The 57,671-nt window shown below is 73.3% G+C and carries 44 protein-coding genes and 1 riboswitch (2 of these 45 only partly in view); of the genes, 33 read left to right on the forward strand and 11 right to left on the reverse strand.

Annotated features, from left to right (window positions below; genetic code table 11):
- The 3 genes from ACFZCF_RS24560 to hflX form a co-directional block, all read left to right on the forward strand.
- Nucleotides 1-201, forward strand: partial view of a RelA/SpoT family protein gene (locus tag ACFZCF_RS24560; RefSeq protein ID WP_388449488.1) — the end only. The gene continues 1,935 nt to the left of window position 1, outside the view; the window shows 201 of its 2,136 coding nt (coding positions 1,936-2,136); the start codon falls outside the window, past its left edge; it ends in the stop codon at nt 199-201.
- 84 nt (nt 202-285) lie between these two features.
- Nucleotides 286-1,845 carry a M1 family metallopeptidase gene (locus ACFZCF_RS24565; protein WP_388449487.1) on the forward strand — a complete coding sequence of 520 codons (1,560 nt, stop codon included), beginning with the start codon at nt 286-288 and terminating at the stop codon, nt 1,843-1,845.
- A gap of 160 nt (nt 1,846-2,005) precedes the next feature.
- The gene (gene hflX, locus ACFZCF_RS24570) at nt 2,006-3,499 is read left to right on the forward strand and encodes a GTPase HflX (protein ID WP_388449486.1); all 1,494 of its coding nucleotides are present in this window, start codon (nt 2,006-2,008) and stop codon (nt 3,497-3,499) included.
- A gap of 82 nt (nt 3,500-3,581) precedes the next feature.
- Here hflX and ACFZCF_RS24575 read toward each other — a convergent pair whose 3' ends face one another.
- The gene (locus ACFZCF_RS24575) at nt 3,582-4,760 is read right to left on the reverse strand and encodes a trypsin-like serine peptidase (protein WP_388449485.1); all 1,179 of its coding nucleotides are present in this window, start codon (nt 4,758-4,760) and stop codon (nt 3,582-3,584) included.
- 328 nt (nt 4,761-5,088) lie between these two features.
- On the opposite strand from ACFZCF_RS24575, the gene ACFZCF_RS24580 reads away from it, so the two are divergent.
- The 5 genes from ACFZCF_RS24580 to ACFZCF_RS24600 all read left to right on the forward strand — a co-directional run bounded on the left by ACFZCF_RS24580 (nt 5,089) and on the right by ACFZCF_RS24600 (nt 13,417).
- Nucleotides 5,089-6,513: a diaminobutyrate--2-oxoglutarate transaminase family protein gene (locus ACFZCF_RS24580; RefSeq protein ID WP_388449484.1), complete on the forward strand. Its 1,425-nt coding sequence runs from the start codon at nt 5,089-5,091 to the stop codon at nt 6,511-6,513.
- 37 nt (nt 6,514-6,550) lie between these two features.
- On the forward strand, nt 6,551-8,428 hold the full coding sequence (locus ACFZCF_RS24585) for an IucA/IucC family protein (protein WP_391288797.1): 1,878 nt from the start codon (nt 6,551-6,553) through the stop codon (nt 8,426-8,428).
- Between the two features lie 260 nt (nt 8,429-8,688).
- Entirely contained in the window at nt 8,689-9,510 is an 822-nt protein-coding gene (locus ACFZCF_RS24590) for a GNAT family N-acetyltransferase (RefSeq protein ID WP_391288799.1), read from the forward strand.
- Between the two features lie 59 nt (nt 9,511-9,569).
- Complete coding sequence (locus ACFZCF_RS24595) at nt 9,570-11,393, forward strand: IucA/IucC family protein (RefSeq protein ID WP_391288801.1); 1,824 nt, start codon at nt 9,570-9,572, stop codon at nt 11,391-11,393.
- Between the two features lie 50 nt (nt 11,394-11,443).
- Entirely contained in the window at nt 11,444-13,417 is a 1,974-nt protein-coding gene (locus ACFZCF_RS24600) for a helicase C-terminal domain-containing protein (RefSeq protein ID WP_391288803.1), read from the forward strand.
- 132 nt (nt 13,418-13,549) lie between these two features.
- Here the strand turns inward: ACFZCF_RS24600 and lexA are convergent, their stop codons facing one another.
- Nucleotides 13,550-14,338: a transcriptional repressor LexA gene (lexA, locus tag ACFZCF_RS24605; protein WP_391288806.1), complete on the reverse strand. Its 789-nt coding sequence runs from the start codon at nt 14,336-14,338 to the stop codon at nt 13,550-13,552.
- A 437-nt stretch (nt 14,339-14,775) separates the two neighbouring features.
- On the opposite strand from lexA, the gene nrdR reads away from it, so the two are divergent.
- The gene (gene nrdR, locus ACFZCF_RS24610) at nt 14,776-15,282 is read left to right on the forward strand and encodes a transcriptional regulator NrdR (protein ID WP_030495087.1); all 507 of its coding nucleotides are present in this window, start codon (nt 14,776-14,778) and stop codon (nt 15,280-15,282) included.
- Nucleotides 15,283-15,456: 174 nt separating this feature from the next.
- A complete protein-coding gene (locus ACFZCF_RS24615) occupies nt 15,457-18,354 on the forward strand; it encodes a vitamin B12-dependent ribonucleotide reductase (protein ID WP_391288808.1) in 2,898 nt (965 codons plus the stop codon).
- A 132-nt stretch (nt 18,355-18,486) separates the two neighbouring features.
- On the opposite strand, the gene ACFZCF_RS24620 is transcribed toward ACFZCF_RS24615, so the two are convergent.
- The gene (locus ACFZCF_RS24620) at nt 18,487-19,017 is read right to left on the reverse strand and encodes a TerD family protein (protein ID WP_391288811.1); all 531 of its coding nucleotides are present in this window, start codon (nt 19,015-19,017) and stop codon (nt 18,487-18,489) included.
- Between the two features lie 234 nt (nt 19,018-19,251).
- Here ACFZCF_RS24620 and ACFZCF_RS24625 point away from each other — a divergent pair, with 234 nt between their 5' ends.
- The gene (locus tag ACFZCF_RS24625; protein ID WP_391288813.1) at nt 19,252-19,857 is read left to right on the forward strand and encodes a DUF4937 domain-containing protein; all 606 of its coding nucleotides are present in this window, start codon (nt 19,252-19,254) and stop codon (nt 19,855-19,857) included.
- Nucleotides 19,858-19,861: 4 nt separating this feature from the next.
- Here the strand turns inward: ACFZCF_RS24625 and ACFZCF_RS24630 are convergent, their stop codons facing one another.
- Nucleotides 19,862-20,563, reverse strand: a complete 702-nt coding sequence (locus tag ACFZCF_RS24630) for a TetR/AcrR family transcriptional regulator C-terminal ligand-binding domain-containing protein (RefSeq protein ID WP_391288815.1) — start codon at nt 20,561-20,563, stop codon at nt 19,862-19,864.
- 89 nt (nt 20,564-20,652) lie between these two features.
- Between ACFZCF_RS24630 and ACFZCF_RS24635 the strand changes: the two genes are divergently transcribed.
- The 6 genes from ACFZCF_RS24635 to ACFZCF_RS24660 all read left to right on the forward strand — a co-directional run bounded on the left by ACFZCF_RS24635 (nt 20,653) and on the right by ACFZCF_RS24660 (nt 25,785).
- Nucleotides 20,653-22,269 carry an ABC-F family ATP-binding cassette domain-containing protein gene (locus tag ACFZCF_RS24635; protein WP_388449474.1) on the forward strand — a complete coding sequence of 539 codons (1,617 nt, stop codon included), beginning with the start codon at nt 20,653-20,655 and terminating at the stop codon, nt 22,267-22,269.
- 33 nt (nt 22,270-22,302) lie between these two features.
- On the forward strand, nt 22,303-22,962 hold the full coding sequence (locus ACFZCF_RS24640) for a histidine phosphatase family protein (protein WP_388449473.1): 660 nt from the start codon (nt 22,303-22,305) through the stop codon (nt 22,960-22,962).
- A gap of 12 nt (nt 22,963-22,974) precedes the next feature.
- Nucleotides 22,975-23,889: an ADP-ribosylglycohydrolase family protein gene (locus ACFZCF_RS24645; protein ID WP_388449472.1), complete on the forward strand. Its 915-nt coding sequence runs from the start codon at nt 22,975-22,977 to the stop codon at nt 23,887-23,889.
- Nucleotides 23,890-24,095: 206 nt separating this feature from the next.
- On the forward strand, nt 24,096-24,281 hold the full coding sequence (locus tag ACFZCF_RS24650; RefSeq protein WP_391288819.1) for a hypothetical protein: 186 nt from the start codon (nt 24,096-24,098) through the stop codon (nt 24,279-24,281).
- 84 nt (nt 24,282-24,365) lie between these two features.
- Entirely contained in the window at nt 24,366-25,073 is a 708-nt protein-coding gene (locus tag ACFZCF_RS24655; protein ID WP_391288820.1) for a ribonuclease HII, read from the forward strand.
- Nucleotides 25,074-25,179: 106 nt separating this feature from the next.
- Nucleotides 25,180-25,785, forward strand: coding sequence for a hypothetical protein (locus tag ACFZCF_RS24660; protein ID WP_391288822.1), 606 nt, complete (start codon nt 25,180-25,182; stop codon nt 25,783-25,785).
- 51 nt (nt 25,786-25,836) lie between these two features.
- Here the strand turns inward: ACFZCF_RS24660 and ACFZCF_RS24665 are convergent, their stop codons facing one another.
- Both ACFZCF_RS24665 and ACFZCF_RS24670 read right to left on the reverse strand, forming a co-directional pair.
- Nucleotides 25,837-26,463, reverse strand: a complete 627-nt coding sequence (locus ACFZCF_RS24665) for a hypothetical protein (RefSeq protein ID WP_388449468.1) — start codon at nt 26,461-26,463, stop codon at nt 25,837-25,839.
- Between the two features lie 228 nt (nt 26,464-26,691).
- Nucleotides 26,692-28,875, reverse strand: a complete 2,184-nt coding sequence (locus ACFZCF_RS24670; RefSeq protein ID WP_388449467.1) for a RecQ family ATP-dependent DNA helicase — start codon at nt 28,873-28,875, stop codon at nt 26,692-26,694.
- Between the two features lie 141 nt (nt 28,876-29,016).
- Between ACFZCF_RS24670 and ACFZCF_RS24675 the strand changes: the two genes are divergently transcribed.
- The 7 genes from ACFZCF_RS24675 to ACFZCF_RS24705 all read left to right on the forward strand — a co-directional run bounded on the left by ACFZCF_RS24675 (nt 29,017) and on the right by ACFZCF_RS24705 (nt 39,257).
- Nucleotides 29,017-30,420, forward strand: coding sequence for a DUF4192 family protein (locus ACFZCF_RS24675; protein ID WP_391288825.1), 1,404 nt, complete (start codon nt 29,017-29,019; stop codon nt 30,418-30,420).
- A 115-nt stretch (nt 30,421-30,535) separates the two neighbouring features.
- Entirely contained in the window at nt 30,536-32,593 is a 2,058-nt protein-coding gene (locus tag ACFZCF_RS24680; protein ID WP_391288826.1) for a glycogen debranching N-terminal domain-containing protein, read from the forward strand.
- Nucleotides 32,594-32,701: 108 nt separating this feature from the next.
- Nucleotides 32,702-33,463, forward strand: a complete 762-nt coding sequence (locus tag ACFZCF_RS24685; protein ID WP_388449464.1) for an NUDIX domain-containing protein — start codon at nt 32,702-32,704, stop codon at nt 33,461-33,463.
- Between the two features lie 123 nt (nt 33,464-33,586).
- A complete protein-coding gene (locus ACFZCF_RS24690; RefSeq protein WP_391288829.1) occupies nt 33,587-35,311 on the forward strand; it encodes an ATP-binding cassette domain-containing protein in 1,725 nt (574 codons plus the stop codon).
- A 160-nt stretch (nt 35,312-35,471) separates the two neighbouring features.
- Nucleotides 35,472-36,362: a FadR/GntR family transcriptional regulator gene (locus tag ACFZCF_RS24695; protein ID WP_388449462.1), complete on the forward strand. Its 891-nt coding sequence runs from the start codon at nt 35,472-35,474 to the stop codon at nt 36,360-36,362.
- Between the two features lie 379 nt (nt 36,363-36,741).
- The gene (locus ACFZCF_RS24700) at nt 36,742-38,295 is read left to right on the forward strand and encodes an RNA polymerase sigma factor (protein ID WP_391288831.1); all 1,554 of its coding nucleotides are present in this window, start codon (nt 36,742-36,744) and stop codon (nt 38,293-38,295) included.
- 140 nt (nt 38,296-38,435) lie between these two features.
- Nucleotides 38,436-39,257 carry a trypsin-like serine protease gene (locus ACFZCF_RS24705; protein WP_391288833.1) on the forward strand — a complete coding sequence of 274 codons (822 nt, stop codon included), beginning with the start codon at nt 38,436-38,438 and terminating at the stop codon, nt 39,255-39,257.
- Between the two features lie 158 nt (nt 39,258-39,415).
- Here ACFZCF_RS24705 and ACFZCF_RS24710 read toward each other — a convergent pair whose 3' ends face one another.
- Nucleotides 39,416-39,646, reverse strand: a complete 231-nt coding sequence (locus ACFZCF_RS24710) for a hypothetical protein (protein WP_030495106.1) — start codon at nt 39,644-39,646, stop codon at nt 39,416-39,418.
- A gap of 437 nt (nt 39,647-40,083) precedes the next feature.
- Between ACFZCF_RS24710 and ACFZCF_RS24715 the strand changes: the two genes are divergently transcribed.
- The 3 genes from ACFZCF_RS24715 to ACFZCF_RS24725 all read left to right on the forward strand — a co-directional run bounded on the left by ACFZCF_RS24715 (nt 40,084) and on the right by ACFZCF_RS24725 (nt 44,461).
- Nucleotides 40,084-42,201: a type IIA DNA topoisomerase subunit B gene (locus tag ACFZCF_RS24715; protein WP_388449459.1), complete on the forward strand. Its 2,118-nt coding sequence runs from the start codon at nt 40,084-40,086 to the stop codon at nt 42,199-42,201.
- 221 nt (nt 42,202-42,422) lie between these two features.
- Nucleotides 42,423-42,872: a DUF485 domain-containing protein gene (locus ACFZCF_RS24720; RefSeq protein ID WP_388449499.1), complete on the forward strand. Its 450-nt coding sequence runs from the start codon at nt 42,423-42,425 to the stop codon at nt 42,870-42,872.
- Nucleotides 42,869-44,461: a cation acetate symporter gene (locus ACFZCF_RS24725; protein WP_388449458.1), complete on the forward strand. Its 1,593-nt coding sequence runs from the start codon at nt 42,869-42,871 to the stop codon at nt 44,459-44,461. Before ACFZCF_RS24720 ends, ACFZCF_RS24725 begins: the two co-directional genes overlap by 4 nt.
- 22 nt (nt 44,462-44,483) lie before the next feature.
- On the opposite strand, the gene ACFZCF_RS24730 is transcribed toward ACFZCF_RS24725, so the two are convergent.
- Nucleotides 44,484-45,164 carry a response regulator gene (locus ACFZCF_RS24730; protein ID WP_388449457.1) on the reverse strand — a complete coding sequence of 227 codons (681 nt, stop codon included), beginning with the start codon at nt 45,162-45,164 and terminating at the stop codon, nt 44,484-44,486.
- Nucleotides 45,161-46,861, reverse strand: a complete 1,701-nt coding sequence (locus ACFZCF_RS24735) for an ATP-binding protein (RefSeq protein WP_391288837.1) — start codon at nt 46,859-46,861, stop codon at nt 45,161-45,163. Before ACFZCF_RS24735 ends, ACFZCF_RS24730 begins: the two co-directional genes overlap by 4 nt.
- 236 nt (nt 46,862-47,097) lie before the next feature.
- Between ACFZCF_RS24735 and ACFZCF_RS24740 the strand changes: the two genes are divergently transcribed.
- On the forward strand, nt 47,098-48,150 hold the full coding sequence (locus tag ACFZCF_RS24740; RefSeq protein ID WP_391288839.1) for a GTP-binding protein: 1,053 nt from the start codon (nt 47,098-47,100) through the stop codon (nt 48,148-48,150).
- Here ACFZCF_RS24740 and ACFZCF_RS24745 read toward each other — a convergent pair.
- Nucleotides 48,147-49,697 (reverse strand): FAD-dependent monooxygenase, encoded by a 1,551-nt coding sequence (locus tag ACFZCF_RS24745; RefSeq protein WP_391288841.1) that lies wholly within the window; start codon nt 49,695-49,697, stop codon nt 48,147-48,149. The genes ACFZCF_RS24740 and ACFZCF_RS24745 overlap by 4 nt on opposite strands.
- A gap of 91 nt (nt 49,698-49,788) precedes the next feature.
- Here ACFZCF_RS24745 and ACFZCF_RS24750 point away from each other — a divergent pair, with 91 nt between their 5' ends.
- Nucleotides 49,789-50,457 (forward strand): TetR/AcrR family transcriptional regulator C-terminal domain-containing protein, encoded by a 669-nt coding sequence (locus tag ACFZCF_RS24750; RefSeq protein WP_391288843.1) that lies wholly within the window; start codon nt 49,789-49,791, stop codon nt 50,455-50,457.
- Between the two features lie 145 nt (nt 50,458-50,602).
- Here the strand turns inward: ACFZCF_RS24750 and ACFZCF_RS24755 are convergent, their stop codons facing one another.
- Nucleotides 50,603-53,062 carry a DNA topoisomerase (ATP-hydrolyzing) gene (locus tag ACFZCF_RS24755; protein ID WP_391288845.1) on the reverse strand — a complete coding sequence of 820 codons (2,460 nt, stop codon included), beginning with the start codon at nt 53,060-53,062 and terminating at the stop codon, nt 50,603-50,605.
- Nucleotides 53,063-53,243: 181 nt separating this feature from the next.
- On the opposite strand from ACFZCF_RS24755, the gene ACFZCF_RS24760 reads away from it, so the two are divergent.
- The 4 genes from ACFZCF_RS24760 to ACFZCF_RS24775 form a co-directional block, all read left to right on the forward strand.
- Complete coding sequence (locus ACFZCF_RS24760) at nt 53,244-54,593, forward strand: M16 family metallopeptidase (RefSeq protein WP_388449451.1); 1,350 nt, start codon at nt 53,244-53,246, stop codon at nt 54,591-54,593.
- Between the two features lie 23 nt (nt 54,594-54,616).
- Nucleotides 54,617-55,981: an insulinase family protein gene (locus ACFZCF_RS24765; protein WP_391289075.1), complete on the forward strand. Its 1,365-nt coding sequence runs from the start codon at nt 54,617-54,619 to the stop codon at nt 55,979-55,981.
- A 253-nt stretch (nt 55,982-56,234) separates the two neighbouring features.
- Nucleotides 56,235-56,396: riboswitch (cyclic di-AMP (ydaO/yuaA leader) on the forward strand.
- A gap of 7 nt (nt 56,397-56,403) precedes the next feature.
- Entirely contained in the window at nt 56,404-57,174 is a 771-nt protein-coding gene (locus ACFZCF_RS24770; RefSeq protein ID WP_391288847.1) for a peptidoglycan DD-metalloendopeptidase family protein, read from the forward strand.
- A gap of 211 nt (nt 57,175-57,385) precedes the next feature.
- Nucleotides 57,386-57,671: the 5' end (the start) of a GntR family transcriptional regulator gene (locus tag ACFZCF_RS24775; protein WP_388449449.1), read on the forward strand. 398 nt of this gene lie beyond the right edge of the window; only the first 286 of its 684 coding nucleotides appear in the window; the start codon lies at nt 57,386-57,388; its stop codon lies beyond the right edge, outside the window.

Here is a 57,671-nt window from a genome sequence, read left to right on the forward strand (position 1 = left end):
GGCCTGCTCGCCGATCTGACCGAGGCCATCGCCACCGCCGGCGCCGAGGTGGTCTCCGCCACCGTCGAGCCGCCGACCGAGCAGCGGGTCCGCCACACGTACACCCTGCAACTGGCCGACGCCGCCGAACTCCCCGCCCTCATGCGCGCCATGCGCGAGGTCCCCGGCGTGTACGACGTGGCCCGGACCCACCGCCTCTGACCTCCCGCCCGCCGGTGACACCTTCGGGTGGCGGGTGAGCGCGTCGACCCGCGGAGCGGGCCGGGGCCCTGGTAGCCCTGGCCCATGGCGCACACTTCCCCGCCCCGCCCGCCCGCCCCCACCACCGGTGCCCCCGCCGCGGACGCCCCCGCGACCGGGGCCCCGCCCGCCCCCGGCACACCCCGGCGACCGCGCCGGAAGCCCTGGCTGCGGGCCGCCGGACTCGTCGCCGCGGGCGCCGGACTGGTCGCCGCGACCGTGCCCGCCCCCACCCCGCTCGGCATCGGCGACCCGCTCTTCCCCCACCTCGGCAACCCGGGGTACGACGTCCTCGCCTACGACATCGACCTCACCTACTCCGGCGTGAACACCGAGCCGCTCGCCGCCGTCACCCGCGTCGACGCCCTCGCCACCGCCGACCTCGACCGGCTCCACCTCGACTTCACGCACGGCACGGTCTCCGGCGTCACCGTCGACGGCGTACCGGCCGGCTTCGCGACCAGCGGCGAGGACCTGATCGTCACCCCCGTCGTGCCGATCGACGCCGGCGAGGCCGTCACCGTGACCGTCCGCCACACCAGCGACCCCCGAGGCCCCGCCGCGAACGGCGGCTGGGTGCGCACCTCCGACGGCCTCGCCATGGCCAACCAGGCCGACGCCGCCCACCGCGTCTTCCCCTCCAACGACCACCCCTCCGACAAGGCCGCCTTCACCTTCCGGATCACCGCCCCGAGCGAGCTGACGGCCGTCGCCAACGGCCTGCCCGCCGGCCGCGACGACCACGGCGCCACCACCACCTGGACCTACCGCGTCCACCACCCCATGGCCACCGAACTCGCCCAGGTCTCCATCGGCCGCTCCGCCGTCCTCCACCGCACCGGCCCGCGCGGCCTCCCGGTCCGGGACGTGGTCCGTGCCCAGGACCGGGAGGCCATGGAGCCCTGGCTGCGCAGGACCCCCGGCCACCTGGCGTGGATGGAGGGCAAGGTCGGCCCGTACCCCTTCGAGACGTACGGCGTGCTGATCGCCGACGCCACCACCGGCTTCGAGCTGGAGACCCAGACCCTCTCCCTCTTCGAGCGGCGCCTCTTCACCGACCCCCGCTTCCCCGAGTGGTACGTGGACGCCGTCATGGTCCACGAGCTGGCCCACCAGTGGTTCGGCGACAGCGTCTCCCCGCGCACCTGGTCCGACCTGTGGCTCAACGAGGGCCACGCCAGCTGGTACGAGGCGCTGTACGCCGACGAGACGGCCGACAGGTCCCTGGAGAAGCGGATGAAGGCCGCCTACGCCGCCTCCGACGGCTGGCGCGCCGACGGCGGGCCCCCGGCGGCGCCCCGCCCGCCCGCGCCCGGGCACAAGATCAGCCTCTTCCGGCCCGTCGTCTACGACGGCAGCGCCCTCGTCCTCTACGCCCTGCGGGAGACCATCGGCGCCGACGCCTTCGACCGGCTGCAGCGGCGCTGGGTCGCCGCCCACCGGGACGGCACCGCCACCACCGCCGACTTCACGGCCCTCGCGGAGCGGGTCTCCGGGCAGGACCTCGACGCCTTCTTCGCCGGATGGCTGTACGGGGAGAAGACCCCGCCGATGCCCGGCCACCCGGACTGGCGCTCCCTCCCCGCCCAGGACGGCGCCCGCTGAGGAAACCCGGGTGACGGCCGCCCGGCCGCCGTGTCACCATTTTCAGGTCGGCGACGCGGCCGTGCGGGGACCTCCCCGCGCTCCGGGAACCCTGCGGGAATCTTCCGGGGCCGCCGCGCGTTGTCACCGACACCATCGTTCCAACCGACGTAAGGATCCAATGACCTCCTCTTCTTCCCCTTCCCAGGACGAGCAGAGCTTCGCGCAGTCGCGCCGCACCGAGAGCCTTCGGGCCGATGCCCTGATGGAAGAGGACGTCGCCTGGAGCCACGAGATCGACGGAGAGCGGGACGGCGAGCAGTTCGACCGCTCCGAGCGCGCGGCCCTGCGCCGTGTCGTCGGCCTCTCCACCGAGCTCGAGGACGTCACCGAGGTCGAGTACCGGCAGCTGCGCCTGGAGCGCGTCGTGCTCGTCGGCGTCTGGACCTCGGGGACCGTGCAGGACGCCGAGAACTCCCTGGCGGAGCTCGCGGCCCTCGCCGAGACGGCGGGCGCCCTCGTCCTCGACGGCGTGATCCAGCGCCGCGACAAGCCCGACCCGGCGACCTTCATCGGTTCCGGCAAGGCCCAGGAGCTGCGGGACATCGTCGTCGAGACCGGCGCCGACACCGTCGTCTGCGACGGCGAGCTCAGCCCCGGCCAGCTCATCGCCCTCGAAGACGTCGTCAAGGTCAAGGTGGTCGACCGGACCGCCCTGATCCTCGACATCTTCGCCCAGCACGCCAAGTCCCGAGAGGGCAAGGCGCAGGTCGCCCTCGCGCAGATGCAGTACATGCTGCCGCGCCTGCGCGGCTGGGGCCAGTCGCTCTCCCGGCAGATGGGTGGCGGCGGCGGTGGCGGCATGGCCACCCGTGGTCCCGGTGAGACCAAGATCGAGACCGACCGGCGCCGCATCCGCGAGAAGATGGCGAAGATGCGCCGGGAGATCGCGGAGATGAAGACCGGCCGCGACATCAAGCGGCAGGAGCGGCGCCGCCACAAGGTGCCTTCGGTCGCCATCGCCGGATACACCAACGCCGGCAAGTCGTCCCTGCTCAACCGCCTCACGGGCGCCGGGGTCCTGGTGGAGAACGCCCTGTTCGCCACCCTCGACCCGACCGTCCGCCGGGCCGAGACGCCGTCCGGCCGGGTCTACACCCTGGCCGACACCGTCGGCTTCGTCCGGCACCTGCCGCACCACCTGGTCGAGGCCTTCCGCTCCACCATGGAGGAGGTCGCCGACGCGGACCTCATCCTGCACGTGGTGGACGGTTCGCACCCCGCACCGGAGGAGCAGCTGGCCGCCGTGCGCGAGGTCTTCCGGGACGTCGGCGCGGTGAACGTGCCGGAGATCGTGATCGTCAACAAGGCCGACGCGGCCGACCCGCTGGTCCTCCAGCGGCTGCTCCGCGTCGAGAAGCACTCCATGGCCGTCTCCGCCCGCTCGGGCGCAGGCATCGAGGAGCTGCTCGCCCTGATCGACCGCGAGCTGCCGCGCCCGGAGGTGGAGATCGAGGTCCTCCTGCCCTACACGCAGGGCGGTCTCGTCTCCCGTGTCCACGCCGAGGGCGAGATGCTCTCCGAGGAGCACACGCCCGAGGGCACGCTGGTCAAGGCCCGGGTGCACGAGGAGCTGGCGGCGGCGCTCGCGCCGTACGTCCCCGCCGCGCACTGAGCACGAGCCGTACCGAGGCGCCGGCCCCCTCCCGTGATCGGGAGGGGGCCGGCGCCCTTCTCGTGCGCTCGCGCGCACCGGCCTACCGGCCGGCGTACTTCTTGCTGACCTCGTCGAAGATCGCCTTGGCCTCGGGACCGAGACGCGGCCCCGCCAGCCAGCCGGCCGTCGACGGGCCGATCGAGGTGTTCGACACCAGGGCGGGCTTCCCGTCCCGGCCCTGGGCGACCCAGCCGCCGCCGGAGGAACCGGCCGTCATCGTGCAGCCGATGCGGTACATCGTCGGCTGCTCCGCCTTCAGCGAGAGCCGGCCGGGCTTGTCCGCGCACCGGAACATCTTCTGACCGTCGAACGGCGGCGCCGCCGGGTAGCCGGTCGCCGTCATGTCCTTGATCTTCGGGACGGCCGGGGCGTTGAACTCGACCGGCAGGGCCGTACCGACCGTCTCCTCCAGGGACTTGCCGGACGAACCCTTCTCCGGGGTGACCTGGATGACGGCGAAGTCGTACGGGGCGCCCGCGCCGCCGGTGGACGCGCCCTGCGCGATCCACTGGTCGGAGGTCTTCACCCAGTCCGCCCACCACACGCCGTACGGGGCGATCTGCTCGCGCGTCGCCTTCTCCAGCGCGGAGGTCTCCATCGCGGCGTCGTTGTAGGAGGGGACGAAGGCGATGTTGCGGTACCAGCCGCCCTCCTTGCCCTTGTGGACGCAGTGGCCGGCCGTCCACACCAGGTTGGACTTGCCGGGGTGGGCCGGGTCCTTCACCACGGTGGCCGAGCAGACCATCGAACCGTCGGGACCGTCGAAGAAGACCTTGCCGGACGCCGGCGAGTTCGCGTGGTACTTCGCGGGCACCGCCTTCGCCTTCACCGGGTCCGGCGTCGGGTCGGTGACGCCCTCGTCACCCGAGATGTCCTCCTCCTCGACCGGTCGCGGCTCGGGGCGCTCGGCGTCGCGCATCCGGTCCGGGTCCCAGAGGTCCTCGATGATCGGGTTGACGAAGTCCTTCGCCTCGCGAAGCCACTTGTCCTTGTCCCAGTTCCTCCACTCGCCGTCGCGCCACTTGTCGACGTCGATCCCGTGGTCCTTCAGCCGCTGCTTCAGGTCCTCCGGAATCTTGATCTTGTCGACCGGGTTCTCGCTCGCCGGCGCGCTGGGCTTGTCTCCTGCGTTCTCCTCGGTCGGCCCGCAGGCCGTCGCGGTGAGCGTCAGCGCCGCGACGGCGGACGCCGCCATCAGCAGCGGACGAATCGATCGCATCTCGTGATCCCCCTGGGACTACGTCAACTGGTGCATATCTGGGCATCGGTCGCACGCGCGTCCGACCGGACGCGGGAACGACGCCCCCACTATGCCGGTGCCGGAGGGGACGGTACGCGCCCCGGCGGCGGTTCCGGAGCCGGTGCGGCCGTTGTCATGCCGTGATCCGGGACACGCCAAGGATCTTGCCGTCGGACCGTGTTCCCCGGCTGCTCCCGTCGTTGGTACGGGCGGGGGACACAACGGCGGTGCTCGAAGCGGCCTTCGAGCACGTCCGGACGCCCCGTCGATGTGCAACGCAACCGTTATCGCGGGAGGACAGCGAGCCGTGGCCGTTACCGAATCAGCTTCAGCCAGCGCCCCCACCCGGCGGGGGTACGGGACGGCGGCCGGAGGCGGATACGAAGCGATCCTGCGGCGGCAGGCCCAGCGCGAGTCCGCCGCCCGCACCTATGCCCGCTCGCTGCCGATCGTCCCGGTCCGGGCCCGCGGCCTCACCATCGAGGGCGCCGACGGCCGCCGCTACCTCGACTGCCTCTCCGGCGCCGGCACCCTCGCGCTCGGCCACAACCACCCGGTCGTCCTCGAAGCCATCCGCAAGGTCCTCGAATCCGGCGCCCCCCTCCACGTCCTCGACCTCGCGACCCCCGTCAAGGACGCCTTCACCTCCGAGCTCTTCGCCACCCTCCCGCCGGAGCTCGCCGCCGACGCCCGCGTCCAGTTCTGCGGACCCGCCGGCACCGACGCCGTCGAGGCCGCCCTCACGCTCGTCCGCACCGCCACCGGCCGCCGCGGCCTGTTCGCCTTCACCGGTGCCTACCACGGGATGACCGCCGGGGCCCTCGCCGTCTCCGGCGGCGCCGAGGACGTCCGCGTCACCCGCCTCCCGTACCCGCAGTCGTACCGCTGCCCCTACGGCGTCGGCGGCGAGCGAGGAGCCGAACTCTCCGCCCGGTGGACCGAGTCCCTCCTCGACGACCCGAAGAGCGGCGTCACCACCCCCGCCGGGATGATCGTGGAGGCCGTCCAGGGCGAGGGCGGCGTCCTCCCCGCCCCCGACGCCTGGCTGCGCCGCATGCGGACCCTCACCGCCCGGCACTCCATCCCCCTCGTCGTCGACGAGGTCCAGACCGGCGTCGGGCGCACCGGAACCTTCTGGGCCGTCGAACACAGCGGCGTCGTCCCCGACGTCATGGTCCTCTCCAAGGCCATCGGCGGCTCCCTCCCGCTCGCCGTCGTCGTGTACCGCTCCGGGCTCGACGCCTGGGAACCCGGCGCCCACGCCGGCACCTTCCGCGGCAACCAGCTCGCCATGGCCGCCGGCACCGCCACCCTCGCGTACGTCCGCGAGAACCGGCTCGCCGACCGGGCCGCCACGCTCGGCGCCCACATGCTCGGCCGGCTCCAGGGCCTCCAGGCCGCCCACCCCTGCGTCGGCGACGTCCGGGGCCGCGGCCTCATGATCGGCGTCGAGCTCGTCGACCCCGAGGCCGCGGGCCCCGACGACACCGTCCCGCCCCCGGCCCCCGCCCTCGCCCGAGCCGTCCGGCAGGAATGCCTCGACCGCGGACTCATCGTCGAACTCGGCGGCCGCCACTCCGCCGTCGTACGGCTCCTCCCGCCGCTCACCCTCACCGACGAGCAGGCCACCGCCGTCCTCGACCGCTTCGCGGACGCCCTCGCCGCCGCCGAACGGGCCCACGTCCCCCGCCCGCCCGCCCCCCACCGGACCGCCCCCGGGCCGTCCCACTGACCCGGACCGCCCCCGGCCCCCTCCCCAAGGAACCCGCGTGAACGCCACCCCCACCTCCCAGCTGACCGCGCCCGAGACCCACCCCGACGCCGAGGAATCCACGGTCCCGCGCCAGCACCCCGGCTCCGCGTCCCTCCGGCCGTCCCGCCCCGGAGACTCCCCGGCCGGCGCTCCGCACCACCCCGGCGCCCCCGCCGCCGACCCGCTGGACGACCCCGACCCGCAGCGCGCGGCCGACGCCGCCGCCCTGGAGAACCTGCTCCGCTGCTGGGTCCGCGAGAAGAACCTCCCCGCGCCCGACACCGCGACCCTCCGCATCCCCCTGGACGCCAGCGGAACCGCCCTCCTCGTTCCCGTCGCCTACTGGTCGCCCACCGGCTGGCACCGCTTCGGCAGCCCCACCCTCGAAGGCCTCCCCTCCACCGCCCCGGCCGTCGACGCCGTCACCCTCGCCGCCCTCCTCAGCCGCGAGACCGGCCGCCCCGAGGCCACCGAACTCGTCGGCCGCGTCGCCGACTCCGCCCGCCGCACGGCCGACTTCCTCACCGCCCGCCGCCGCGACCCCCGGCCCCGCCCCGACGCCGACCTCTTCCTCGCCGCCGAGCAGTCCCTCCTCCTCGGCCACCCGCTCCACCCCACCCCCAAGAGCCGCGAAGGCCTCTCCGACGCCGAGTCCCGCCTCTACTCGCCCGAACTCCACGGCGCCTTCCCGCTCCACTGGTTCGCCGTCGACCAGGCCCTCCTCGCCTCCGACTCCGCCTGGACCGAGCAGGGCCGCCCCGTCACCGCCGAGCAGCTCGCCGCCGGCCTCGCCGAAGGCCTCGCCCACCCCACCGGCACCGCCCCCCTGCCCCTGCACCCCTGGCAGGCCCGCGAGCTCCGCCACCGCCCCGACGTCCGCGCCCTCCTCGACCGGGGCCTCCTCCACGACCTGGGGCCCCACGGAAGCCACTGGCACCCCACGTCCTCCGTCCGGACCGTCCACCGCCCGGGCGCCCGCGCCATGCTCAAGCTCTCCCTCGGCCTGCGCATCACCAACTCCCGCCGCGAGAACCTCCGCAAGGAACTCCACCGCGGCGTCGAGGTCCACCGCCTGCTGCGCACCGGCCTCGTCGACGAGTGGCAGGCCGTCCACCCCGGCTTCGACGTCGTCCGCGACCCCGCCTGGCTCGCCGTCGACGCCCCCGACGGGACCCCCGTCCCCGGGCTCGACCTGATGATCCGGCACAACCCCTTCGGCGCCGGCGACGACGCCGTCTGCCTCGCGGCCCTCACCGCGCCCCGCCCCCGACCCGGGGCCACCGGCATGGGCTCCCGCCTCGCCGACCTCGTCGACCGCCTCGCCGGCCGTACGGGCCGCCCCGTCGCCGCGGTCTCCGCCGAATGGTTCCTCCGCTACCTGGACCAGGTCGTCCGCCCCGTCCTCTGGCTCGACGGCCACGCCGGCATCGCCCTGGAGGCCCACCAGCAGAACACCCTCGTCCTCCTCGACCCCGACGGCTGGCCCGTCGGCGGCCGCTACCGCGACAACCAGGGCTACTACTTCCGGGAGTCCCACCGGGCCGAGCTGGAGAGCCGCCTCCCCGGCATCGGCGCCCACAGCGACACCTTCGTCTCCGACCAGGTCACGGACGAGCGCTTCGCCTACTACCTCGGCATCAACAACGTCCTCGGCCTGATCGGCGCCTTCGGCTCCCAGCGCCTCGCCGACGAGCGGATCCTCCTCGCGGCCTTCCGGTCCTTCCTCACCTCCGCCACCGGCCTCGGCTCCCCCCTCCCGCACCGCCTCCTCGAAGCGGCCACCCTCCGCAGCAAGGCCAACCTCCTCACCCGCCTCCACGGCCTCGACGAGCTCGTCGGCCCCGTCGACACCCAGTCCGTCTACGTCACGATCACCAACCCCCTCCGCGCCTGACCGCCCCGGCGGCCCACCGGCCGTCGCCCGCCCCGCCCAACGGCGCGTCCCCGACCACCCACCGAGGGGGACGCACCCGACCCACGGAAGACCGCCGCATGTCCATACACCCGGACCACAGACTCACCGCCGGCACCCCGGCCACCGACCACCCACCGGCCGATCCGGCCCATCCGGCCGGCGATCCCGCGGACACTCCGACCGGCGAACCTCGGGGCACCACGACGGGTACCCCGACGGGCGCTCTGACGGACGCTCCGATGGGCGACGACACCCTCGACCTCCGCGTGGCCGACCTCGTCGCCCTGCTCGCCCGAAACGGCACCGGAACCAGGGCCGGCGCCGGGACCGGTACCGGAACGGAATCCGGCACCGGGACCGGCACCAGGACCGCCGCCGACTCCCGACCCGGCACCGCCACCGGCCCCGAAAGCGGCACCGATTCCGCCGTCGGCACCGACTCCGCCGCCCGCACCGGCACCGGCGCAGCCACCGCCACCGGCACCGGCGCCGATCTGCTCGACTCGGTCGCCGCCTGGGCGCCGGCGGCCACCCGCTTCGGCGCCTTCCGGCTCGTCCCCGTCCGCCCGGAGCGCGACCTCCCCCTGCTCGCGCGCTGGATGAACGACCCCGCCGTCGCCGCCTTCTGGGAACTCGCAGGGCCCGAGACCCGCACCGCCGACCACGTCCGCGCCCAGCTCGAAGGCGACGGCCGCAGCGTCCCCTGCCTCGGCGTCCTCGACTCCACCCCGATGAGCTACTTCGAGATCTACCGGGCCGATCTCGACCCGCTCGCCCGGGCCTACCCGGCCCTCCCGCACGACACGGGCGTCCATCTCCTCCTCGGAGACGGCGCGGACCGCGGCCGCGGCGTCGGCACCGCACTCCTGCGGGCCGTCGCCGACCTCGTCCTCGACCACCGGCCCCGCTGCACCCGCGTCGTCGCCGAACCCGACCTCCGCAACACCCCCTCCGTCGCGGCCTTCCTCAGCGCCGGATTCCGCTACGCGGCGGAGATCGACCTCCCCGACAAACGGGCCGCGCTCATGATCCGTGACAGGTCCCACCGTCACGTCCTGTGAACACCCCTGCCCGTGACACACCGCTCGACCCACAGCGGTTCCCCCTTCGAGGAGTCCTTGTGACGACGTCCCCAGCACCCCACGCCTCCGGACGACCCGCGGCCACCGCCGCGTCCGCCCCCGAACTGCTCGCGCCCCCCGAGCTCAACCCCGACGCCTGGGCCCGCGCAGGCGCCCGCACCCTCGCCAAGGCCCTCGGCGAGTTCGCCTACGAGGAGATCCTCGAACCCGTCGCCGCGGGCCCCGACCACCCCGGCCGGTACACCCTCGCCCTCGACGACGGCAGCCCGCTCGCCTTCACCGCCCGCCGGGGCGCGTATGGCGGCTGGCGCGTCGACCCCGAGACGATCACCCTCGACGGCCGCCCCCTGACCGACCCCCTGGACCTGCTCGTCCGCGCCCGCCGGCTCCTCGGCCTCGACGGCGCCACCCTCGGCCACCTCATCCGCGAGCTGTCCACCACCCTCGCCGCCGAGGCCCGCCTCGACCACACCGCCCTTCCGGCCGACCGCCTCGCCGACCTGTCCTACGCCGAACTCGAAGGACACCAGACCGGACACCCCTGGCTCGTCCTCAACAAGGGCCGCATCGGCTTCTCCGCCGGCGACACGGCCCGCTGGGCCCCCGAAGCCCGCCGCGCCACCCGGCTCCCGTGGATCGCCGTCAGCGACCGCATCGCCGCCTACCGCGGCGTCGCGGGGCTCGCCACCCCCGAGCGCCTCTACGCCGGCGAACTCGAGGCCCCCGTGCTCGACGCCTTCCGCGCCGAGCTCACCGCCAGGGGCCTCGACCCGGACGCGTACCTGTTCCTCCCCGTCCACCCGTGGCAGTGGGACGAGGTCCTCCTCCCGCTCTACGCCCCGGCCATCGCCTCCGGCGCCATCGTCCCGCTCCCCGCCGACCCCGACCTCCGCCTGCCGCAGCAGTCCATCCGCACCTTCCTCAACACCAGCCGTCCCGACCGGCACACCGTCAAACTGCCGCTCTCCGTCCTCAACACCCTCGTCTGGCGCGGCCTCCCCACCGAACGCACCCTCGCCGCCCCCGCCGTCACCGCGTGGGTCCACGGCCTGCGCGACGCCGACCCCTTCCTCCGCGAGGAGTGCGGCGTCGTCCTCCTCGGCGAGGTCGCCTCCGTCACCGTGGAGCACCCCCTCTACGACCGGCTCCCCGAAGTCCCGTACCAGTACAAGGAACTGCTCGGCGCGATCTGGCGCGAACCCCTGCGACTGCCGCCCGGCGAGCGCGCCCGCACGCTCGCCTCCCTGCTCCACACCGACCCGGCGGGCCGCGCCTTCGTCGCCGAACTCGTCGCGCGCTCCGGCCTGACCCCCGCCGTCTGGCTCCGGCGCCTCTTCGCCGCCCTGCTGCCGCCGCTGCTCCACTTCCTCTACCGCTACGGCACCGTCTTCTCGCCGCACGGCGAGAACGCGATCGTCGTCTACGACGAGCAGGACGTCCCCGTCCGCCTGGCGATCAAGGACTTCGTCGACGACGTCAACATCAGCGCCCACCCGCTCCCCGAGCACGCCACGATGCCCGAGGACGTCCGCGCCGTCCTCCTCACCGAGGAGCCCGGCTTCCTCACCCAGTTCATCCATTCGGGGCTCTTCGTCGGCGTCTTCCGCTACCTCGCCCCACTGTGCGAGGAACAACTCGGCGTCCCCGAGGCGGACTTCTGGAGCCTCGTCCGCGCCGAGATCCTCCGCCACCAGGCGCGCTTCCCGGAGCTGAAGGAGCGCTTCGAGCTCTTCGACCTGCTCACCCCCCGGATCGAACGGCTCTGCCTCAACCGCAACCGGCTGCACATGGACGGCTACCGCGACCGCCCCGACCGCCCGCACGCCGCCGTCCACGGCACCGTCCCCAACCCCCTCGCGTGACCCGGAGGAGTGCCTCCGCTGTCGGTGCGGACCCGTAGGCTGGGAACGCTATGACGAAGCCATCCCTCCCCGACCTCCTCCACGCCGCCGTCGCCGCCGTCGGCGGCACGGAGCGCCCCGGCCAGGTCACCATGGCCGAGGCCGTGGCCGAGGCCATCGACGACAACTCCCACCTGCTGGTCCAGGCGGGCACCGGCACCGGAAAGTCGCTCGGCTACCTCGTGCCGGCGCTCGCGCACGGGGAGAGAGTGGTGGTGGCCACGGCCACGCTGGCGCTCCAGCGCCAGCTCGTCGAGCGTGACCTGCCGAGGACGGTCGAGGCGCTGCACCCGCAGCTGCGCCGCCGCCCCCATTTCGCCATGCTCAAGGGCCGGTCGAACTACCTGTGCCTGCACCGCCTCCACGAGGGGGTGCCCCAGGACGAGGAGGAGGGCCTCTTCGACCCCTTCGAGGCGGCCGCGCCCACCAGCAAGCTCGGCCAGGACCTGCTCCGGCTGCGCGACTGGGCGGACGAGACGGAGACCGGCGACCGGGACGACCTGACGCCCGGCGTCTCCGACCGGGCCTGGGGGCAGGTCTCGGTCTCCTCCCGGGAGTGCCTCGGCGCGAGCAAGTGCGCGTACGGGGCGGAGTGCTTCGCCGAGGCGGCCCGTGAGCGCGCCAAGCTCGCCGACGTGGTCGTCACCAACCACGCCCTGCTCGCCATCGACGCGATCGAGGGCGCTCCCGTGCTGCCGCAGCACGAGGTCCTGATCGTCGACGAGGCGCACGAGCTGGTCTCCCGGGTCACCGGCGTGGCCACCGGTGAGCTCACGCCGGGCCAGGTGAACCGGGCCGTGCGCCGGGCCGCCAAGCTGGTGGACGAGAAGGTCGCCGACGAGCTCCAGACCGCCGCGGAGGGCTTCGAGCGGGTCATGGAGCTCGCCCTGCCGGGCCGCCTGGAGAAGATCCCGGAGGACCTGGGGTACGCGTTGGCGGCGCTGCGGGACGCGGCCCGCACGGTGATCACCGCTCTGGGGAACACCCGGGACCGCTCGGTGCAGGACGAGGACGCGGTCCGCAAGCAGGCGATGGCCTCGGTCGAGAGCGTGCACGGCGTCGCCGAGCGGATCACCCACGGCTCCGAGTACGACGTCGTCTGGTACGAGCGCCACGACCGCTTCGGCGCCTCGCTGAGGGTCGCGCCGCTCTCGGTCTCCGGGCTGCTGCGGGAGAAGCTGTTCGCCGAGCGCTCCGTCGTCCTCGCCTCGGCCACGCTGAAGCTCGGCGGCGACTTCAACGGCGTGGGCGCCTCGCTCGGCCTCGCGCCCGAGGGGACCACCGGCGACGACCTGCCGGTCTGGAAGGGCATCGACGTCGGCTCGCCGTTCGACTACCCGAAGCAGGGGATCATGTACGTCGCCAAGCACCTGGCCAAGCCGGCCAGGGACGGCGACCGCGGCGACATGCTGGACGAGCTGACCGAGCTGATCCAGGCGGCCGGCGGTCGCACCCTGGGCCTCTTCTCCTCGATGCGGGCGGCGCAGCTGGCGGCGGAGGAGCTGCGGACCCGCATTCCCGAGTTCCCGATCCTGCTCCAGGGCGAGGACACCCTGGGCGAGCTGATCAAGAACTTCGCGGCCGACCCGAAGACCTGCCTCTTCGGCACCCTGTCGCTCTGGCAGGGCGTGGACGTGCCCGGGGCCAGCTGCCAGCTGGTCGTCATGGACAAGATCCCCTTCCCGCGCCCGGACGACCCGCTGATGAGCGCGCGCCAGAAGGCGGTCGAGGAGGCGGGGGGCAACGGCTTCATGGCGGTGGCGGCGACGCACGCGGCGCTGCTGATGGCCCAGGGCGCCGGCCGGCTGGTCCGGGCGACGGGCGACCGGGGTGTGGTGGCGATCCTGGACCAGCGTCTCGCCACCGCCCGGTACGGCAGCTATCTGAGGGCTTCGATGCCCGACTTCTGGTACACGACCGACCGCAACCAGGTCCGCAGGTCCCTCGCGGCGATCGACGCGAAGGCGAAGGCGGACGGCGCCTGAGCGAGGGCCCGGACATGCCTCCGGCCCCGGCGGGGAGCCGGGGCCGGAGGCGAGCCAGGAGAACGGGTCGTACAGCGAGCCCCGGGACCGGCGCAGTGGATCCCGGGGCCCGGTCGGAGCCGGCGGGCGTGGTCAGACCCGCCGCAGCACGGCGACCACCTTGCCGAGGATGGTGGCCTCGTCGCCGGGGATGGGCTGGTACGCGGCGTTGTGCGGGAGCAGCCAGACGTGGCCGTCCTCGCGCTTGAAGCGCTTCACGGTGGCCTCGCCGTCGAGCATGGCGGCGACGATGTCGCCGTTCTCCGCGACGGGCTGGCGGCGGACGGTGACCCAGTCGCCGTCACAGATGGCGGCCTCGATCATGGAGTCGCCGACGACCTTGAGGACGAAGAGCTCGCCGTCGCCCACCAGCTGCCGGGGGAGGGGGAACACGTCCTCGACCGACTCCTCGGCGAGGATGGGGCCGCCGGCCGCGATCCGGCCGACCAGTGGCACGTAGGAGGCCGCGGGCTTGCCGGTGGTGTCGGTGGGCTGGGTGGTGGGCTGGTCCGAGCCGCGGACCTCGTACGCCCGGGGGCGGTGCGGGTCGCGGCGGAGGAAGCCCTTGCGCTCCAGGGCCATCAGCTGGTGGGCCACGGACGACGTGCTGGAGAGGCCCACCGCCTGGCCGATCTCGCGCATCGACGGCGGGTAGCCCCGCCGCTGGACCGAGTCGCGGATGACTTCGATGACCCGGCGCTGGCGGTCGGTGAGGCCGGAGCTGTCGGCCCTGATGCCTGGAGGCCGTCCGGGGAGGGCTCGGGCGGGACGCCCGGGCTCTTCGCCGTTCATGGCTGTGTCGTTCATGGAGTGCACCGGCTCGAGTCGGCCCTGGGAGCGGTCCTGGGCGGTGATGGTGGCACTGTCTGCGGTGGTGGTCACGTCGTCGGCCCCTCTCGAATGGTCTCCCTGGCTGGCACAACGGTAGTAGCTTTCGAAAGGTTGCGCCAAACACACGTTCGAGTGAAAAACCGCAGATTGCCTTACGTGTGTGCGGGTGTGGGTGTATGGGGGGGGGAGGCCCTCCGGGGTCGATCCGGCCCTTACGGTAGCCTTCGCCGCTGGGTTTCCGGACTCCGGCGCGCCCTCCCAGTCTCCCATCCGCCGGCCGCGGAACCGGCTCCGGGGTGCCGCGACACGCTGGGGGTGTCGCAACCCCCTGAACCCAAGATCTAGTGGTTGGATGTCACCGGCCACCCAGGGATAGTGGTCCCCGGTCTGCCGGGGTGCCGTCCATCGCCTATGCTGGTGGTCGCTTCGAGGGCCTTGACGGGTCGACCGAGGCTGTCAGTCGTGCCATGAGGAGAGGGTCGTAACCAATGCACTGCCCCTTCTGCAGGCACCCCGACAGCCGCGTCGTCGACAGCCGCACCACCGACGACGGCACGTCGATCCGACGTCGCCGCCAGTGCACGGACTGTGCCCGCCGTTTCACCACGGTGGAGACCTGTTCGCTGATGGTGGTCAAGCGCTCCGGCGTCACCGAGCCCTTCAGTCGCACCAAGGTCATCTCCGGCGTGCGCAAGGCGTGCCAGGGGCGGCCGGTCACCGAGGATGCCCTGGCCAAGCTCGGCCAGCGGGTCGAGGAGGCGGTGCGCGCCACCGGCAGTGCCGAGCTGACCACCCACGACGTGGGCCTGGCCATCCTCGGGCCGCTGCAGGAGCTCGATCTCGTCGCGTACCTGCGCTTCGCGTCCGTGTACAAGGCTTTCGAGGGACTCGAGGACTTCGAGGCCGCCATCGCGGAACTCCGCGTGCGGCCTCCCGCTGAGAACGGCGGGACCGGCACCCCCGAGGTGCCCGTTCCCGCCGGCGCCGCCGACTGACGGCGACCCGGGCCCGTGGGGGCCCGGCCACCGGCCGCGGTGCGGCCGTGCAGACCTGCCCCGGGTGACCCGTGCGGCGCCCGCGGGTCAAGCAGTACAGAACGTAGTACAGAAGACGGTGCTCTGGGATTATCTGGGCGCCAAAGGGTGTTTTGCCCGTATATGGGAGGCGGCATGACAGAGACGGCGAGCGGCCCGGCACGTGGTTCCCGCACCAAGGGAGCCAAGGCGGCGAGCAAGGGCCTGCGGATCGAGCGCATCCACACCACCCCCGGCGTGCATCCGTACGACGAGGTGAACTGGGAGCGCCGGGACGTCGTCATGACCAACTGGCGCGACGGCTCGATCAACTTCGAGCAGCGCGGCGTCGAGTTCCCCGACTTCTGGTCGGTGAACGCGGTCAACATCGTCACCAGCAAGTACTTCCGCGGGGCCGTCGGCACCCCGCAGCGCGAGACCGGTCTGAAGCAGCTCATCGACCGCATCGTGAAGACCTACACGAAGGCCGGCGAGGACTACGGCTACTTCGCCTCGCCCGCTGACGCGGAGATCTTCGAGCACGAGCTCACCTACGCCCTCCTCCACCAGATCTTCAGCTTCAACTCGCCGGTCTGGTTCAACGTCGGCACGCCGCAGCCCCAGCAGGTCTCCGCCTGCTTCATCCTGTCCGTCGACGACTCCATGGAGTCGATCCTCGACTGGTACAAGGAAGAGGGCATGATCTTCAAGGGCGGCTCCGGCGCCGGCCTGAACCTCTCCCGCATCCGCTCCTCCAAGGAGCTGCTCTCCTCCGGCGGCAACGCCTCCGGCCCGGTCTCCTTCATGCGCGGCGCCGACGCCTCCGCGGGAACCATCAAGTCCGGCGGTGCCACCCGCCGTGCCGCCAAGATGGTCATCCTCGACGTCGACCACCCGGACATCGAGAACTTCATCGAGACCAAGGTCAAGGAGGAGGAGAAGATCCGCGCGCTGCGCGACGCGGGCTTCGACATGGACCTGGGCGGCGACGACATCACGTCCGTCCAGTACCAGAACGCCAACAACTCCGTCCGCGTGAACGACGAGTTCATGAAGGCCGTGGAGTCCGGCGGCAAGTTCGGCCTGCGTGCCCGCATGACCGGTGAGGTCATCGAGGAGGTCGACGCCAAGGCGCTCTTCCGCAAGATGGCCGAGGCCGCGTGGGCCTGCGCCGACCCGGGCATCCAGTACGACGACACGATCAACCACTGGCACACCTGCCCCGAGTCCGGCCGCATCAACGGCTCGAACCCGTGCAGCGAGTACATGCACCTGGACAACACGTCCTGCAACCTCGCCTCGCTGAACCTCATGAAGTTCCTCAAGGACGACGGCAAGGGCCACCAGTCCTTCGACGTCGAGCGCTTCGCCAAGGTCGTCGAGCTCGTCATCACCGCGATGGACATCTCCATCTGCTTCGCCGACTTCCCGACCCAGAAGATCGGCGAGAACACCCGCGCCTTCCGCCAGCTCGGCATCGGCTACGCCAACCTCGGCGCCCTGCTGATGGCGACCGGCCACGCGTACGACTCGGAGGGCGGCCGCGCCCTCGCCGGCGCCATCACCTCCCTGATGACCGGCACCTCGTACAAGCGCTCCGCCGAGCTCGCCGCGGTCGTCGGCGCCTACGACGGCTACGCCCGCAACGCCGACCCGCACCAGCGCGTCATGAAGCAGCACGCCGACGCCAACGACAAGGCCGTCCGCATGGACGACCTGGACTCGCCGATCTGGGCCGCCGCCACGGAGGCCTGGCAGGACGTGATCCGCCTCGGCGCCAAGAACGGCTTCCGCAACGCGCAGGCCTCGGTCATCGCCCCGACCGGCACCATCGGTCTCGCGATGTCCTGCGACACCACCGGTCTCGAGCCCGACCTCGCCCTGGTCAAGTTCAAGAAGCTCGTCGGCGGCGGCTCGATGCAGATCGTCAACGGCACCGTCCCGCAGGCCCTGCGCCGCCTGGGCTACCAGGAGGAGCAGATCGAGGCGATCGTCGCCCACATCGCCGAGCACGGCAACGTGATCGACGCCCCCGGCCTGAAGACCGAGCACTACGAGGTCTTCGACTGCGCCATGGGCGAGCGCTCCATCTCCGCGATGGGCCACGTCCGCATGATGGCCGCCATCCAGCCCTGGATCTCCGGCGCCCTCTCCAAGACCGTGAACCTGCCGGAGACGGCCACGGTCGAGGACGTCGAGGAGGTCTACTTCGAGGCGTGGAAGATGGGCGTCAAGGCGCTCGCGATCTACCGCGACAACTGCAAGGTCGGCCAGCCGCTCTCCGCCAAGAAGAAGGAGGCCGAGAAGGCGGAGGTGACCGCGAAGACCGAGGCGACGATCCGCGAGGCCGTCGAGAAGGTCGTCGAGTACCGCCCGGTCCGCAAGCGCCTCCCCAAGGGCCGCCCGGGGATCACCACCTCCTTCACCGTCGGCGGCGCCGAGGGCTACATGACCGCCAACTCCTACCCGGACGACGGTCTCGGCGAGGTCTTCCTGAAGATGTCGAAGCAGGGCTCGACCCTCGCGGGCATGATGGACGCCTTCTCCATCGCCGTCTCCGTCGGTCTGCAGTACGGCGTCCCGCTGGAGACCTACGTCTCGAAGTTCACCAACATGCGCTTCGAGCCGGCCGGCATGACCGACGACCCGGACGTCCGGATGGCGCAGTCGATCGTCGACTACATCTTCCGCCGCCTGGCGCTGGACTTCCTGCCCTTCGAGACCCGCTCCGCGCTCGGCATCCACTCCGCCGAGGAGCGTCAGCGCCACCTGGAGACCGGCTCCTACGAGCAGTCGGTCGAGGACGTCGATGTCGAGGGCCTGGCCCAGTCGGCTCCGGTCGCCACGGAGCTGAAGGCCGTCGCCGCCCCGGCCCCGGCGGTCAAGGCCGAGGTCCCGGCCCCGAAGCAGGCGCACACCTCGGCGGAGCTCGTCGAGATGCAGCTCGGCATCAGCGCCGACGCCCCGCTGTGCTTCTCCTGCGGCACGAAGATGCAGCGCGCCGGCTCCTGCTACATCTGCGAGGGCTGCGGCTCGACCAGCGGCTGCAGCTGACATCGGGCGCGGTTGAGGAGTGACTGACGAAGGGGACCGGCCGTCGGCCGGTCCCCTTCGGCGTGCCCCGGTGCGCGGGCCGGGGCACGTGGTACCGGCTGCGCGCTCCCGGTCTGCCCGGGGCGGGCGGGCTCAGGCCCGCGCCGTGCCGATCAGCGACCCGAAGGACTGCGGGTCCGTGTCGAAGCCCCGCTGCAAGGGGCGGAAGGTCCAGCCGGACGAGGCTTCGCGGACGAATTCGACGACGGTCACGGCGGTGGCGTCGGCGAGGCCACCGAAGTCGTACGTCATCAGTTCCGTGTAGCCCTCGCTGACCCGGACCGAGGCCTGCGCTATCCGGCCGAAGGTCACCCGGCCGCCGCCCTGCTGTATCACCACGCCGACCACCACGCGGGTGTACCGCTCGGCCAGCCGGTCCAGTTCCAGCGTCATCGCCTCGTCGTAGCCGAATCCCTGCCCGGTGCGGCTGTCACGGAGGAGGGTGATCGTCCCGTCGGGGGAGCGGCTGCCGAAGTGGACCAACTGCGCGGGCGTGCCGTGCGGATCGTCGGCGGTGAGGACGGCGGCGACGAGATCCAGGTCGTGCGGGGGCGCGCCCGCCGGCGCCGGATCCCATCTGAGCGCCACCTCCACCTTGCCGACGCCCTTGCTGAGTCCGCTCACGATGCCTCCCCTTTCCCCGTGTCCCCGTGGGGACCCTTCGCCCCGGGTCTCCCCTCATGGTGTCACGCACGTACGACAGCCGGGCCGACTGTGCCCTCCCGCGGGGCGCGTACCCGCCCGGAATCCGGCGCCCGACTGGCCGGAACGGAACGGTTCCTGACGAGCGATCACGGGAGGTCGCCCCTCTGCGGCGACGGTCTGCCGGGGTGCTCTCCCGACCCGTACGATGGCCCGGTGCTGGTCAAGTGGATTCGCTGCGCCGTCGTGGACCGTCGAGGGTTCGAGCGGGGACAGCGGAAGTGGGCGGGGCTGCTCGGAGAGCCGGGTTTCCGGGGGCAGGGCGGTGGCTGGAGCCGGGCCCGTCCCGAGATCGCGCACGTCTTCTCCTTCTGGGAGAGCCGGGCCTTCTACGACTCCTTCATGGCCCGCTCGCACGACCGGCTGGCCGCCGCGCAGTCCGGCACGTACAAGGACGCACAGGTCAGGCTCTTCGATCACCGCTTCGACGTGAAGACCGGTTTCGAGCCGAAGTTCGCCGACGCGGACGTGGCGCGCGTGGCGCACTGCCGCGTCCACGAGGAGCGGGTGGAGCACTTCGCCCTGATGCAGGAGAAGGTGTGGAACCCGGCGATGGCCGGGTCGCCGGGCATGCTCCGGGGGTTGTTCGGGGAGGCGCCCGGGAACGAGTTCCTGGTGCTCTCCCTCTGGAACTCCGCCGCCGAGCACGGCAAGTACCGCGAGGAGCGGGTGGAGCGCCTCGGTCTGCGGGCGCAGACCGAGGCGGACGTGGCCGCGCTCTCGGGGGACGTGGTGCGCCTCGAACCCGCCTGGACCGTCTGAGCGTTCAGCTCTCGCGGGGGGCCGCGGAAGGGGCCGGGGCGGCTGCCCGTCTTCCTGCCGGGGCGGTGAAGACGCCCGCCGTCACGGCGGCGAGCGCCGCGTCCGCCGCCTGGTCCGCGAGACGCTCGTCGACGGCTTCCCGGGTGACGAAGAGGCGGAGGAAGAGCGGGGCGGAGACCGCGCGGACCACGGCGCCGGCGTCGGTGCCGACGGGCGCCTCGCCCCGGCCGACCGCACGGTGCACGACCGTCTCGCAGCGGCGGAACCTCTCGCCGTAGAACGCGCGCAGGGCCTCAGCCGCGCGCGGTGACTGGAAGGCGGCGCCGACGAACGCGGTGGGCGCGGCGGCGTCGGCGGGGTCGCGGAAGCCGTCGACCACCTCGTGGGCGAGGGCGCGCAGGTCTCCGGCGAGGCTGCCGGTGTCCGGTGGCGTCCACTCGTCCTCCCCCGCGAGGGCGAGGGCGTCGGCCACCATGCCCTCCACGCTGCCCCACCGGCGGTAGAGCGTCGTCTTGTGCACCCCCGAGTGTTTCGCCAGGTACTCCACCGTCAGGGAGGGGTAGCCGTGCTCGGCCAGTCCCGTCAGGACGGCGTCGCGGACGGCGGCCCGGGTGCGGGCGGTGCGGCCGCCGGGGCGCCGGCTGCCGGGGGCGGGGCCGGGTGCCGGGGCGTCGGGGTGCTCGGGGTCCTCAGTCGAGTCGTTCAATTGCTACTCCCGTTGCGTTAGTGACTTCGAGTCTGCCATACTCGCTGTTAACGCGACAAGGGTTGCGTTTGATGGCGACCGGAGGTGCCATGCCCGCACAGCTCTCGCTCCACGATGTGACCGTCTCCCGAGGGGAACGGTTACTCCTCGACCGCGTCTCCCTCTCCGTCCGCCCCGGCGAGCGGGTCGGGATCGTCGGAGAGAACGGCGCGGGAAAGTCGACCCTCCTCCACCTCCTCGCCGGCGCCGTCGCACCGGACGGGGGCCGGGTGACCGTCCTGGCCGACGGAGGACTGCGGCTCGTCCGCCAGACCCCCGAACTGCCACCGGAGGGCACGGTGGCCGACGCCGTCGACGCGGCCCTCGCCGAGTTCCGCGCCATGGAGACACGCCTGCGGGCCCTCGAAGCCCGCCTGGACGAGGCGGCCGCCGAGGACCTCGCCGCGTACGGAGACCTGCTCACCACCTACGAGCTCCGCGGCGGATACGAGGCCGACGCCCGAGTGGACAAGGCCGTCCACGCCCTCCGAATCGCCCACATCCCCCGCGAGCGCAGGCTGGGCAGCCTCTCCGGTGGAGAGCGCGCCAGGCTCGGCATCGCCGTCGCCGTGGCCGCCGCCCCCGAGGTCCTGCTGCTCGACGAACCCACCAACCACCTCGACGCGTCGGCCCTCGACTGGCTGGAGGAGTCCCTCCGCGGCCACCGCGGGACCGTCGTCGCCGTCTCCCACGACCGCGTCTTCCTGGAGCGGGTGACCACGTCGCTCGTCGAGATCGACACCGACCTGCGGAGCCTCGTCCGCCACGGCGAGGGGTACGCGGGATTCCGCGCCGCCCGCGAGGCCGCCCGCCGGCGCCGACGACAGGAGCACGAGGAATGGCGCGCCGAGACCGAGCGCCTGGAGGCGTACGCGGAGGGAGCCGCCCACGCCGTCGCGACGGGCCGCGTCATGAAGGACAAGAACAAGATGGCCTACGACCGGGCCGGCGGCCGCGTCCAGGCGTCCGTCTCGGGACGCGTCCGCAACGCCCGGGAGCGGCTCCGCCGCCTCAGGGACCACCCGGTGTCCGCACCGGCCCCGCCCCTCTCCTTCACCGCCCGCCCCGAGGCGGGCGCGGCTCAGGGGGAGCTGCTCGCCCTGGACGGGGTCCGGGTCGGCGAACGGCTCGCGGTCGACAGCCTCACCCTCGGCGCGGGCGAACGGCTCCTCGTCCACGGGGGCAACGGCGCGGGCAAGTCCACCCTGCTGCGCGTCATGGCCGGCTCCCTCCTCCCCGATCGAGGCGAGGTGCGCCGCCGGGGCCGGATCGGCTGCCTCGCCCAGGAGGTCACCGTCGCCCGGCCGGCCGAGTCCCTGCTCACCGCCTTCGGCCACGGGCTGGGGCTCGGGCTCGACGAGGAGGAGCTGACCGAACGGCTCCTGTCGTACGGACTGTTCCGGCCCGACGACCTCACAGTGCCCGTGGGAGCCCTCTCGGCGGGGCAGCTGCGCAGACTCGCCCTCGCCAGGTTGCTCGCCCGCCCAGCGGACCTGCTGCTCCTCGACGAGCCCGCCAACCACCTCGCCCTCGGCCTGGTCGAGGAGCTGGAGCAGGCCCTGGAGGAGTGGCCCGGCGCCCTCGTGGTGGTCTCGCACGACCGCGAACTGCGCCGCGGGTTCACCGGGCGGACACGCCGAATGGAGTCCGGGCGCCTCCTCGATTGAGCCGAACGGGGCGGCTCCCTCTAGGGTCGGACCATGGCACGACCGCGGCGCATCGTCCTCGTACGGCACGGGGAGTCCGAAGGCAACGTCGACGACTCCGTCTACGAACGGGAACCCGACCACGCCCTCCGGCTCACCGCGACCGGCCGACGGCAGGCGGAGGCGACGGGGGAGCGGCTGCGGGAGCTCTTCGGCGACGAGGCGGTCAGCGTGTACGTCTCGCCGTACCGCCGCACCCACGAGACCCTGCAGGCCTTCCGGCTGCCGCCGGGGCGGATCAGGGTCCGCGAGGAGCCCCGGCTGCGGGAGCAGGACTGGGGCAACTGGCAGGACCGCGAGGACGTCCGCCTCCAGAAGGTCTACCGGGACGCGTACGGCCACTTCTTCTACCGCTTCGCGCAGGGGGAGTCCGGAGCCGACGTGTACGACCGGGTCGGCGCGTTCCTGGAGAGCCTCTACCGCAGTTTCGAGGCCCCCGACCACCCGCCGAACGTCCTGCTCGTCACGCACGGCCTGACCATGCGGCTCTTCTGCATGAGGTGGTTCCACTGGAGCGTGGCCGAATTCGAATCGCTGTCGAATCCGGGCAACGCGGAGACCCGGGTCCTGACACTCGGGGACGGCGGACGCTACCGCCTTGACCGCCCGTTCGAACGCTGGTGTACCCCGGAACCGTACGGTCCCACCGGATAGAGTGGCGCACCGATGACCGCTGACTCCTCAATCGACCGGCGCCTCGACCGCGCCCTCGCCAGTCTGCGCGGGCTGGCCGTGGGGGACGCCCTGGGCTCCCAGTTCTTCGTCCCCGCGCACTACCCCCTGCTGAAGCGGCGCGAGCTGCCTCCAGGCTCCTGGCAGTGGACCGACGACACGGAGATGGCCTGCTCCGTCCTGGCCGTCCTCGCCCGCCACGACCGCGTCGACCAGGACGCCCTGGCCGCCTCCTTCGCCGACCACCACGACTTCGACCGCGGCTACGGCCCCGCCGTCAACCGGATGCTCCGGCTGATCAGGGAAGGCGGCGACTGGCGCGAGCTGTCCGCGGCCCTCTTCAACGGCCAGGGGTCCTGGGGCAACGGCGCCGCGATGCGCGTCGCCCCGCTCGGCGCCTGGTACGCCGACGACCCCGAACAGGCCACCCATCAGGCCGAGATCTCCGCCTACCCCACCCACCAGCACCGCGAGGCCGTCGTCGGCGCCATGGCCGTCGCCGCGGCGGCCGCCCTCGCGGCCGATCCGGCCGGCCCTCCCACCCCGGAGGCACTGCTCGACGGGGTCGTCGCCCTGGTCCCGCGCAGCGCGGTCGGCGCGGGGCTGCGCCGGGCCCGCGACATGCTGGACTACGGCGACCCCGGGACCGTCGCCGCGGTGCTCGGCAGCGGCCGGCGCACCACCGCCCACGACACGGTGCCCTTCGCCCTCTGGTCGGCGGCCCGGGGCCTCGGCGACTTCGAGACCACGTTCTGGACGACGGCCCAGGTCGGCGGGGACGTCGACACGACCTGTGCCATCGCCGGCGGCGTGGTGGCGTCCGCCGCCGAGGGCGCGCCCCCCGCCGACTGGCTGGAACGCACCGAGGCCCTTCCCGCCTGGGTCCCCCAAGGCACGGCCCGGAGCTGACATGGGGCCGGAGGGGCCGGCCCGGTGCGGGCCCGGCCCCTCGCCTGCTGGGTGACGCGGCGACCGACCGGACGAGCGGCGTCGGACGGAACGGCTCCGCCCTGTGCACGGTCCTTCACGAGTGCGACGAGGAGGCGGCGGCGGTACGTTTCCGCGCCCGGAGCGAGACCGGTGTCGTCTCCCTCTCGAAGCGACTCTTCGCGCGGGTGCCGGAACGCGGGAACGTGTGCGAGGAGGTGCGCGCCGAGGCCCCGGACGACCTCGTCCTCGACGCCGTCCAGGCGAGGACGAGGTTCCGCCCGAAGGTGTGCGGCAGCGAAGGGCCCGAGGGGGAGAGGGCCGATGCCCTCGGCCGGATCGCGGTGCCGATGGCCCGCTCGGTCCCGGCCTGACCGAGCCCGCGGCGCGGGGCGGGAGCGCCTGACGGGAATCCGGGTACCGCAGGCGGCACCCGGCGGCGTAACCTGTCAGGCGCCATGCCGTATGAACCTCCCACCCACACCGTCGAGCGGTCGCTCCGAGCCACCACCGGCGCCAAGATCGTCGCCGGGGTCGACGAGGTCGGACGCGGGGCATGGGCCGGGCCCGTCACCGTGTGCGCGGCCGTCACCGGCCTGCGCCGTCCCCCCGAGGGCCTGACCGACTCCAAGCTGATCACCCCGAAGCGGCGTACCGTCCTCGCCGTCGAGCTGGAGCGCTGGGTCACCGCCTACGCGCTCGGCGAGGCGTCCCCGCAGGAGATCGACGAACTGGGGATGACCGCCGCCCTGCGCCTCGCCGCGGTCCGGGCGCTCGAAGGACTCCCGGTCCGGCCCGACGCGGTGATCCTCGACGGCAAGCACGACTACCTCGGCAGCCCCTGGCAGGTGCGCACGGTGATCAAGGGCGACCAGTCCTGCGTCGCCGTCGCCGCCGCGTCCGTGATCGCCAAGGTGCGCCGGGACGCCATGATGGCCGAGCTCGAGGCCGCCCCCGGCTGCGGGGGCTACGGCTTCGGCGCCAACGCGGGCTACCCTTCGCCCGTCCACAAGGCCGTCCTCGAAGAGCTGGGCCCCACCCCGTACCACCGGCTCTCCTGGTCCTACCTGGACGCCATGCCCCGATGGCGCCACCTCAAGAAGGTCCGCCTCTCCGCCGAGGCGGCCGCTCTGAAGAGCGGGGGCCAACTCGGCTTCGACTTCTGATCTTCCGGCCGCGGGACCTCACCGACGCGGTCCCAGCCGGCCGGGGGCGCCTCCGCGCGCCCACCCGACGGTGCCGTCCGAAACGGCATTTGATAGACATCCACCCATGCCTCTCCCTCCCGAGGAGCCTCAGATTCACGAGAGCGCCCAGGGTCCCAGCGCCACGGCCGCCAGCCGTCCCGCGCCGACCCCACGTCCCGTACCCGGCCCCCGTTCGGCGGCCTCACCGCGTCCCGGTTCGCCCCGCCCCGCGCCGCCGGCCCAGCGGCCCGTGCCGGGTCCGCCCGCACCCAGGAACCGTCCGGAGAATCGTTCCGGCGGTGACAGTCCGCAGCTCCAGCTCATCCCGGCTCCGGCCGACGGCGCCCTCGACGCCGCCGAGGAGGCCCTCGACCTGCTGCTCGACAGCGGCCGGTCGCCCGGCGAGGTCCTGGTGCTCACCACCGGCGAGCGCCATCCGTGGGCCGCGCACGAGCTGTCCTTCGGCGAGGCGTCCTACTGGGCCCAGCAGGACACCGCCGAGGACGTCTTCTTCGCGGACGCCGCCTCGGTCGACAAGGTGACCACCCGCCCCGTGGTGATCGTCGCCCTGAACGGCGGCGACGACGTGGCCGCCCGCGCCCTGCCGATCGCCCGGTCCCGCGCCGGCGCCCTGCTCGTGGTCTGCGGAGACCCGGAGCGGGTCACCGCCCTTCTCGGCGCCGGAGTCTGACGGTCGCGTCTCCGCCGGACCGGAAGCGGCCCGGCGGAGCGGCCGGGCGGCTCAGCGCGCCGCTGCCCGGCGCAGCGGCTCGGCCGCCCCGCCCGCCGTCCGCGGCGCGAGGTGGTTGAGCTCGCCGGTCGGCTCACCCAACGCCAGCGGCGTGGAGTCCGAGCTCGGCCGGCGGCCGCCCCGGCCCTCGCCGACGACCTGCCAGCCGGCCTTGGTCAGGGTGATGTACGCGCCGCAGCGCAGTCCGTGGAGCGTGCAGGCGTCCCGGAGCCCCCACATCCAGGCCCCGTCCTCCTCCGTCCACCGCTCGTCGCCGTCCCGGCAGTAGACCAGCACCGCCGTCCGGACGGGGGTGCGCCGCCGGAGGTCGTGCGGGACCACCCGCCGCAGATGGGCGAGGAGCGCGTTCCGGAACTCCCAGCCGTCGGCGGGACCCGGACGGCGCGTGAACGAGGCACTGGCGGTGATCCGCTCCTCGTGGTCGAGCACCGCCACGACCGCGGTCGTGGGCAGCGGACGATGGCGGGAGTGCAGTCCGCTCACGACCTCACGAGGGCTGCGCAGCAAGGGAATTCCGGCCGCGGCCCAGTCGGCCGGCTCCAGCATCCGGGCGAGACGGCTGGCTGAGGCGGAGCTCGAGCCGAGCGAGGCGGTGGACGGAGCGAATCCGAGGGTCACGGTCCTCCCTTCGGATACGCGCCCGCGAGGCGGGCAAGGTGGGGTGAGGGCGCAGCACGGCACAGTCCTTCCGGACCGCTTCGAGCCGTGTGGGGCGGTTCCCCAATTCTGGCGTGGCCCGAGCGGGGGCGGCAACGAGCAATTGAGGCGGCTGACGGTAATGAACCGTTATGCCACTGATATCCCTGCCCAGTTACCCAGTATTCACTCGTAGTTCTCCCACCCTTCTCAGCCCTGGACGGCGAGCACCAGGGGAAAGACTCCTTCCGCTCCCGAACGCCGCAGCAGCCGCGCCGCCACGGCGAGGGTCCAGCCCGTGTCGGACAGGTCGTCCACCAGGAGCACCGGGCCGCCCGCCGAGGCCAGCCGCTCCGCGAGCGCGGGCGGAACCTCCAGGGCCCGGTGGAGTCCGATGACCCGCTGGGCGCTGTTGGTGCGGGACAGACGGGCGTCCTCCGCCTCGGGGGCGTACTCCACCGATCCGAGCAGGGGCATCCGGCCGATCTCGGCGATCCGGGCGCCGAGCGAGCCGACCAGGGCGGGCCGGCGCCGCGAGGCGACGGTCACCACCCCGGCGGGACGGGCCGACGCGTCGGAGGCGCCGGATGCCCAACCCCCGGGCCCCTTCGCCCAGTCGGCGAGCACCTGGACCACCGCCTGCACCACGTCGTCCGGCACCGGGCCGTCCGGCGCCGTGTCGGCGAGGAGCGGCCGGAGCCGGTTCCCCCAGCCGATGTCCGAGAGGCGTCCGAGGGCGCGGCCGCCGAAGGCCTGTTCGCCGGCCGGGATCCGGCCCTTCAGGTCGACGCCGGCGGCGGCCAGACCCGTCGGCCACATCCGGCGGGGCTCCACGTCCACGCCCGGACGGCCCAGCTCGCCCTTGGCCGCGTCCAGCGCCGCGCCCGTCACCTTCGGGTCGAAGCGCGGGCCCGCGCAGTTGTCGCAGCGGCCGCAGGGCGCCGCCTCCTCGTCGTCGAGCCGGCGCCGCAGGAACTCCATCCGGCACCCCGTCGTGGTGGCGTACTCCCGCATCGCCTGCTGCTCCGCCGACCGCTGCTCTGCCACCCATGCGTACCGCTCGGTGTCGTAGACCCACGGCTGTCCCGTGCTCTCCCAGCCGCCCTTGACCCGGCGCACGGCCCCGTCCACGTCCAGGACCTTGAGCATGGTCTCCAGACGGGTCCGGCGCAGCTCGACCAGGGGCTCGAGGGCCGGCAGCGACAGCGGCCGGCCCGCGGCGGCGAGGACGTCCAGCGTCCGGCGCACCTGCTCCTCGGGAGGGAAGGCGACGGAGGCGAAGTACCGCCAGATCGCCTCGTCCTCCTTGCCGGGCAGCAGCAGCACCTCCGCGTGCTCCACGCCTCGTCCGGCACGGCCCACCTGCTGGTAGTAGGCGATCGGCGAGGACGGCGACCCGAGGTGGACGACGAAGCCGAGGTCCGGCTTGTCGAAGCCCATGCCGAGCGCGGAGGTCGCCACCAGCGCCTTGACGCGGTTCGCCAGGAGGTCGTCCTCGGCCTGCTGGCGGTCGGCGTTCTCCGTCCGTCCCGTGTACGAGGCGACCGTGTGGCCGCACTGGCGGAGGTAGGCGGTGACCTCCTCGGCCGCGGCGACGGTCAGCGTGTAGATGATCCCGGAGCCGGGGAGCTCGTCGAGGTGGTCGGCGAGCCAGGCCAGCCGGTGGGCCGCGTCGGGCAGGGTGACCACGCCGAGGCTGAGGGACTCGCGGTCCAGCGGGCCGCGCAGGACGAGGGCGTCGGTGCCCGCGCCCGTGCCGAGCTGCTCGGCGACGTCCGCGGTCACCCGGGCGTTCGCCGTCGCCGTCGTGGCGAGCACCGGCACGCCGGCCGGGAGGTCGGCCAGCATGGTCCGCAGTCGCCGGTAGTCGGGCCGGAAGTCGTGTCCCCAGTCGGAGATGCAGTGCGCCTCGTCCACCACCAGGAGACCCGTCGCGGCGGCCAGCCGCGGCAGGACTTGGTCGCGGAAGTCGGGGTTGTTGAGCCGCTCGGGGGAGACGAGCAGGACGTCGACCTCGCCGGCCGCGACCTCCTCGCGGACGCTCTCCCACTCCTCGGTGTTGGACGAGTTGATCGTGCGGGCGCGGATGCCCGCCCGGGCCGCCGCGTCCACCTGGTTGCGCATGAGGGCGAGGAGCGGGGAGACGATGACCGTGGGACCGCTGCCGCGCTGGCGCAGCAGGGAGGTCGCGACGAAGTAGACCGCGGACTTGCCCCAGCCGGTCCGCTGCACCACCAGCGCCCGGCGGTGGTCGGCGACCAGCGCCTCGATGGCGCGCCACTGGTCCTCGCGGAGTCTCGCCGTGCCGGTCGGGTCCCCGACGAGTCGGGCGAGTACGGCGTCGGCGGTGGCGCGGAGCGCGGCGCGGTCTTCCGGGCGGTCTGCGTGGGTCATGCCTCCATGCAACCCGATGCCTCGGACATTCGGCGAACGAGGCCGCGATCTGTGGACAGTGAAGATCAGATCATCTGACGGTATATGCGGAGTTATCCACAGGGGTTGTCGGAAAACGGAGATCACGAGACGGTCCTCGCCATGAACGCGAACCACCACGAGACGAACGCATCCACCCGAGGCCGCGAGATCACCCTGCGCAGCCCCTCCGAGCTGGCCGACGCCCTGCCGTTCGTGCTCGGCTTCCACCCGACCGACTCGGTCGTGCTCGTCGCTCTCCACGGAGCGAACGGCCGCTTCGGCGGCCGGATCAGGGTCGGCATTCCCCGCTCGACCGGCGAATGGGACTCGATGGCGGACCACCTGGCGGAATGCCTCGTCGAGAACTCCGCCAAGCGCACCACGCCACCCGACGGCATCGTCGGCTTCCTCTGCCAGGACCCGGGGCCCGGCGAGACCGCGCGCCAGGTCCACGAGCGGCTGCGGCCCCTCGCCCAGCGGCTCAGGACCGCCTGCGGCGCCCTCGACATCCCCGTCTACGAGGTGCTGTGCATCTCCGACGGCCGCCACTTCTCGTACTGCTGCCCCGACACCCGCTGCTGCCCGCCCGAGGGCACCCCGCTGGCCCTCGCCGGCACCTCGGTCATGGCCGCGGCCGCCGCTTACGCGGGCATCCGGGTACGGGGCTCGCTGCGGGAGATGGAGGCCTCCTTCAAGCCCACCGGTGCACCCTGCGAAGAGGAGCAGCGCGCCGCCCTCGACGCCGCCGCGACCGCGATCGTCCCCCGCGTCGTCGAAGGCGCGGAGGAACACGTCAGGGCGGAGCTCCGCGAGACCACCCTCGCCCTCGCGGGCCGGCTCCTCGGCAGGTTCGGCGAACCGCCGCGCCTGATCGCGGAGGACGGCACCCGCCGGGGCCCGGCCGCTGTCGAGGCGGACGATGACGCCCGCGTCGACCCCGGCGAGGCGGCGGCCGTGATCCTGGGGCTCCAGGACCGCGCCACCCGCGACCGGCTCGCCGAATGGATGGAGGGGGCCGAGGGCGCCGCCGCCGTGCGGCTGTGGCGCGTCCTCGCCCGCCGCTGCGTCTCCCCCTACGAGGAGTACGCCGCCGCGCCCCTGACCCTCGCCGGCTGGGCCGCCTGGTCGACCGGCGACGAACCGACCGCCCGCGTCGCCCTCGGCCTCGCCCTCCAGGCCGACCCCGAGTACGTCTTCGCGAGGCTGCTGCACCAGGCGTGCAACGAGGGACTCGACCCGGAATCGCTGCGGTCCTGCCTGCGCCAGGAGCGGGAGGACCGCGTCGCGGCGGCGAAGAAGGCCCCGGCCCCCGCTGCCGGCCGGACCCGCACCCGGACCCGCGTGCGGGGGGTCCGCGCCGGATCGAGGCCGGTCCTCCCGGGGGCCAGGCGCGACGGCGCGCCGCGCGGGAGCGGGCGGGGCCGGGGGAGGACCGGCGTACGACCCGCCGGACGGGCCGCGACGCGGCCCGGAAGGGCCGCCCCGCAGCACGGCGGGCGGCGCGGGACGAGGAGCGGCCGATGACGACCGTGACCCGAGGCGCCGCCGGACCGTTCACCTCTGTGGCGGAGCCGGGCGAGCCGTGCCGCCGACACCCCGCCGGCCGTCCGGATCGCACAGAGAGCACGCCCCACCCCCCATGGTCCTCAGCCCTGTCCCGGCCCCCGGACACCCGACCGAACACCCCGCCCGGAGACCGTCCGCGGGGAGCGGCGCCCCCGCCGTCCACGGGCCACGCCCCGGGGAGCTTCCGCCGGTCCACGATGCCCTGCTCTGCGTCGCCCTGCCCGCCTTCGCCATCTCGCCCGAGCACGGCCAGCTCACCGGGCACGGGCCGGAGGGCGTGTACGCCTCCGGGCGGCGGCTCCTCTCCCGCAGCGTCCTGCGGGTCGGCGGACGCGAACCCGTCCCCCTCCAGGGGCGGCTCGCCGCCGCCGACCGGGCCGTCTTCGTCGGTGCCCTCCGCGTCCCCGGTGACACCGGCCCCGACCCCGGCGTCACCGTCGAGCGCTCCCGGGGCGCCGACGGATCCGAACGGATCACTCTCCGCAGCGCGGTCCCCCGCCCGGTCCGCGTCCCGGTGGAGGTCGCTCTGGGCACGGATCTCGCGGAGCTGGGCGCGATCGCGTCCGGGCACCCCCGGCCGGAGCTCAGGCCCAGCGTCCACGGCACCGGCCTCCGCTGGACCGCCCCCGACGGCCGCTCCGTGGCCGTCACCGCCGACCCCGCGCCGACGGACGCCCTGGCGGCGGTCGGGGTCCTCCGCTGGGAAACCGACCTCGCCCCCGGCACCGCCACCACCCTCCACCTCCGGGTCCGGGCCGAGCGGTCCCCCGGCGTCGCCGCGCCCGCCGGCGGCGGCCGCCCCGGCGGGCACCTGCTCGCCGACGCCCGGGCGGAGGGCGACGACCAGCGGACGGGCGCGCTGCTCCGCGCCTCCGTCGAGGACCTCCGGGCCCTCCTCCAGCGCGACCCCGCCCACCCCGCCGACGTCCACGTCGCGGCCGGAGTCCCGTGGCGCTGCGGGCCCGCCACCGCGGAAGCCCTCTGGGCGGCCCGCATGGCCCTGCCGCTCGGCACCCGGCTCGCCGCCGCCACCCTGCGCGCCCTCGGCCGCACCCAGCTCGCCGGCGGCACCGAGTCCGGACGCGTCCCCGGCCCGCTGCGGGACGCGGGACCGCACCTCCCGCCCCGCTGCACCGGCGTCGAGGCCACCCTCGCCTTCCCCGTCGTCCTCGCCGAAGCCCGCCGGTGGGGCCTGCCCGCGGCCGAGCTCGACGCCCTCCTTCCGGTGGCGGAGCGCTGCCTGGGCTGGCTGCGCCGAGGCCTCGACGCGGACGGCCTCCTGCCGGACCCGGCGCCCGGCGGCCCCTGGCGGGCCGAGACACAGGCCCACGCCCACCGGGCGGCCCTGCTCGGGGCCGACCTCCTCGACTCCTGCGGACGGCCCGGCGGGGAGGAGCTGCGGGGCGCCGCCCGCACGCTGCGCACCCGGTTCCGCGCCGAGTTCTGGCTCGACGACCTCTCCGGCGGCCGGCCCGCCGCCGCCCGATCGGCGGAGGGACGTTCCTGGCCCCAGTTCGGCGGGTGGGCCGCCCACCTCCTCGACACCGGCCTCCTCGACGGCGGCCGGTACGCCCAGGGGCTGCTCGACCGGACCGAGACCGAACAGCTCGCGCGGCTGCTCGGCACCCCCGCCCTCGACTCGGGCTGGGGACTGCGCAGCCTCGGCGCCAAGGAACCCGGACACAACCCCTTCGGGCACCGGGCCGGCGCCGTCCGCGTCCACGAGACGGCCGTCGCCGTCGCCGGACTGGCCGCCGCCGGATACGAGAAGGAGGCCGTGTCCCTGCTCCGCGGCCTCCTCGACGCCGCCGAGCTCTTCGGGCACCGGCTGCCCGAGATGTACGCGGGCGAGCAGCGCACGGCGGGGACGCGCCCGGTGCCGCACCCGGCCGCCTGCCGGCCCGCGGCCGTCGCCGCCGCCGGAGCCGTCCACGCGCTCACCGCCCTCGCCGGGATCCGACCCGACGTTCCCGGCCGGACCGTCGCCGTGCACCCCCTGGCGTCCGCGCCGCTGGGAGCGCTCCGGCTCTCCGGCCTCGTCGTCGCCAGGGAACCCTTCGCCGTACGGGTGAGCCGTCTCGGGCTCGGTATGGTCGAGGAGGCCGCCGAGTCCCTGCAACTGGGGGTGTGACGCATGCCGGACACGGAGACGAGGAACCCCTCCCGGCCGGGGGAGGACGTCGAAGGCGGAGAGCGCACGACGCGTGTTTATCGTCAAAAGGACGACTATGATCGCGGCATGCCCTACGACCCGTCGGCCTTCCCGCCCTTCGCTGTCACCGTCGACCTGGTCGTCCTCACCGTACGGAGCCACGCGCTGTGCACCCTGGTCGTCCGCAGGGGAGAAGAGCCCTTCCAGGGGAGATGGGCGCTGCCGGGAGGCTTCGTCCGTGACGACGAGGACCTCGGCGCCGCCGCCGCGCGCGAACTGGCCGAGGAGACCGGGCTGCGCGCCCACGACCCGTCGGCGCCGTCGCCGGTGCCGGACAACGGCGCGCACCTGGAACAGCTCGCCACCTACGGAGCACCCGGGCGCGACCCGCGCATGCGGGTGGTGAGCGTCGCCCACCTCGCGCTCGCCCCCGACCTGCCCGCGCCCCGGCCGGGCGGCGACGCCAACAGCGTGCGCTGGGCACCCGTGGAGAAACTGCTCGACCAGCCGTGGACCAGCGACCCCGACTCCCCGGACGCGCTCGCCTTCGACCACGCCCAGATCCTCTCCGACGGTGTGGAGCGGGCCCGTTCGAAGATCGAGTACTCCTCGCTCGCCACGGCGTTCTGCCCGCCGGAGTTCACCGTCGGCGAGCTGCGCCGGGTCTACGAGGCGGTCTGGGGCGTGACGCTCGACCCCCGCAACTTCCACCGCAAGGTCACCGGAACCCCCGGTTTCCTCGTGCCGACCGGAGGGACCACGACCCGTCAGGGAGGACGCCCCGCCCAGCTGTTCAGGGCCGGCGGAGCGACCCTGCTCAACCCGCCGATGCTGCGCCCCGAGGTCTGAGGAGCGGAAGCCGCCGCCGCCCCCGAGGCGGCAACCCTGCGGGATAAGTCCGAAATCTAACGTTATCTTGCTGCGATAGCGCCGCCCTGCCGCGGAGCGGTGACTCCTACCGCGAGAGAAGCGATGCTCCAGGCCATCGGACTGACCAGTGCCCCCCGCCGCGACCGCCCGCCGGCCGTGGACGATCTGACCTTCGAGGCCCCGACCGGGGCCGTCACCGCCCTCGTCGGACCCCCGGGCTCCGGCAAGACCACCGCCCTGCGCCTGCTCCTCGAACTCGACCCCGGGCGCGGACTCACCTACTTCCGGGGGCGGCCGCTGCGCCGGATCGCCCAGCCGGCGCGCGAGGTCGGCGTCATGCTCGGCGACGTGCCGGGCCATCCGTCCCGCACCGTCCGGGGGCAGTTGCGCATGCTCGCCGCGGGCGCGGGCGTACCCGTCGCCCGGGCCGACGCCGTGATCCGCGACGTGGGCCTCGGCGGACTGGAGGAGGTGCGACTCGGCACCCTCCCGCGCGGGGCCGACCGCAGACTCGCGCTCGCCGCCGCCCTGTTGGGGCAGCCGCACACCCTGCTCCTCGACGCACCGGGGGCGGGGCTCTCCGCGGCGGAACGGCTCCGGCTGCACGACCTGTTGCGCGCGCACGCTGAGGCCGGCGGCACCGTCCTCTACACCACCCGGGACCCCAAGGACGCCGCCCGCAACGCCGATCACGTCGTCGCCCTCGACGGCGGCCGTCTCGTCGCCGTCCAGGAGGCGGGTGACTTCGCGCGCACCCGGCTGCGGCCGAGGGTCGCCGTCCGCACCCCGCACGCCGCGCGGCTCGCCGCCGCGGTGACCCAGGAGGCCCGCGCCGCGCGCCGCCCGGTCGAGGTCGACACGGAGGACGGCACCCTCCTCCTGGTGTACGGCGGCGACTGCGCTCAGGTGGGGGACATCGCGTTCCGGCACGGCGTACCCCTCCACCGGCTCGCGGAGGAGACGGGCGACGGCGGGCCCGGACCGGTCGCGACCACCGCCGCGGAGCGCCCGGCCGAGCGTGCGCCCGCGCCGCTTCCCGGGCCGCACCGGCCGACGCGGACTCCGTTGCGGCCGCTCCGGTACGAGTTGCGCCGGATCGCCGGCCTGCCGTCCACGGGGCTGATCCTGGCCGGCGCCCTGGCGGTGTCGGCGGTGCTCGCGGTGCTCCTCGGGCGGGGCGGTGGCACCCCGCTGCCCGCGGTGCTCGCCGCCTGGCCCGAGCTCATGCCCCTGCCGCCCGCCGCGCTCGGCGCGGGACTGATCGGCGCGCTCTCCTTCGGGGAGGAGTACCGCTACCCCGCCCTGACCGCGGGCCGCGGCGCCGTGCCGCGGCGGCCGGCGCTGCTCCTCGCCAAGCTCGCCGTCTCGGCGGTCGTCGCCCTGCTCCTCGGCGCGCTGGTGGCCGGCGCCGACCTTGCGGTCCTCCGCCTCTTCTACGGACCGGACTTGATCGCCGTACCAGACAACTGGGCATCGATGAGCGCGAGTTGGCTGGGCCTCTCGTTGGGGTGCGCGTGGGCGGGGGTGCTGGGGGCGGGGGTGTTCCGGGCCGCGGCGGCCGGAGTGGCCGCGGTCCTGTTCGTCCCGGTCGCCTTCGTTCCGCTGCTGCGGCAGGTGATGAGCGGCCCCGCCGTCCGTTCCGTCGCCGGACTCCCCGCACGGCTCGGGGAGTTCGCCGGACCCCGCTGGGCGCCGCCGCTCGACCGGTGGCTCTCCGGGGCGCTGGAGGTGGTGGCGCAGCCCGCCGGGGTGGCTCTCGCGCTCACGTTGACGGTCCTTCTCTGCGCCTATGTGATCACCGGGCTTCGCCGACAGGCCCGTTGGTGATCACGTACGGACCGAAGCCTTCCTCGTGGGTGGCAACTCGCTTGTGAAATGTCGGTTTTGTCCGAATAATCGTCAATTGTGTAGGGGGCGCCGATCACCCTTTCGTGTGCTTTTCACCAAAGACCTCAAGGGCCACGGAGGCCACGCCGACAAAGGATGCGTGAGTACCCTTGCGCATACGATGATGACCGCCGCCCGCTCCGTCGACTCCGGCCTCGGCGCCACGGGCGATCTCGACCGCTACCCCTACGCGGAGGCGCCCACCGCCGACCGCGTGGGCCCGCGCCCCTGGGAGGGGGTGGACACGGACCTCGGCCGCGTCGGCCGCCGCACCGCCGGCAGCCGGGGCCGCGGACTGCACGGCCAGCTCGTCCAGCAGCTCGGCCAGATGATCGTCTCCGGCGACCTGGGCGCGGACCGCCCCCTCGTTCCCGAGGAGATCGGCCAGCGCTTCGAGGTCTCGCGCACCGTCGTGCGCGAGTCGCTGCGCGTCCTGGAGGCCAAGGGCCTCGTCAGCGCCCGGCCCAACGTCGGCACCCGGGTCCGCCCGGTCAGCGACTGGAACCTGCTCGACCCCGACATCATCGAGTGGCGCGCCTTTGGCCCGCAGCGCGACGACCAGCGGCGCGAGCTCAACGAGCTGCGCTGGACCATCGAGCCGCTCGCCGCCCGCCTCGCCGCCGGTCACGGCCGCGAGGACGTCCAGCAGCGCCTCGCGGACATGGTCCAGATCATGGGCCACGCGTACGCGCAGGGCGACGGCATCACCTTCTCCCGCGCCGACACCGAGTTCCACTCCCTGCTCATCCAGCTCGCGGGCAACCGCATGCTGGAGCACCTCTCCGGCATCGTGGCCGCCGCCCTCCAGGTCTCCGGCGGACCCGTCACGGCCTGTGACCGGCCGAGCGAGAGCTGCCTGGCGCACCACGGCCGGATCGTCGACGCCCTCGCCGCGGGGGACGCCACCGCCGCCGAGACCGCCATGCGCCAGCTGCTGACGGTCCACCCCGAGGTGGAACCCCGCGTCGTTCCCGCCCCGCGCGAACACTGATCCGCGGACCGTGGCCGGAAGCACGCGGGCGCGTACGCAAGGAGTGCCGCCGGGGCCGAGCGCGGTCCGGGGAGCCCGTCCGGGCCCCCCGGACCGCGCCAGGTGTCGGCGGCGCCGAATGTACGCTTGATAACTGCTTGCCCCTTTCGTCGCGGATGCGGTGTGACTCGGGACACGAAGATTGGGCGTAACACTCCTCCGAGCCGTGCGATGACCTAAGAGGTGACAGCCGAGGAAGGAATACAGCAGCCGGTGGAGGCGCTGTGCAGTTCCCCGGTTCAGCCCGCGCCGTCGGCACATTCCCCGTCGACGGCCGTCGGCTCCGGCTCGATCTTCGGGCGGGGCCGGAAGCCGTTTCCATCGTTCCGAGAGGTTGTTCGTGTCGGCCAGCACATCCCGTACGCTCCCGCCGGAGATCGCCGAGTCCGAGTCTGTGATGGCGCTCATCGAGCGGGGAAAGGCTGATGGGCAGATCGCCGGCGATGACGTGCGTCGGGCCTTCGAGGCTGACCAGATTCCGCCAACCCAGTGGAAGAATGTTCTGCGCAGCCTCAATCAGATCCTCGAGGAAGAGGGTGTGACGCTGATGGTCAGTGCAGCGGAGTCGCCGAAGCGCGCCCGCAAGAGCGCAGCAGCGAAGAGCCCGGCCAAGCGCACCGCCGCCAAGACCACCGTCACCGCCCGGGCGGCGACGGTGACGAGGACCAGCGTCGCCACCGGCTCGGCGGCCCCCGCGGCCGAGAGCGACGACCCGGCCGACGAGGCCGCGTCGCCCGCCAAGAAGGCGGCCGCGAAGAAGACCGCCGTCAAGAAGACGGCGGCCAAGAAGACCGTCGCCAAGAAGACGGCGGCCAAGAAGACCGCGTCCAAGAAGTCCGACGACGAACTGATCGAGGGCGAGGAGCTTCTCGAGGACGTCGCGCCGGGCAAGGACGAGGAGGAGACCGAGGGCGAGACCAAGGGCTTCGTCCTGTCCGACGAGGACGAGGACGACGCGCCCGCCCAGCAGGTCGCCGTCGCCGGTGCCACCGCGGACCCGGTCAAGGACTACCTGAAGCAGATCGGCAAGGTCCCCCTGCTCAACGCGGAGCAGGAGGTCGAGCTCGCCAAGCGCATCGAGGCCGGTCTCTTCGCCGAGGACAAGCTCGCCAACTCGGACAAGATCGCCCCGAAGCTCAAGCGCGAGCTGGAGATCATCGCCGAGGACGGCCGCCGCGCCAAGAACCACCTCCTGGAGGCCAACCTCCGTCTCGTGGTCTCGCTGGCCAAGCGCTACACCGGCCGCGGCATGCTCTTCCTGGACCTGATCCAGGAGGGCAACCTCGGTCTGATCCGCGCGGTCGAGAAGTTCGACTACACCAAGGGCTACAAGTTCTCCACGTACGCCACCTGGTGGATCCGTCAGGCGATCACCCGCGCCATGGCCGACCAGGCCCGCACCATCCGTATCCCGGTGCACATGGTCGAGGTCATCAACAAGCTCGCGCGCGTCCAGCGCCAGATGCTCCAGGACCTGGGCCGCGAGCCCACCCCGGAGGAGCTGGCCAAGGAACTCGACATGACCCCCGAGAAGGTCATCGAGGTCCAGAAGTACGGCCGCGAGCCGATCTCCCTCCACACCCCCCTGGGTGAGGACGGCGACAGCGAGTTCGGTGACCTCATCGAGGACTCCGAGGCGGTCGTGCCGGCCGACGCGGTCAGCTTCACGCTCCTCCAGGAGCAGCTGCACTCCGTCCTCGACACGCTCTCCGAGCGCGAGGCCGGCGTGGTCTCCATGCGCTTCGGCCTCACCGACGGCCAGCCGAAGACGCTCGACGAGATCGGCAAGGTCTACGGCGTGACCCGCGAGCGGATCCGCCAGATCGAGTCGAAGACGATGTCGAAGCTGCGGCACCCGTCGCGCTCGCAGGTCCTCCGGGACTACCTCGACTGATCCGTCCGAGGTACACGGCAGTGGACGAAGGGTCCGGTTCCCCGCTCGGGGACCGGGCCCTTCGGCCGTGCGGGGGTGCATCGGACCCCTCCGTGCCGGACGCTGGGTGAACGGATATCAGCGGAGAGTCAGGAGGCTCCATGCGCGGTTCCTTCACCCGAGCGTTGACGGGTGCCCTGGGTGTGATGGCGGCGGTGGCCGGAACGGTGGCCGGTGCGGCCCCCGCCGCCGCCGACAGCGTCGTGGTGGGCGGCAGCCCCGCCGAGATCACCGACGCGCCCTGGGTCGTGGCGCTGTCCAGCCGTGACCGGTTCGGAGGTACGCGCGCGGGCCAGTTCTGCGGGGGCGTCGTCGTCGCGCCCACCAAGGTCCTCACCGCCGCCCACTGCGTCAGCCGAGAGGCGCTGGGCGGCGCTCCCTGGCAGCTGCCGGACTTCTCGGTGATCGCCGGCCGGGCGGCGCTGCGCGGGGAGGGCGGGCAGGAGGTGCGGATCGCGGACACCTGGGTGAACCCGGCGTACGACCCGACGACCAACTCCGGTGACCTCGCCGTGCTCACCCTCGCGGAGTCCCTGCCGGGCTCCTACGTCATCAAGGTGGCGGCGCCCGGGGACGCGGCCGAGAACCCCGGCACGCCGGCCGACGTGTACGGCTGGGGCGACACCAGCGGCAACGGCAGCTACGCCGCCTCGCTGCGCTCCGCGCGCGTCCAGGTGCTGCCGGACGGGGCGTGCGAGCGGGCGTACCCGGGCGGCTTCGGAGGCGTCTCGTACCGCAAGGAGACGATGCTCTGCGCGGGCGATCCCCGGGGTGGCAGGGACGCCTGCCAGGGCGACAGCGGCGGGCCGCTGGTGGCCCGGGGGGTGCTGGTGGGCCTGGTGTCGTGGGGGAGCGGCTGCGGGGAGGCGGAGAACCCCGGCGTGTACACGCGGGTGTCCGCGGTGGTGCCCGAGCGGCTCTGAGAGGGCGCACGGGCCCCCGGCCGACCCGGCCGGGGCCCGTCGCCGCCTCGCGGGAGCGGCGGGAACGAGAAACGGGCGGTCACCCCTGGTGCGAGGGGTGACCGCCCGTCGTCCGGCCGCCTAGGGCCGGACCTGAGCTCGTCGTGGATGCGGCGGCGTCAGTGCTCGTCGCCCACCGTTCGGGCCGGCACGTCGGTGAGCCGGTCCGTCTCATCCTGTATCTCAACGGCGATCTTCTTGAGTTCCGGCTCGAACTTGCGACCGTGGTGGGCGCAGAAGAGCAAGTCACCTCCGCTGGCCAGGACGACACGCAGGTAAGCCTGGGCGCCGCAGCGGTCGCAGCGGTCAGCGGCCGTCAGGGGGCTCGCGGGGGTCAGAACAGTAGTCACGTCGCCTCTTCTCTAGCTCGACGAGCTGTCGTACCAGGGTCAACATCCAACCAGGCCGAAAACGTTCCCGCTCGTGGCTTTTCCTTGAAACTTTTTTCCCAAGGTGGCTGTCTGCTGCCGGTTGGCGGCGAATGAACCGTATTGCGTCGCTCTACGGGTTTCGCGTTGCGGTGGTGTGTCGGTCGTCCTCCCGGCGGGGTTGCCGGTTGTTCATGAGGACGTGCCCGGAGCCTAGATGGTTCATGCGCGGAAGGGAACGTGACGTTCGCGTCACCCCTACGAGGGATCGAACATCCATGCGAGCCTGGACTAGCATGAGGAAACCGAGTGGGTGGCGTTTCAGCGGCCCGACCAGGCATCGGTACCCTCTGAGCGGTGAGCGACGCCGGTTCTCACCCCATCGGGCAAGATCTCAAATTCAGCGAGGAGCGAACCGCGTGACCGCCGAAACGTCCGTGCCGTCCAGTGCGCTGCTGACCGCAGACCGTGACGGTTCCAACTACACCGCGCGGCACCTGCTCGTCCTCGAAGGGCTCGAAGCGGTCCGCAAACGCCCCGGGATGTACATCGGGTCCACCGACAGCCGTGGCCTGATGCACTGCCTCTGGGAGATCATCGACAACTCGGTCGACGAAGCCCTGGGCGGCTACTGCGACCACATCGACGTCATCCTCCACGACGACGGCTCGGTGGAGGTCCGCGACAACGGCCGCGGCATCCCCGTCGACGTCGAGCCCAAGACCGGTCTCTCCGGCGTCGAGGTCGTCATGACCAAGCTGCACGCCGGCGGAAAGTTCGGCGGCGGCTCCTACGCGGCCTCCGGTGGTCTGCACGGCGTCGGCGCCTCCGTCGTCAACGCCCTCTCCGCCCGCCTCGACGTCGAGGTCGACCGGAACGGCGCCACGCACGCGATCAGCTTCCGCCGCGGCGTCCCCGGCATCTTCACCGAGCAGGGCCCGGACAGCCCCTTCGACCCGGCGAGCGGGCTGATCAAGGGCAAGCGGGTGCCCAAGACCCGCACCGGCACCCGCGTCCGCTACTGGGCCGACCGACAGATCTTCCTCAAGGACGCCAAGCTCGGCCTGGAGACGCTGCACCAGCGCGCCCGCCAGACCGCCTTCCTCGTGCCCGGGCTCACCATCGTCGTCCGCGACGAGCGGGACCTGGAGGGGATCGGCAAGAGCGAGGAGGTCTTCCGCTTCGACGGAGGCATCAGCGAGTTCTGCGAGTACCTCGCGCAGGACAAGGCCGTCTGCGACGTGCTGCGCCTCTCCGGTCAGGGCACCTTCAAGGAGACCGTTCCCGTCCTGGACGACCGCGGCCACATGACCCCCACCGAGGTCACCCGCGAGCTCGGCGTGGACGTCGCGCTGCGCTGGGGCACCGGGTACGACACCACCGTCCGGTCCTTCGTGAACATCATCGCCACCCCCAAGGGCGGCACCCACGTCTCCGGCTTCGAGCAGGCCGTCACCAAGACCGTCAACGAGGTGCTGCGCTCGGCGAAGCTGCTGCGCGTCGCCGAGGACGACATCGTCAAGGACGACGCCCTGGAGGGCATGACCGCCGTCGTCACGGTCCGGCTCGCCGAGCCGCAGTTCGAGGGCCAGACCAAGGAGGTCCTCGGCACCTCGGCGGCCCGCCGGATCGTCGCCACCGTCGTCGCCCGCGAGCTCAAGGCCTTCCTGACCTCCACCAAGCGGGACGCCAAGGCGCAGGCCCGGGCCGTCCTGGAGAAGGCCGTCGCCGCGGCCCGCACCCGGATCGCCGCCCGCCAGCACAAGGAGGCGCAGCGCCGGAAGACCGCCCTGGAGACCTCCTCGCTGCCGGCGAAGCTGGCCGACTGCCGCAGTGACGACGTGGAGCGCAGCGAGCTCTTCATCGTCGAGGGGGACTCCGCGCTGGGCACCGCCAAGCTCGCCCGCAACAGCGAGTTCCAGGCGCTGCTGCCGATCCGCGGCAAGATCCTCAACGTCCAGAAGTCGTCCGTCTCGGACATGCTCAAGAACGCCGAGTGCGGCGCGATCATCCAGGTCATAGGGGCCGGTTCGGGCCGCACCTTCGACATCGACGCGGCCCGCTACGGCAAGGTCATCATGATGACCGACGCCGATGTCGACGGCTCGCACATCCGGACGCTCCTGCTGACCCTCTTCCAGCGCTACATGCGGCCCATGGTCGAGGCGGGGCGGGTCTTCGCGGCCGTGCCGCCGCTCCACCGGATCGAGCTGGTCCAGCCCAAGAAGGGCCAGGACAAGTACGTGTACACGTACTCCGACAACGAGCTGCGGCAGACGCTCCTGGAGTTCCAGCGCAAGGGGGTCCGCTACAAGGACTCCATCCAGCGCTACAAGGGCCTCGGCGAGATGGACGCCGACCAGCTCGCGGAGACCACGATGGACCCGCGCCACCGCACCCTGCGCCGGATCAACATCGGCGACCTCGACGCGGCGGAGACCGTCTTCGACCTGCTGATGGGCAACGACGTGGCCCCCCGCAAGGAGTTCATCACCAGCTCGGCGGCGACGCTCGACCGCTCGCGCATCGACGCCTGAGGCACACCACCGCTCCGCACCGACGGCCCGGCCCCGCACGAAGGGGCCGGGCCGTCGGCGTCCATACGCATATCGGCCCGGTCCGGTCAGTCGGCGAGCCGAAGTATCACTGGATGGGGTGAAGACCGGAGGGAGAAGAGTCCGGGATCTGCCCACTCTGTCCATCCTTGGGCACGCGGCCGAAACGGTTCGCTGACAAGGAGAGTTGACCGGTGGAGCAGCTGGACGAGCAGGAGCGCGCGGGGGCGCGGGACGACGGTACGGCCCGGGACGGCGGGACGGCCGGGGCGGCCGGAGCGGTGCCCCGGCAGCGGTACGACGAGGCCGCGCAGGGCGCGCCGGGGGCCGCCGGGATCTACCTGGAGGTCCAGCGCAGCCCCGCCTTTCAGGAGGTGCGGCGCCGCTACCGCCGCTTCGTCCTCCCCGCCACCCTCGCCTTCCTGCTCTGGTACCTCGCCTACGTCGTCGCCGCCACCGCCGCCCCCGGCCTGATGGCCCGCCCGGTGGCGGGCGCGGTGAACGTGGCGATGGTCGCCGGACTCGGCCAGTTCCTCACCACCTTCCTCCTCACCTGGGCCTACGCACGGCACGCGCGGCTGCGCCGGGACCGGGCGGCGCTCGAACTGCGCTGGGACACCCAGGAGATGACGAGGGGGGCCGGACAGTGGTGACCGGAGACCACCAGACCCTCGCCCTGGTCCTCTTCAGCGTCTTCGTCGCCGTGACGCTGGCCATCACCACCTGGGTGAGCCGCGATCGGCACGGCTCGGCCGAGGAGTTCTACGCGGGAGGCCGGCTCTTCTCGCCGATGGAGAACGGCTTCGCCATCGCCGGCGACTACATGTCGGCGGCCTCCTTCCTCGGCATCTCCGGCCTCATCGCGCTCTACGGCTACGACGGCATGCTCTACTCGGTCGGCTTCCTCGTCGCCTGGCTGGTGGTGCTCCTCCTCGTCGCCGAACTCGTCCGCAACTGCGGCAGGTTCACCCTCGCCGACGTCGTCGCCGCGCGGATGGCCGAGCGGCCCGTCCGCATCGCGGCCGGCACCTCCTCCGTCGCCGTCTCGGTCCTCTACCTGGTGGCCCAGATGGTCGGCGCCGGCAGCCTGGTCGCGCTCCTCCTCGGCGGCACCGGCGAGGCGGCGCGCACCTGGACCGTCATCGGCGTCGGCGCGCTGATGGTGATCTACGTGTCGCTCGGCGGGATGCGGGCCACGACCTGGATCCAGATCGTCAAGGCGGTGCTGCTGATGGCGGGCACCGTCGCGCTCACCGTGCTCGTCCTCGTCCGCTTCCACGGCGACGTGAACAGCCTGCTCAGCACCGCCGCCGAACGCAGCGGACACGGCGACGCCTTCCTCGGCCCCGGGCTGCGCTACGGCGGCGACTGGACCGCCCGGCTCGACTTCATCAGCCTCGGCCTCGCGCTCGTCCTCGGCACCGCGGGCCTGCCGCACATCCTCTCCCGCTTCTACACCGTGCCCACCGCGCGGGCCGCCCGCCGCTCCGTCGTCTGGTCCATCGGCCTCATCGGCGGCTTCTACCTGATGACGATCGTCCTCGGCTTCGGCGCCGCCGCCCTCATCGGCTCTGCCGAGGTCCGCGCCTCCAACGCCTCGGGGAACACGGCCGTCCCGCTGCTCGCGCTCGACCTCGGCGGGGGAGCGGGCTCCACCGGCGGCACGGTGCTCTTCGCGGTCGTGGCGGCCGTCGCGTTCGCGACCATCCTCGCCGTCGTCGCCGGGATCACCCTGGCGTCCTCCGCCTCGGTCGCCCACGACCTCTACGCCTCGCTGCGCCGGCCTGGCCGGCGGCAGTTCAGCGAGGTCGCGGTGGCCCGGGTGGCCGCCGCGGTCGTCGGCGCCGTCGCGATCGGCCTCGGACTGCTCGCCAGCGACCTCAACGTCGCCTTCCTCGTCGGCCTCGCCTTCGCGGTCGCCGCCTCGGCCAACCTGCCGGTGCTGCTGTACTCGCTCTTCTGGCGCCGCTTCACCACCCGGGGCGCAGTCTGGTCCGTCTACGGCGGACTCGTCCCCGCGGTGCTCCTGGTGGTGTTCTCTCCGGTCGTCTCCGGCAGCCCGGAGGCGCTCTTCCCCGGCGTCGACTTCCGGCTCTTCCCGCTCCAGAACCCGGGCGTGGTCTCCATCCCCCTCGGCTTCCTCGCCGGCTGGCTGGGCACCGTCACCTCGCCCGAACCGCCCGACGAGGCACGGCACGCGGAGACCGAGGTGCGGGCGCTGACGGGGGCCGGGGCGGTCTGACGGAGTCGGAGGCGGCGGCGCGTCAGGGGGAGGAGACCCAGGTGTAGCGGTGCTCGGGGCGGCCGGTCTCGCCGTAGCGGAGGGAGAGCCGGACGCGCCCGGTCCGTTCGAGCAGCTTGAGGTAGCGCTGGGCGGTCTGGCGGCTGACACCGGTCCGGTCGGCGAGCTCCTGGGTGGAGAGGGGGCCGCCGGCGGCGAGCAGCGCCTGGCGGACCAGCTCGGCCGTCGTCGGGGAGTGCCCCTTGGGCAGGTCCGGGGTGACGGAGCCGGCCGCGAGGGTGCCGAAGATCCGGTCGACCTCGGCCTGCTCGGCCTCGCCGCCGTTCTCCAGGGCGCGGCGGAGCGTCGCGTACGCCTCCAGCTTGGCGCGCAGCCCGGCGAAGTTGAACGGTTTGACCAGGTACTGGAGGGCGCCGTGCCGCATCGCCGCCTGCACGGTCGCCACGTCCCTGGCCGCGGTCACCATGATCACGTCGCACTGGTGGCCGCGGGCCCTGAGCTCGCGGATGGCGGCGAGGCCGTTCTCGTCGGGGAGGTAGTGGTCCAGGAGGACCAGGTCGACGGGGTGGCCGTCGAGGGCGTCCAGCGCCTCGGCGGTGGAGTGGGCGGTGGCCGAGACCCGGAAGCCGGGCAGCTTGGTGACGTACGCGGCGTTCACCCGGGCCACGCGGACGTCGTCGTCGACGACGAGCACGTCGATCATCGGGGCACCTCCTGCGTCGGGGGCGGACCTTCCACCGCGGTGTCCGGGGCCCCGGCGTCCTGGGACCGTTCGGTGAGGGCGTCCGGGAGGATCACCGTGAACCGGGCGCCGCCGGTCTCGGCCGTCGCCACCCGCGCGGTGCCGCCGCGCCGCTCGGCCAGGCGGCGTACGAGGGCGAGGCCGAGGCCGCGCCGGCCGTGCGAGGGCGGTTCCTTGGTCGTCCAGCCCTCGGTGAAGATCAGCTCCCGGCGGTCCACGGGGACGCCGGGGCCGCTGTCGGCGACCTCCAGGACGACCGTCCGGCCCTCGGCGCGCAGCGCCACCTCGACCCGGGCGTCCTCGGTGCCGGCGGCCGCGTCCAGGGCGTTGTCGACGAGGTTGCCCACGACGGTGACCAGTTCGCGCGGATCGACCAGACGGTCGGGGAGCAGGGAGCCCGGGGCGATCCGAAGGGAGACGCCCCGTTCGGCGGCGACCGTCGCCTTGCCGACGAGGAGCGCCGCGAGCAGCGGGTCGTGGACCTTCTCCGTCACCTGCTCGGCGGTCGCCCGGTGGACCCCGACGACCTCGGTGACGAAGTCGGCCGCCTCCTCGTACAGCTCCAGTTCGAGCAGCCCCAGGAGGGTGTGGAGCCGGTTGGCGTGTTCGTGGTCCTGGGCCCGCAGGGCGTCGATCAGGCCGCGGGTGGAGTCCAGTTCCCGGCCGAGCCGTTCCAGCTCGGTGCGGTCGCGCAGGGTCGCCACGGCGCCGCCGTCGTCGGTGGGCATCCGGTTGGCGATGAGCACGCGGTGCCCCTGGACGGTCACGAGGTCGGCGCCCGTCGCCCGGCCGGTCAGCACGTCCGCCGTGCGGCCCGGGCCGAGGAGCGCGTCGAGCGGCTGCCCGGCGGCCTCGGGGCCGAGGCCGAGCAGGCGCTGCGCCTCGTCGTTGAGGAGCCGCACGGAACCCTTCCGGTCCAGGGCCACGACGCCCTCGCGGATGCCGTGCAGCATCGCCTCGCGTTCGGCGAGCAGAGCCGAGATGTCCGAGAAGGCCAGGTCTCGGGTCTGGCGCTGGATCCGCCGGGAGATCAGGTACGCCGCCAGGGCGCCGGCCGCCAGCGCGCCGCCCGCGTAGGCCAGCAGGCCGGGGATGGCGGAGAGCAGCCGGTCGCGGACGCTGTCGTACTCGATGCCGACGGAGACGGCGCCGACGATCCCGCCGTCGGCGTCGAGCAGCGGCGCCTTCCCGCGGGCCGAACGGCCGAGGGTTCCGCTGTCGATCTCCATCACCTCGCGGCCGGCGAGCACCTCGCTCGGGTCGGTGGAGACGGTCCGGCCGATCTGGGCGGGGTCGGTGTGCGACCAGCGCACGCCGCGGGTGTCCATGACGACGACGTACTCGGCGCCGGTCGCGGCCCGGATCCGCTCGGCCTCGCGCTGCACCGGGCCCGTCGCCGACGGCGGCCCGCCGGCCAGGTCCGCGGCCGTGCGCGGGGAGGCCATGGTCTCGGCGATGGCGAGGGCCCGCCGCATGGCCTGGTCGTCGAGCTGGGCGCTCAGCGGGGCCAGGAAGAGTCCGGTGGCCAGCACGGTCACACCGGTGGCGACGGCCAGCTGCATCAGCAGCACCTGCGAGAACACCCGCCGCGGCCATCCCAGCCGGCGCCGCCGGCGCACGGCCGGCCGCGCGGAGGAGAGCGAAGCGGTGCCGGTCATGCCCGAAACGGTACGGGGACGGCCCGCGCGACCGGAAATGCGGGCGGGTGGACGGCCGGGCCCGTCCGGCCGGTCGGACCCGGGCCGGGGATCCCGATGCGCCGACCGGACGCCGGCGTGCGCGCGTGTGCGGGGAGGCGGTGGGGGCAGGCTGCCTATCCTGGGGGCCGGTCCGGGGGCCGCGCCGGGGTCCCTCCCGGGCCGTGTCCGGCGTCGTCCAGTGAAAGGTTCGGTTCGTGAGCGCGCAGCAGATTCCCGTCGTCGTCCTCGCCGGGTTTCTCGGGGCCGGGAAGACCACGCTCCTCAACCATCTGCTGCGGGGCTCCCGGGGGACCCGCATCGGGGTCATGGTCAACGACTTCGGCGACATCGGGATCGACGCGATGACCGTCGCCGGGCAGGTGGGCTCGACGGTCTCCCTGGGGAACGGGTGCCTGTGCTGCGCCGTCGACGCGAGCGAGCTGGACGAGTACCTGGAGGTCCTGACCCGGCCCGAGCTGCGCCTCGACGTGATCGTGATCGAGGCGAGCGGGCTGGCCGAGCCGCAGGAGCTGGTGCGGATGGTGCTCGCCAGCGAGAACCGGCGGGTCGTGTACGGCGGGCTGGTCGAGGTCGTCGACGCCGCCGAGTTCGCGGCCACGCGGGAGCGGCACCCCGAGACCGACCGGCATCTCGCCCTCGCCGACCTCGTCGTGGTCAACAAGGCCGACCGGGTGTCCGGGGAGGAGCTGCGCGCGGTCCGGGAGACCGTGGCCGGGCTCGCGGGGAGGGCCGCGGTCATCGAGGCGGCGCACGGCCGGATCGATCCCGAGCTGCTCTTCGACCGGGTCGTCCCGGAGGACGAGATCGCCGGGCAGATGTCGATCGAGGACATCCTCTACGCCGACGAGGACGACCACGCGCACCCGCACGCCGCCTACGACACCGTGTCCCTGGCGACCGGCGTGCCGCTGCACCCGCGCCGGCTGATGGCCTTCCTCGACTCGCGTCCCGAGGGCCTGTACCGGCTCAAGGGCTTCGTGGACTTCGGCGTCGCCGACCCCGAGCACCGCTATCTGGTGCACGCCGTCGGCCGCTTCCTGCGGTTCTACCCGGAGCCCTGGCCGCCCGGCGAGGAGCGGCTCTCCCAGCTCGTCCTGATCGGCTCGGGCGTCGACGCGGCCGCTCTGCGCAAGGAACTCGCCGCGTGCGAGCAGGACGGGCCCGGGGACACCCCGGACGACCACAGCATGTGGGGCGTCCTGCGCTACGTCCCCCGGGACGACGACGAGCCGCCCGCGGACATCTAAGCCGCCGTCACCTCCGCCCGCGTCCGGCCGGCCGTCGTCAGGCCGACCGCCGTCAGGTAGGTGTCGAGGGTGGCGTCGGCGTGGGTGCCGGCCCAGCCGACGTAGCCGTCCGGGCGGATGAGGAAGACGCCGGGGCCGTACGGGGCGTACGGCGGGAGTGCGGCGGTGCGGACGGAGGGCGGGAGGGACGGCGGCGCGTCGGTGGCGCCGACCGTCAGCAGGGTGAAGTGCGGGCCGCGGAAGAGGTCGAAGAGGCGCCCCTCGCCGTACGGCCCGTCCGGGGCGCGGTCGCCGGCGCGCACGGTGTCCTCGGGCGTCTCGGGGCGGGTGTCCACCGCGAGGGCCGAGTCCCGGTAGCCGAGGCCGAGCTGTTGGACGTCCTTGCCCCGCTGGGTGGCCGCGCCGTCGGCGGTGGCCCGGTGCAGGCGGGTGCTGAGGCCGAGGACCTCCGCCGCCACGGGGCGGCGCTCCGCCTCGTACGAGTCGAGGAGTTCGGCCGGTGCGCCGTGGAGCAGGACCTGGGCGAGCTTCCAGCCGAGGTTGTACGCGTCCTGGACGCCGGTGTTGAGTCCCTGGCCGCCGGCGGGGGAGTGGACGTGGGCCGCGTCGCCCGCCAGGAAGACGCGGCCTTCCCGGTAGCGGTCCGCGAGCGCCGCCCGGGCGCGGTAGTCCGAGGCCCAGGGCACCGCCGTGATCTCTTCCGCCGACAGGGGCGTGCGGGTGGTGAGGAGGGTGCGCACGCCCTCCGGGGTGGTGTCCACGGTGGCGGCCTCGTCCTCGAAGGTGGCGGCGAGCTGGAAGAGGCCGTCGCCGCCCGGCAGCGGGCAGAGCGCCACGCCGCCGTCCGGGGCCCGCCAGACGTGCCAGTGGTCCCGGTCGGTCACCGCCCCGGCGGCGATCCGCACATCGGCGACGAGCATCGGGCGCGGGTCGACGGTCTCGCCGGTCATGCGGATGCCGAGGGCCCTGCGGACGGTGGAGCGGCCGCCGTCGGCGCCCACCAGACAGGCGGCCGTGATCGTCTCGCCGCCGCTCAGCTCCACCGCCACGCCGTCCTCGTCCTGGGCGAGCCCGGTCAGCTCGGCACCGAAGCGGACCGCGCCGCCGAGCTCCGTCAGCCGGGCGTACAGCAGTTCCTGGGTGCGGGACTGCGGGATCAGCAGCGTGTTCGCGTACGGCACCTGCTCGGTGGGCTCGGAGCGCTCGATCATGTCCCACTCGCCGCGGCGCTCGGTGCCCTCCCAGGCCAGCATCCGCGGGTACGAGGTCCCGGCGGCCAGCACCCCGGGCAGCACGCCCAGATCGTCCAGGACCTCCTGGGTGCGGGGCTGGAGCCCCTTGCCGCGCGAGCCGGGGAAGAGCCCGCGGGCCCGCTCCAGGAGGAGCGCCCGGACTCCACGGCGGGCGAGGTCGAGGGCGAGTACCAGCCCCGTCGGCCCCGCCCCCGCGATGACGACGTCCGTGTCCCTGTCCGTGGCCCCGGGCGCCGTGGTCCTGCCCGCCGTGCCCCTGTCCCTGGCGCTGGCCGCGCCCGTGCTCGCTGTCATGGCGGGCGCCCCCTTCCTTAACGTCGTTAAATAGCGATACCCCCAGAATGGCCTTAACGACGTTAAGGAGTCAAGGGGATACCGTGACGGAGTGGCGACCAAGAAGACGAGCAAGCTGGAACCCGGCCAGGTGGCGGAGACCGCCCTGCGGCTGCTGAACGAGCGCGGGCTGGAGGGGCTCACGCTCCGGGCGATCGCCCAGGAGCTCCACGTCCAGGCCCCGGCGCTGTACTGGCACTTCAAGAACAAGCAGGCCCTGCTCGACGAGATGGCGACCGTCATGTACCGGCGGATGGTCGCCGACCCTGATCTCCGGCCGGCCGGCGGGCAGAGCTGGCAGGAGCTCATGCTCGCCGCCAACCGGGGGCTGCGCGCCGGCCTGCTGCGCTACCGCGACGGCGCCAAGGTCTACAGCGGCGCCCGCTTCACCGGCACCGACCACGCCCAGGACATGGAGCGCCAGCTCGGCGCCCTCGTCGACGCCGGGTTCTCGCTGCGCGAGGCGGTGCGGGCCAGCACGACGGCGTACATGTTCACGCTCGGCTTCGTCACCGAGGAGCAGGGCACGGAGGACCAGCCCGGCGAGCCCCGGGAGGGCTTCGACATCGAGGAACGCGCCCGGCGCCTCGCCGACTACCCCCTGGCGGCCGCGGCCGGCGCCGAGATCTTCGCGGGCTACGACGAGCGCTTCGAGGAGGGGCTGCGGCTGATCATCGCCGGCATCGAGACGCTCTACGTTCCCGGCGCCACCCGCAGCTGACCCGGCCCGGCCCGCCGCGGTCCCCCCGGCCCTCCGCCTGACCGGCCCCCCGCCCCGACCCCGCCCGCGACCGGCGCGCACCGCGAAGCCCCCCGCTCCCTTCCGGAGCGGGGGGCTTCGAGGCGTACGCGGAGGGGCGGGGCGGCTAGCTCGCCGGGCCCGCCACCACGTCGACCGGCTTCGGCAGCGGGGTGCCCGAGCCGTCGCGGCGCGGGTCCGGTTCCGGCAGGTCGACCGGGGTGCCGTTCTTCTGCGCGGCGCGGGCCGGCAGGGCGCCCGCCCAGGCCAGGAGCAGGACGTCCTCGCCCTTCAGGAAGCGCTGGCAGCGCACGCCGCCGGTCGCCCGGCCCTTGCGCGGGTACTGGTCGAAGGGGGTCAGCTTCGCCGAGGTGGCGGCGGACCCCGTCAGGGTGCCGGTCGAGCCCGCCACCGTGAAGACGGCGGCGTCCGCCGCGGGGTCGACCGCGCCGAAGGACAGCACCTCGGCGCCGGCCGCCAGCTTGATGCCCGCCATGCCGCCGGCCGGGCGGCCCTGCGGCCGCACCTGGGAGGCCGGATAGCGCAGCAGCTGCGCGTCCGAGGTGATGAAGACCAGGTCCTCCTCGCCCGTCCGCAGCTCGACCGCGCCGACGATCCGGTCGCCGTCCTTGAGGGTGATGACCTCCAGCTCGTCCTTGTTCGCCGGATAGTCGGGCACCACCCGCTTGACCACGCCCTGGAGCGTGCCGAGCGCCAGACCGGGGGAGGACTCGTCCAGGGTGGTCAGGCAGACCAGCGTCTCGTCCGCCTCCAGGGACAGGAACTCGGACAGCGGCGCCCCGCCCGCCAGGTTCGGCGCCGCGGCCGTGTCCGGCAGCTGCGGCAGGTCGATCACCGCGATCCGCAGCAGCCGGCCCGTCGAGGTCACCGCGCCCACGTCGCCGCGCTGGGTGGCCGCCACCGAGGAGACGATCACGTCGTGCTTGGTCCGCTTGGCGTCCGCGTCGACCGGCGGCAGCTCCGCCGTGACCGTCCGGGCCAGCAGCCCGGTCGAGGAGAGCAGCACCCGGCACGGGTCGTCCGCGACCTCCAGCGGCACGGCCGCCACCGGGGCGCCCGCCGACTCCAGGAGGACCGTGCGCCGGTCGGTGGCGAACTTCTTCGCGACCGCGGCCAGCTCGGCCGAGACCAGCTTGCGCAGCTCGGAGTCGGAGTCCAGGATCCCGGTCAGCTCGTCGATCTCGCCGGTGAGCCGGTCGCGCTCGGTCTCCAGCTCCAGGCGGTCGAACTTGGTGAGCCTCCGCAGCGGCGTGTCCAGGATGTACTGGGTCTGGACCTCGCTCAGGGAGAAGCGCTCCATCAGGCGCTCCTTGGCCTGCGCGGAGTTCTCGCTCTCCCGGATGAGCCGGATGACCTCGTCGATGTCGAGGAGGGCGACGAGCAGGCCCTCGACCAGGTGCAGCCGGTCGCGCTTCTTGCCGCGGCGGTACTCGGAGCGGCGGCGGACCACCTCGAAGCGGTGGTCGAGGTAGACCTCCAGGAGCTCCTTGAGGCCCAGGGTGAGCGGCTGGCCGTCCACCAGGGCCACGTTGTTGATGCCGAAGGACTCCTCCATCGGCGTCAGCTTGTAGAGCTGCTCCAGGACGGCCTCGGGCACGAAGCCGTTCTTGATCTCGATGACCAGGCGGAGCCCGTGGGCCCGGTCGGTGAGGTCCTTGACGTCGGCGATGCCCTGGAGCTTCTTCGAGCCGACCAGGTCCTTGATCTTGGAGATGACCTTCTCGGGGCCGACCGTGAAGGGCAGTTCGGTGACGACGATGCCCTTGCGGCGGGCCGTCACGGTCTCCACCGAGGTGGTGGCGCGGATCTTGAAGGTGCCGCGGCCCGTCTCGTACGCGTCCCGGATGCCGTTCAGGCCGACGATCCGGCCGCCGGTCGGCAGGTCGGGGCCGGGGACGAAGCGCATCAGCGCGTCCAGGTCCGCGTTCGGGTGGCGGATCAGGTGGCGGGCGGCCGCGATCACCTCGCCGAGGTTGTGCGGGGGCATGTTGGTGGCCATGCCGACCGCGATGCCCGAGGCGCCGTTCACCAGCAGGTTCGGGTACGCGGCGGGGAGCGCGACCGGCTCCTGCTCCTGCCCGTCGTAGTTGGGCGAGAAGTCGACCGTGTCCTCGTCGATGGACTCGGTCATCAGGAGGGCGGCCGGGGCCATCCGCGACTCGGTGTACCGCATGGCGGCCGGCGGGTCGTCGTTGCCCAGCGAGCCGAAGTTGCCGTGGCCGTCGACCAGCGGCACGCGCATGGAGAAGGGCTGCGCCATGCGGACCATGGCGTCGTAGATCGAGGCGTCGCCGTGCGGGTGCAGCTTGCCCATCACCTCGCCGACCACGCGGGCGCACTTGACGAATCCGCGGTCGGGGCGCAGGCCCATCTCGTTCATCTGGTAGACGATGCGCCGCTGGACCGGCTTCATGCCGTCGCGGGCGTCGGGCAGAGCGCGCGAGTAGATGACCGAGTAGGCGTACTCGAGGAAGGAGCCCTGCATCTCGTCGACGACGTCGATGTCGAGGATCCTCTCCTCGTACGCGTCGTCCGGCGGCGGTGTCTTCGTGCTGCGGCGGGCCATCGCGGCTGCGGCTCCTTATCCGACAAAGCTTGATCTGACGCGGACCATTGTGGACCGTGCCACCGACAGCGCGGACCGCGACCCGGACGAGGGACATCGGAGGACTCCGGGAACTTCGCCAGGTGCGGCGCGCTTGCATACAGTGGCAGGACTTTTCCAGATCGCGATCGAAGGGATGTACATGCCCATGGGTCACACGGCCACGGCCGAGGCCGGCTCCGGCGGCCTGACAGCGACCGAGCACCGGCTGGCGAACGGCCTGCGGGTGGTCCTCTCCGAGGACCACCTGACCCCGGTCGCCGCGGTCTGCCTCTGGTACGACGTCGGTTCGCGCCACGAGGTCGAGGGCCGCACGGGCCTCGCCCACCTCTTCGAGCACCTGATGTTCCAGGGCTCGAAGCAGGTGCACGGCAACGGCCACTTCGAACTCGTCCAGGGCGCGGGCGGCTCGCTCAACGGCACGACCAGCTTCGAGCGCACCAACTACTTCGAGACGATGCCCACCCACCAGCTGGAGCTCGCGCTCTGGCTGGAGGCGGACCGGATGGGCTCGCTGCTCGCCGCCCTCGACGACGAGTCGATGGAGAACCAGCGCGACGTCGTGAAGAACGAGCGCCGCCAGCGGTACGACAACGTGCCCTACGGCACCGCCTTCGAGAAGCTCACCGCGCTCGCGTACCCCGAGGGCCACCCGTACCACCACACCCCCATCGGCTCGATGGCGGACCTGGACGCGGCCACCCTGGAGGACGCGCGGGCCTTCTTCCGGACCTACTACGCGCCCAACAACGCCGTCCTGTCGGTGGTCGGCGACATCGACCCGGAGCAGACGCTCGCCTGGGTCGAGAAGTACTTCGGCTCCATCCCCGGCCACGACGGCAAGCCCGCCCCGCGCGACGGCGCCCTTCCCGAGGTCATCGGCGAGCAGCTGCGCGAGGTCGTCGTCGAGGACGTCCCGGCCCGCGCCCTGATGGCCGCCTACCGGCTGCCCGAGGACGGCACGCGCGCGTGCGACGCGGCCGACCTCGCCCTCACCGTGCTCGGTGGCGGCGAGTCCTCCCGGCTCCACAACCGGCTGGTCCGCCGTGACCGCACCGCGGTCACCGCCGGCTTCGGCCTGCTGCGGCTCGCCGGCGCCCCCTCGCTCGGCTGGCTGGACGTCAAGACCTCCGGCGGCGTCGAGGTCCCCGTGATCGAGGCGGCCGTCGACGAGGAGCTCGCCCGCTTCGCGGCCGAGGGCCCGACCGCGGAGGAGATGGAGCGCGCCCAGGCCCAGCTGGAGCGCGAATGGCTCGACCGGCTCGGCACCGTGGCCGGCCGCGCCGACGAACTGTGCCGCTTCGCCGTGCTGTTCGGCGACCCGCAGCTCGCCCTGACCGCGGTCGACCGCGTCCTCGCCGTCACCGCCGACGAGGTGCGCGAGGTGGCCGCGGCCCGGCTGCGCCCCGACAACCGCGCGGTGCTGGTCTACGAGCCGGCAGCCCCCGCCGACAGCGCCGACGGCGACGACGAGGAAGGAGCGGACCTGTGACCGACGCCGCCTCCCTGACCAGCATGGAGTTCCACCCGCAGCCGCAGGCCGGCACGGCCAGGCCGTGGGCCTTCCCGGCGCCCGAGCGCGGCGCGCTCGACAACGGCCTGACGGTGCTCCGCTGCCACCGCCCCGGCCAGCAGGTCGTCGCCGTCGAGATCTTCCTCGACGCGCCGCTGGACGCCGAGCCCGAGGGTCTCGACGGCGTCGCCACGATCATGGCGCGCGCCCTCTCCGAGGGGACCACCGAGCGTGGCGCCGAGGAATTCGCGGCCGAGCTGGAGCGCTGCGGCGCCACTCTCGACGCGCACGCGGACCATTCCGGCGTCCGGGTGTCCCTGGAGGTCCCTGCCTCCCGGCTCCGCAAGGCCCTCGGCCTGGTCGCCGAGGCGCTGATCTCCCCGGCCTTCGACGCGGACGAGGTCAAGCGCCTGGTCGACAACCGGCTCGACGAGATCCCGCACGAGGCCGCCAACCCGAGCCGCCGGGCCGCCAAGCAGCTCTACAAGGAGCTCTTCCCGGCCGACACCCGGCTGTCCCGGCCCCGCCAGGGCACCGAGGAGACGGTGAAGGCCATCGACGCCGCCGCCGTCCGCGCCTTCTACGACGCGCACGTGCGGCCCGCCGCCGCCACCGCGGTCGTCGTCGGCGACCTCACGGGCGTCGACCTCGACGAGGTGCTCGCCGAGACCCTGGGCGCCTGGAGCGGCAAGCCGGCCGCGCGGCGCCCGATGGCGCCGATCACCGCCGACGACACCGGGCGGGTCGTCATCGTGGACCGTCCCGGGGCGGTCCAGACGCAGCTGCTCATCGGCCGGATCGGCCCGGACCGCCACGACTCCGTGTGGGCCGCGCAGGTCCTCGGCGTCTACTGCCTCGGCGGCACCCTGACGTCCCGTCTGGACGCCGTCCTGCGCGAGGAGAAGGGGTACACGTACGGCGTGCGCGCCTTCGGGCAGGTGCTCCGCTCCGACGGCGAGGGCCACGGCGCCTCGATGCTCGCGATCAGCGGCTCGGTCGACACCCCCAACACCGGTCCGGCCCTCGACGACCTGTGGAAGGTGCTCCGCACCCTGGCGGAGGGCGGTCTGACCGACGCCGAGCGGGACGTGGCGGTGCAGAACCTCGTGGGCGTGGCCCCGCTCAAGTACGAGACGGCCGCGTCGGTCGCCGCGACCCTCTCCGACCAGGTGGAGCAGCACCTGCCGGACGACTACCAGGCCCGGCTGTACGCGCGGCTCGCCGAGACCGGCACGGTCGAGGCCACGGCCGCCGTCGTCAGCGCCTTCCCGGTGGACCGGCTCGTCACGGTCCTGGTGGGCGACGCGTCGCAGATCGAGGAGCCCGTCCGGGCCCTCGGCATCGGCGACGTGACCGTGGTGAGTTGAGCCCGGGTGAGCCGGCCGAGGCGGGTCGACGGGTGGACCGGCCGGTGAGCTGACCGGCCGTCAACCCCTGGCGGAGGTCTCCGACGCGTAGAAGCGTCGGAGACCTCCGCTTTGTCCGTTATGGAGTTAAGGGTGATCGTATGACCTGTGGCATGTCTTACAAATGAGCGAGTCTGTTTGGCGATCACCATCCGTCCGGCCTAGCGTCGATCCGTCTGTCCGACCCGACGCACGCGCCGCACCCGCGGCAACCGGACAGACATCGCCGAGTCCCCGTCAGGCGCGAGCCTGGGGAGCCGGGGACCCACGCAGTCCCTGGGGTGAATCGGACGCCTTCGCCACGCGGAGGGGTCCGTAGGAGACCTTCCTGCTCCGAACCCGTCAGCTAACCCGGTAGGCGAGAGGGAAGGAAAGGAACCGTCTTGGCGTTCACCCGTGCCACCGGGAAGCACCGTGGTGCGAGCCGACTGGCTCGCCGCAGCGCCGGCATCGCCGGCGTGGCAGCACTCGCCACCACCGGCGTCGTCGGCACCCTGGCCTCCCCGGCGCTCGCCGCCGACACGGACGACCGTTCCCCCGAGGACACCGGCCTCACCCAGGTGATCGCCGACGAGTCCATCGCGGACCAGCTCAACGCGCAGGCCGCCGCCCAGGAGCGGGAGGCCGCCGAGGCCGAGGCCCGGGCCAAGGCGCGCGCCGAGGCGAAGCGCAAGGCCGAGGCCCGCGCCCAGGAGATCCGCGAGGCCAAGGAGCGCGCCGCCCGTGAGGCCGAGCGCCGCCGGCTCGCCTCCTTCAACCTCCCGGTCGCCGGCTCGTACGTCTCCACCGGCTACAAGACCGGTGGCTCGCTCTGGTCCTCCGGCAGCCACTCCGGCGTCGACTTCCACGCCTCCTACGGCAGCTCGGTGGTCTCCGTCGGCTCCGGCACCGTCGTCGAGGCCGGCTGGGGCGGCGCGTACGGCAACAACATCGTGATCCGGATGAACGACGGCACGTACACCCAGTACGGCCACCTGTCGTCCATCGGCGTGTACGTCGGCCAGACCGTCGAGCCCGGCCAGCAGATAGGCGTCTCCGGCTCGACCGGCAACTCCACCGGCCCGCACCTCCACTTCGAGGCCCGGACCAGCGCCGAGTACGGCTCCGACATCAACCCCGTCGCGTACCTCCGCGCCCGGGGCGTCAGCCTCTGACGCCCCGCGCCCCCGCGCTGCACCGAAAGGCCCCGGCTCCCGCGAGCCGGGGCCTTTCCGCGTCCGGGGGCGCGCGGCGCCGAGCCGCGGGAATCCGTGGCGAACCTGACGAATTTCGAGGCGGCATCGGAATTTCCGGCGCCCTGCAATAGAGTCGCGTGAACGGCGCTGCTCGAATTCGGTGCGCGCGGAGCGAATACGGAGGTCGGACATGCGGGTTCCCGCGCAATCGGTATGCACGGCGATCCGGGACGACATCGTCTCGGGTGTCTTCGAGCGCGGCAGTCGCCTCACCGAGGAACAGCTCGCGCGCCGGTACGGCGTCTCCCGCGTCCCGGTCCGCGAGGCGCTGCGCACGCTGGAGTCCGAGGGCTTCGTCGTCAGCCGCCGGCACGCGGGCGCCCATGTCGCCGAGCCCACCGACCAGGAGGCCTCCGACCTCCTCGACGTGCGGGCGCTGCTCGAACCGCTCGGTGCCGCCCGGGCCGCCCAGCGGC

This window comes from Streptomyces sp. NPDC007945 (assembly GCF_042958885.1).
In the GTDB taxonomy this organism is placed as follows: Bacteria; Actinomycetota; Actinomycetes; order Streptomycetales; family Streptomycetaceae; genus Streptomyces.

What these genes read in the sequence shown, in the direction of transcription:
- ACFZCF_RS24755 (WP_391288845.1), bottom strand. Translation starts at nt 53,062, where the DNA reads ATGGCCCGCCGCAGCACGAAGACACCGCCGCCGGACGACGCGTACGAG.
- ACFZCF_RS24640 (WP_388449473.1), top strand. Translation starts at nt 22,303, where the DNA reads ATGGCACGACCGCGGCGCATCGTCCTCGTACGGCACGGGGAGTCCGAA.
- ACFZCF_RS24615 (WP_391288808.1), top strand. Translation starts at nt 15,457, where the DNA reads ATGACAGAGACGGCGAGCGGCCCGGCACGTGGTTCCCGCACCAAGGGA.
- ACFZCF_RS24600 (WP_391288803.1), top strand. Translation starts at nt 11,444, where the DNA reads ATGACGAAGCCATCCCTCCCCGACCTCCTCCACGCCGCCGTCGCCGCC.
- ACFZCF_RS24675 (WP_391288825.1), top strand. Translation starts at nt 29,017, where the DNA reads ATGAACGCGAACCACCACGAGACGAACGCATCCACCCGAGGCCGCGAG.
- ACFZCF_RS24705 (WP_391288833.1), top strand. Translation starts at nt 38,436, where the DNA reads ATGCGCGGTTCCTTCACCCGAGCGTTGACGGGTGCCCTGGGTGTGATG.
- ACFZCF_RS24645 (WP_388449472.1), top strand. Translation starts at nt 22,975, where the DNA reads ATGACCGCTGACTCCTCAATCGACCGGCGCCTCGACCGCGCCCTCGCC.
- ACFZCF_RS24735 (WP_391288837.1), bottom strand. Translation starts at nt 46,861, where the DNA reads ATGACCGGCACCGCTTCGCTCTCCTCCGCGCGGCCGGCCGTGCGCCGG.
- ACFZCF_RS24575 (WP_388449485.1), bottom strand. Translation starts at nt 4,760, where the DNA reads ATGCGATCGATTCGTCCGCTGCTGATGGCGGCGTCCGCCGTCGCGGCG.
- ACFZCF_RS24565 (WP_388449487.1), top strand. Translation starts at nt 286, where the DNA reads ATGGCGCACACTTCCCCGCCCCGCCCGCCCGCCCCCACCACCGGTGCC.
- ACFZCF_RS24655 (WP_391288820.1), top strand. Translation starts at nt 24,366, where the DNA reads ATGCCGTATGAACCTCCCACCCACACCGTCGAGCGGTCGCTCCGAGCC.
- ACFZCF_RS24760 (WP_388449451.1), top strand. Translation starts at nt 53,244, where the DNA reads ATGCCCATGGGTCACACGGCCACGGCCGAGGCCGGCTCCGGCGGCCTG.
- ACFZCF_RS24590 (WP_391288799.1), top strand. Translation starts at nt 8,689, where the DNA reads ATGGGCGACGACACCCTCGACCTCCGCGTGGCCGACCTCGTCGCCCTG.
- ACFZCF_RS24690 (WP_391288829.1), top strand. Translation starts at nt 33,587, where the DNA reads ATGCTCCAGGCCATCGGACTGACCAGTGCCCCCCGCCGCGACCGCCCG.
- ACFZCF_RS24730 (WP_388449457.1), bottom strand. Translation starts at nt 45,164, where the DNA reads ATGATCGACGTGCTCGTCGTCGACGACGACGTCCGCGTGGCCCGGGTG.
- ACFZCF_RS24685 (WP_388449464.1), top strand. Translation starts at nt 32,702, where the DNA reads ATGCCCTACGACCCGTCGGCCTTCCCGCCCTTCGCTGTCACCGTCGAC.
- hflX (WP_388449486.1), top strand. Translation starts at nt 2,006, where the DNA reads ATGACCTCCTCTTCTTCCCCTTCCCAGGACGAGCAGAGCTTCGCGCAG.
- ACFZCF_RS24670 (WP_388449467.1), bottom strand. Translation starts at nt 28,875, where the DNA reads ATGACCCACGCAGACCGCCCGGAAGACCGCGCCGCGCTCCGCGCCACC.
- ACFZCF_RS24745 (WP_391288841.1), bottom strand. Translation starts at nt 49,697, where the DNA reads ATGACAGCGAGCACGGGCGCGGCCAGCGCCAGGGACAGGGGCACGGCG.
- ACFZCF_RS24635 (WP_388449474.1), top strand. Translation starts at nt 20,653, where the DNA reads ATGCCCGCACAGCTCTCGCTCCACGATGTGACCGTCTCCCGAGGGGAA.
- ACFZCF_RS24680 (WP_391288826.1), top strand. Translation starts at nt 30,536, where the DNA reads ATGGTCCTCAGCCCTGTCCCGGCCCCCGGACACCCGACCGAACACCCC.
- ACFZCF_RS24660 (WP_391288822.1), top strand. Translation starts at nt 25,180, where the DNA reads ATGCCTCTCCCTCCCGAGGAGCCTCAGATTCACGAGAGCGCCCAGGGT.
- nrdR (WP_030495087.1), top strand. Translation starts at nt 14,776, where the DNA reads ATGCACTGCCCCTTCTGCAGGCACCCCGACAGCCGCGTCGTCGACAGC.
- ACFZCF_RS24765 (WP_391289075.1), top strand. Translation starts at nt 54,617, where the DNA reads ATGGAGTTCCACCCGCAGCCGCAGGCCGGCACGGCCAGGCCGTGGGCC.